This window comes from Marinovum sp. (genome assembly GCF_048263515.1).
GTDB lineage: Bacteria > Pseudomonadota > Alphaproteobacteria > Rhodobacterales > Rhodobacteraceae > Marinovum.
The window spans coordinates 1-54455 of the sequence record NZ_JBLXEC010000012.1 but is presented as its reverse complement, the minus strand read 5'-3'; the positions used below and the strand labels follow the sequence as shown (position 1 = coordinate 54455).

Sequence of the window (54455 nt, the reverse complement as noted above, 5' to 3'; positions counted from 1 at the left end):
ACTGAGCGGCCTGGCACTCGACCTCGAACACCAGGCCCAGAGCCCCTACTTCGCCTCCGACGAATTCTCGGGCTCTATCAGGAACCCGCTTGCCTTGACCGGTCAGGTGGGCTTTGCGCGGGGCCGTCTGAAACCCTATATCGAGGCCGGTGTCGCAACCGCCTCGGTCGGCATCAAGCACGACGACAATTTCTTTCTCGAGGAATTCGAAAAAGAGGAGAAGCGCACCGGCTATGTCGCCGGCGTTGGCGTGGGCTACAAGGTGTCCGATCGCGTGTCGGTGGGCATGAGCTATCGCCACTTCGACTTCGGCACCATGGAGCATGACGGCACCTCCTCGCCCTCGAACTTCAACGAATCCTTCGACGTCGATGCCAAGCTGGGCGTCGCCTCGATCTACTGGAATTACCACTTCAATTGATCGCTGTCGCTGGTTGGGCCCAGGTCCTGCCAGCGTCGCTTTTCTGACCTTGGTCGGGCGCCATCCCTCTTGCAGAACCGCCGCCGCTGCGGTATTTCCAGCCCCCAGAGCGCGGGTATGGTGAAAAGGTATCACGCGAGCTTCCCAAGCTTAAGTTACGGGTTCAATTCCCGTTACCCGCTCCAATCCCACCGCTTTGCCAGTTCTCTCGCCGCGTCGGCCAAGGTGTCGATTTCGGCGCGCACCGGTCCCGGGCGCGGCACGTCCTGCAGCGTCTTGGTGAGATAGCCCGGCACCGCCCCGCGCTGTCGCACCCAGGTCAGCGCCTCGAGGATTTCGCGCGGCTCGCCCTCCAGCTGCTCCGGCAGGTCCTGCCTGCTCAGCACGCCCCAGACCCCGGTCCAGAGCCGCCCGACGCTCCAGGGATTGTAACCGCCACCGCCCAGCACCAGGAGCCGCGGGGCCGCGTGTTTCAGACGCGCCACGAGATCGAAATGCGCTTGGTTCGACAGGCTCAACCGCGCCAGAGGGTCCTCCTCGACCGCATCGGCACCGCATTGCAGCACGATCACCTGCGGATCCAGCCGGTCGATCGCCGGCAGGATCACCCGGTCGCGCAGAAGCGCGAATTCGCTGTCGTTGAAACCCCGCGGCACCGGCAGGTTGAGCGCCGCGCCATCGGCGCGGTCGGTAAAGTCGCCGGTGAAGGGCCAGCGCTTTGCCTCGTGGACCGAGATCATCCGGATGTCCGGCGCGCCGGCCAGCGCCGCCTCGACCCCGTCGCAATGGTGCGCGTCGATGTCGAGATAGAGGATCCGCTTGAGCCCCTGCGCCCGAAAGGCCAGCAGCGCCAGCACCGGATCGTTGAGGTAGCAGAAGCCGGCCGCCCGGTCGGCCATGCCGTGATGGGTGCCGCCGCCGGGGTTGAAGACGATGCCGCCGTCCCGCAGCAGCGCCGCGCCCAGCAGAGAGCCGCCGGCGGCGGTGGCCGGACGGCGAAACATCTCGCCGTAGATCGGGTTCGACAGGGTGCCCAGCCCGTGGCGGTCGCGGATGTCGTCGCTCACCGCCTGCGCGGCCTCGGCGGCCTGAAGCGCGGTGATGTACCGGGGTGTGTGGAAGGTCTGCAACGCCACCGGCTTGGCCCGCGGCGAGACGCGGTAGCGCCCCTCCGGCAGCCAGCCCAGCGACCGCGACAGGTCGATCACCGTCGGCACCCGGGGAATGCTCAGCGGATGCTGCGCGCCGTAGGTAGAGCCGCGGTAGATGCCGGACCCGATGAAAACCGCCTCTGTCATGTCAGCCAATCTGACCGATTTGCGCGGCGGGCGCGAGGCCTGGACGGTGTCGACCGGCCCGGTTGCCGCTGCATCGCCTAGCTGGCCTTTTCCTCGAGCATCAGCCATTCCTCCTCGGCGGCGGCCAGCTTTTCCTGCCGCTCTACAAGGGCTTCCGTGGCTTTCTTGAACTTCATCGGCTCGCGGGTGAAGAGCTGCGGGTCCGCCAGCAGCTCCTCGAGCTTGCGGATCTCGGCCTCGAGCCGCTCGATCAGCGCCGGCAACGCCTCGAGCCGGTGTTTCTCGGTAAAGCTCAGGCCATTCGCCGCGCTCTTCACCTGTTGCTTCGCTTTCGGCTTCGAAGCTTTTGGCTTTTCGCCCTTCTCCGGGTTATCCTCAGGCTGCTTCTGCGCCTGATAATCGCTCCATCCACCGGCATAGGCGGTGACCTTGCCGTCGCCCTCCATGGCGATCGTCGTCGCCGCCACCCGGTCAAGGAAATCCCGGTCGTGGCTGACCAGCAGCACTGTGCCGTCGTAGTCGCCCAGCAAATCCTGCAACAGGTCCAGTGTCTCGACATCGAGATCGTTGGTCGGTTCGTCGAGCACCAGCAGATTGCTTTCCCGCGCCATGATCTTGGCCAGCAAGAGCCGCGCCCGTTCACCGCCAGACAGCGAAGAAATCGGCGCCCGGGCCTGCCGTTCGTCGAACAGGAACTCCTTGAGATAGCCCACGACGTGCTTGGGCTGACCGCGCACCATGATCTGGTCGGCCTTGCCGGACACCCGCATTTCCGGATCGCCGGTCAGGTTGTCCCAAAGCGTGGCGCCAAGGTCGAGCCGCGCCCGCGCCTGGTCGAATACTGCCGGCACCAGATTGGTGCCGAGCGAGACGCTGCCGGCGTCAGGTTCGATCTCGCCCAGCAGGATTTTCAGCAGCGTGGTCTTGCCCACACCATTCGGCCCGACAAAGGCCACCCGGTCGCCGCGCTGGATCCGCAGAGAGAAGTCGCGGCAGATCAACTTGTCGCCGTAGGTCTTTGTAATTCCTGTAGCTTCCACCACCTTCTTGCCGCTCTTGGGTCCGGCTTCCAGTGCCATGGCGGCGGTGCCGGCGCGCTTGATCTGCGACGACCGTTCCGCCCGCAGCTCGCCAAGGGCGCGCACCCGGCCCATGTTGCGCTTGCGCCTTGCGCTGATGCCCTCGACGGCCCAGCGCGCCTCGCTCTTGATCTTGCGGTCGAGCTTGTGGCGCGCCTGGTCCTCTTCCTCCCAGGTCTTGTCGCGCCAGGCCTCGAAGTCGCGGAACCCCTTTTCCTGACGACGGGTCATGCCGCGGTCGATCCAGAGCGTCGCGCGGGTGAGCTCGTTCAGAAACGCCCGGTCGTGCGAGATCAGCACAAAGGCCGCCCGCGTCGCCTTGAGCTCGCGTTCGAGCCAGCCGATCGCCTCGATGTCCAGGTGGTTGGTCGGCTCGTCGAGCAGCATCAGGTCGGGCGCCTCGGCCATCAGCTTGGCCAGCGCCGCGCGCCGCCGTTCACCGCCGGATGCCGTCGCAATCGGCCGGGCCGGATCGAACTTCAGCCCCTCGCCGGCGCGCTCGACCTTGTAGAGCTCGCCCGGCTCCAGCCCGCTGGAGGCGAACTCGCCCAGGGTGGCGAACCCCGCCATGTCGGGCTCCTGCTCCATGTAGCCGACGCTGGTGCCGGGCGGCACGACGCGGGTGCCGCGATCTGGCTCGACCAGCCCGGCCATGACCTTCATCAGGGTCGATTTGCCGGAGCCGTTGCGCCCGACCAGCGCCACCCGGTCGCGCTCGTGCACCACCAGATCAAGGTTGTCGAAGACCGGATCGCCGCCGAAGGTCAGGGAGATGTCGGAGAGTTGCAAAAGGGGTATCTGTGCCATGGCTCGCAGCTAGAGCCGCCCCGGGAAATGGTCAAGCCCCGCCAGATCGCGGGGCTCTCCGGTCAGGTGAATTTCCCGTGGCCAAAGCCCGGTCGACGCCCTAACCCGCCACCGCCCGCAGCAGCTTCTTGCGCGCCGGCGGGATCAACCCGATCTCGACCCCGGTAAAGACATGCAGCGTGTTCATCTGTCGGTCGACCACCGCGTGGTCCGACACCCATCCGCCCATCATCAGATAGGTGCGCAGCAGTGGCGGCATCCGCCGCATGGCGAGCTTCATGTCGGGCTTGCGCCTGAGCCGCGCGGCAAAGCGGAAGACATTGGGCGCCTTGACCTTGGGCAGCCAGCGCTTGGGGCCGAGGTGACGCTCCTTAAGCATGGCGAAGGCGTCGTAATATTCCTTCGCCTCGGTGCCGCGGAAGGAGGCGCAGCCAAACAGCAGTTCGACCGCATTGTCGTCGACATAGGCTGTCATCGCGCCCCAGGCCACCCGCAGCACATCGGCGTCATTCACATCGGGATGCACGCAGAACCGGCCCATCTCGACCATCCGGCCCTCATAGGCCGACAGCGCCGAGAGCTCGTAATATTGCGCCGAATAGCTGCGCGCGATCTCGCAGCCGCCGGTCAGCGGCAGGATGCGAAAGCAGCAAACCAGCCGGTCCTCGCGCTGATCCTCGACAAGCATATGGGTGCAGGCGGCGTCGAAGCGGTCGGCGTCGATCCCGGGGGTTCCGTGAAAGGCCAGGTGGCGCAGCGCCTGGGCGGCGGCGACGTCTTCGGGGGTCTCGGCAAGCCGAGACCGGTACCGGCCCTTGATCAATGCTTTCATCGAAACCTTCCGCATACCAATGACCAACAGCTGGTCAGCCTTTTGCTGTCAGACAAGTATGAACGATTGATGACGAAGCGTCACTGGCGATGAGAGGCTTTGACGCTGTGGCGCGCAGGCTCAGCCGCCCTCGCCGATGCCGCCAAGGCTGATGCCGCCGATATTGCCGAAGAGCTGGCGGATAAAGCCGATGTTGCCGTCGCCGGTCACGGTGACGCGGCGGGTCAGCATGACCACGCGGCCATCCTCGAGCCCGTAGCGGGTGATGTTGCGCACCACGCCATCGGCGTCAAATTCCACCGCCACGATCTCGCGCTCGACGATTTCCGGCGGAAAGGCGCCGTAGTGGCGCACCCGGCTGCCGACATAATAATAGTTGCCCTGATCGAGCACGCCGCTGGTGCCGGGCACGCCGATGGTCTCGGCCACGGTGTCGCGGGTGTCGACGCCGACGATGACATCGGCCAGCTCGGTATCGCTGGGCAGGTAGCCGTGATTGCGGTATTGTGCGACGCAGGCCGACAGGACGGCAGCACAGGCCAGGGCGATGACCACCCGAATGGCTTTGGTTCTGCCTGTCATTTCTGCCCTCTTGCTTTGCACCGGCCGTACTTTATATCCCGCTTACAGAAGGTTGGCCGATGGTTCAAGAAAGGATGCGCGCGCGCTCATGTCACAAAAGATGGATTTCAGCCGACACGCACTGGCGGTTTCGGGACTGCCGCAGAACCGGCCGCATACGTTTTCCCTGACGCCGAACGAGCCCGAGCGCCGGGCGCTGGCCGGGGAACTGGACGTCACGGCCCTGCGCAAGCTGCGGTTCGAGGGTGAAATCCGCAGCCAGGGCAAGCGCGACTTCGTGCTGACGGGCCGGCTGGGGGCGACGGTGGTGCAGCCCTGCGTGCAGACGCTGGAACCGGTGACCACGCGGATCGATGCCGAGATCGTGCGGCGCTATCTGTCGGACTGGGATGAGGTGGCGCAGGAAGGCGCCGAGACCGAGATGCCCGAGGATGACACCAGCGAGCCGCTTGGCAGCCACATCGACCCGCATGCGGTGATGGTCGAGGCACTGGCGCTGCACATCCCGGACTATCCCCGCGCCGAGGATGCGCCGCCGCTTGGCGAAATGGTGGTGACCGAACCCGGCAAGGCCCCGCTGCGCGACGAGGACACCAAGCCCTTCGCGGCACTGGCGGCGCTCAAGGCCAAGACCGAGGGCGGGTCCCGGGAGAACTGAGGCTCGCGGGACGGTCGGGTTTAAGGCACAACGCCGCCCCGGACCTGATCCGGGGCCTCATGGCCAACGCCCCCGCGCCCGATCAGATGCCTGACGAGCACACGGAGCCGGGCTTCGCACACCGACGCCCCGGACCTGATCCGGGGCCTCATTCCCCAACGCCCCCCACACGCCAAAACCCCGAACCCGGAGGTCCCGGATCAGGTCCGGGACGCGGTGGCACGGGTCGTTTATGGGTGCGACAGGCTGCGTCAAAGGAATCGCTTGCAAGCGCGGCGGAAACTCGTATTTTCCCGGCCTCTGAGAGATTTGGGGTTGTATATACCGCTCATGTGCGCGTATCTGCCCGGAACCATCCGAAACCGTGGGCGCGCCTGACGTGCCCCCCGAGAAAGACTAGAGATTGAGCCATGGCTGTTCAGCAGAATAAAGTGTCCAAATCGCGCCGGAACAACCGCCGTGCGCATGATTCCCTGGTCGCTGCCAACCCCAATGAATGCGACAACTGCGGTGAGCTGAAGCGCCCGCACCATGTCTGCCCGTCCTGCGGCCATTACGCAGAGCGCGAAGTCGTTGCAGTGGCAGACGAAATCGAGCTGGACGAAGACGCAGCCTAAGGCTTCCTCTGGCAAGGCCTCTCCCGCATGACCGCACCCACGAGACAGACTGCGGCTGAGGCCGGGCCGGGTGACAGACGTGTCGTCTTGTCGATCGACGCAATGGGCGGGGACCGCGGTCCCGGCCCTGTCGTCGCTGGCATAGAGCGTTCGGCGCGCAAGAACCCCGAGCTGGCCTTCATCCTGCACGGTCCCGAGGAGGAGCTGCGGGCGCTTGTCGACAAGCGCAAGAGCCTGCGTGGCCGGTGCGAGATTCGCAACGCCGAGGGCGTGGTCTCGATGACCGACAAGCCCAGCCAGGTGATGCGCAACGGCAAGGGCACCTCGATGTGGTCGACGCTCGAGTCGGTCCGCGCCGGCGAGGCCGCCGTGGCGGTCTCCTGCGGCAACACCGGCGCGCTGATGGCGCTGTCGATGATCCGGCTGCGCAAGCTGCCGGGCGTTGCCCGCCCGGCGATCGGCGTGCTCTGGCCCTCGCGCAACACGCAGGGCTTTAACGTCATGCTCGACGTCGGCGCCGATGTGCGCGCCGATGCCCACGACCTGTTCCAATATGCGCTGATGGGCGCCTCTTATGCCCGCAACGGATTGCGTGTCGATCCGCCACGCGTCGGTCTGCTGAATGTCGGCACCGAAGAGCACAAGGGTCGGCAGGAGCTGCGCGAGGCGCATGACCTGATCCGCAACCACGCCCAGAAAGGCCGCTACGAATTCGTCGGCTTCGTCGAAGGCGGCGACATTCCCGGCAACCGCGCCGACGTGATCGTGACCGACGGCTTTACCGGCAATGTCGCGCTCAAGACCGGCGAAGGCACCGCCGGACTGATCGGCGACTTCCTCAAGGAAGCCTTCAAGTATTCCCCGCTGTCGCGGCTGGCGGCGCTTCTTGCCCTGCCCTCGCTGCGCCGCCTGCAGAAGAGGATCGATCCGCGCCGGGTCAATGGCGGGGTTTTTCTCGGATTGAACGGAACTGTGGTAAAGTCCCACGGATCGGCCGATGCCATGGCGGTGAGCGCCGCGGTCAAGCTGGCGTTTCAGCTGGCACGGGCCGGGTTCAACGAAAAGGTGGCAGCCCATATCGCGGCCGCCGCACAGGTTGCCGAGCAGGCCCGGGAGGATTCCTCCTCAGAGGGCGGTGCCGCAACCACAGGAGACAGTAAATGACGCGACGCGCGGTTGTGATCGGATCGGGCCACTACCTGCCGGAACGGGTGGTCGAGAACGCCGAGTTTGAAAAGACCCTCGAGACCTCGGACGAATGGATCCGCTCGCGCTCGGGTATCGAACGCCGCCATTTCGCCGCCGAAGACGAGACCACCTCCGACCTCGCCACCAAGGCGGCTCAAAACGCGCTGGCTCAGGCCGGGCTGCAGCCCGACGATATCGACGCCATCGTCGTCGCCACTTCGACCGCCGATCTGACCTTCCCCTCGTCCGCCAGCATGGTGCAGGCCAAGCTCGGCATGACCCGCGGCTTTGCCTTCGACATCCAGGCGGTCTGCGCCGGCTTTGCCTATGCGCTGACCAATGCCAATGCGCTGATCCTCTCGGGTCAGGCCGAACGGGTTCTGGTGATCGGCGCCGAGACCTTCAGCCGGATCATGGACTGGACCGACCGCTCGACCTGCGTGCTTTTCGGCGATGGTGCCGGCGCGCTGGTGCTCGAGGCCCAGGAAGGCGCCGGCGCGGCATCGGACCGCGGCATTCTCTCGACCGACCTGAATTCCGACGGCCGCCACAAGGACATCCTCTATGTCGATGGCGGCATCTCGACCCAGACCACCGGCTTCCTGCGGATGCAGGGCAAGGAGGTCTTCCGCCACGCCATCGAGAAGCTGGCCGCCACCGCCGAAAAGGCGATGGAACGCGCCGGCGTGACCTCTGACGATGTCGACTGGGTTGTGCCGCACCAGGCCAACATCCGCATCATTCAGGGCACCGCCCGCAAGATGGGCCTGTCGATGGACAAGGTGATCGTCACCGTTCAGGACCACGGCAATACCTCGGCGGCATCGATTCCCCTTGCCCTGTCGGTCGGCGTCGAGCGCGGGCAGATCAAACCCGGCGATCTGATCGTGACCGAGGCCATCGGCGGCGGCCTGGCCTGGGGCGCGGTGGTTCTGCGCTGGTAATTGCCGGTTTTTGCACGGGTTTTTCGCCTGTGCCCCGGTCGTTCATATTGACTCGGATTTGCTCCCCCGCCTAAGCTGTGGAAAATCTGGGGAGATTTCTGATGAGCGACAAGACACTGACCCGTATGGACCTCAGCGAAGCAGTGTTTCGCGAGGTCGGCCTGTCCCGCAACGAAAGCGCCGAACTGGTCGAGCGTGTGCTCAGCCTGATGTCGGATGCGCTGGTCGAGGGCGAACAGGTCAAGATCTCGTCCTTTGGCACCTTCTCGGTGCGTGACAAGGCCGCGCGCGTCGGCCGCAACCCCAAGACCGGCCAGGAAGTCCCGATCGAGCCGCGCCGCGTGCTGACCTTTCGCCCGTCGCACCTGATGAAAGACCGGGTCGCCGCGGGCAACCGGCGCTGAGGGGCGCAGGATGCCAAGCAAATCCCCCGACGCCTTTCGCACCATCTCGGAAGTTGCCGACTGGCTGAACACGCCAGCGCATGTGCTGCGCTTTTGGGAAAGCAAGTTCAGTCAGGTCAAGCCGGTCAAACGCGCCGGCGGACGGCGCTACTACCGCCCGGCCGACATGACGCTGCTGGGCGGCATCAAGAAGCTGCTGCATGACGATGGCATGACCATCAAGGGCGTGCAGAAGATCCTGCGCGAGCAGGGCATCAAGCATGTCTCGGCGATGTCGCCGCCGCTGGACGAAGACCTCGAGATGATGATCGAGCCGGCCCCCGCCGCGCCACCCTCGCCGGCGCCCGCCCCGGTGGAGACCGGCCAGGTGCTGGATTTCGCCGGCCGCAGCGCCGCGCAGCCCAGCGCGCCCACGCCCGTCGAAACGCCCAAGGAGACCGGCGATCTGTTTGGTGCCGAGGCCAAGCCTGCGCCCGCCGAGACGCCCCAGCCGACGCCCCTGCGGGCCGAGACACCGGAGCCCGCTGCCGAAACGCCTGAGGACAAGGCTGCGCCTTCCGAGGCCGCCGAGCCGACGCCTGTAAGCGCGGAGACCTCCGAGCCAGCGGCCGAAACGCCCGCAGCCGAGGTCCAGGCCGCGACCGCCGAGACCTCCGAACCCGCCACCGAAGAGACCGACGCCGAGGCGCTGCCGGATTTCGTTCAGAAGCCGCTGTCGGAACGGCTGGCCGAGGATGACCCGGCGGCCACGCCGACGCCGGTCCCGCCCAGCGACAACCTGCCGCCAAGCGAACAGACCGCCACGCCCGAGGCGCAGCCTGAGCCCGCCAAGCTGACCCAGGCCCTGCCCGATCCCGCGCCCGAAGCCTCCGAGCCCGCGCCGACGGCTGAAGATCAGCCCACGCCGGATGCCGCCGAAGACCGCCCGGCACCGTCAGAGGACCCCGAGCCCCTCGCCGTCACCGGCGCCGCGCCCGAGGACGAGCCCGAGGATGACCCGCAGCCCGAACCGGACCCCGCGATCCTGGCCGCCGTGCTGCGCGCCTCGGACCACCCCGAGGACGACGAGGAGGACGAGTCCCCCCGCGTTCAGGCGATCGAGACCCCGCCCGATCCGCAGGACCACGAGGTCAGCGCCGAACCCGGCCTGCTGACCCTTCTGACCGCGCCCAAAACCCGGCAAGCCAAGCTCTCTGCCCAGCAGATCGAGGCGCTGATCGCCCGTGTGCAGAGCCATGCGGCGGCGATGAATGCCGCCGCCAGAAATTGACTGGAAAATGTTTGGAATTACCCCTTGCCCCCGGTCAGAAAACAGGTATTTAGGCACTCCAGTCGGGCTATGGCGCAGCCTGGTAGCGCGTCCGTCTGGGGGACGGAAGGTCGCAGGTTCGAGTCCTGCTAGCCCGACCATTTACTCCTCCCCCAAAAGACACCGTCAGGTGTGACCGGTCCTTGTCGAAAAGGAAACCGCACATGACAGGTGTTCTCGCGAGCCAGCATATCAGCGACCTGATCGCTCAGGGCGCCCTCAGCGGCACCCCGCAGATTATCGACGCCCAGATCCAGCCCGCTTCTCTCGACCTGCGTCTCGGCCTCAAGGCCTATCGCGTGCGCGCCTCTTTCCTCGCCGGACAGAATCGCAAGGTCGCGGATCGGCTGGAAGAATTCGGCATGCACGAGATCGACCTCTCCTCCGGCGCGGTGCTGGAGAAAGGCGCGGTCTATGTCGTGCCGCTGATGGAATCGCTGGCCCTGCCCGATGGCATCCAGGCCGTGGCCAATGCCAAGAGCTCGACCGGGCGGCTCGACCTGCTGACCCGGCTGATCACCGACCAAGGCACCGAGTTCGACCGCATCCCCGATGGCTACACCGGCCCGCTCTATGCCGAGATCTGCCCGCGCTCCTTCTCGGTGCTGGTGCGGCCCGGCATGCGGCTCAACCAGATCCGTTTCCGCCGTGGTCAGGCGGTCCTTGATGACGCCACCCTGCGCGCCGTGCACGCCGAAACGCCGCTGGTCGACAGCGAGGCGGTGATCGACGGTGGCCTTGGCTTCTCGGTCGATCTGAAGCCCGCAGGGGGCACGCTGGTGGGCTATCGCGCCAAGCCGCATACCGGGGTGATCGACCTCGATCTGATCGGCCATTACGACCCTCTGGAGTTCTGGGAAGAGCTGCACAGCAACACGGGCCACCTGATCCTCGACCCCGGCGCATTCTATATCCTGGTCAGCCGCGAGGCGGTGCATATCCCGCCGGAATATGCCGCCGAGATGGCACCTTACATTGCCATGGTCGGCGAATTCCGGGTGCATTACGCCGGCTTCTTCGACCCCGGCTTCGGCCATGATGCCGCCGGTGGCAAGGGCGCGCGCGGCGTGCTCGAGGTGCGCTGCCACGAGGCACCCTTTGTGCTGGAACATGGCCAGATCGTCGGCCGGCTGGTCTATGAGCGGATGCAGGACCAGCCAGAGGTGCTTTATGGCGCCGGCTTGCAGTCGAACTACCAGGGCCAGGGGCTCAAGCTGTCAAAACACTTCCGCTAGGGGCTACATGCGCCCTGCCCGGCGCGCCATGCGGATCGCCCGCTTGGCCTGCTGCGCCTGGGCCTTGTCCTGCGGCGCGCTCTTGCCGCCGCCCTTGCCCTTGGCGAAATGGTCGATCCCGGCGTTGATGCCGCGGCTCATCGCCTTGCGGAGGAACATCCGCAGGACCATGTTGATCAGTTGATTGGCGTTCATCGGATGGCTCTCCTCGGGCGCTGTGCCGGCAGGTTAGCAGGCAAAGGTGCAAAAATCGCGGCGCCCTTGCGATCAATCCTCGAAAAGTTCGCTCTGGCCCGCTTCCGCCTCGGGTTCGTCCTCGCCCTCGCCGAACTGCGGTGTGCCGGGCAGCGGGCGGCTTTCCAGCAGGCCTGCCTGACGCAGTTCCTTGAGCCCCGGCAGATCGCGGGCGCTTTCGAGGCCGAAGTGATCGAGGAACTCTGGCGTGACCACGAAGGTCACCGGCCGGCCCGGCGTCATCTTGCGGCGGCCAAAGCGGATCCACTCCATTTCCAGCAGCTGATCCACCGTGCCGCGCGACACGCTGACACCGCGAATTTCCTCGATCTCGGCACGGGTGACCGGCTGGTGATAGGCGATGATCGCCAGGGTCTCGATGGCGGCGCGCGACAGCTTGCGGGTCTCGACGGTCTCCTTCTGCATCAGAAATGCCAGGTCGGCGGCGGTGCGCATGGCCCAGGCATCCCCCACCTTGACGACCTGCACGCCGCGGCCCTCGTAGCGCTTGCGCAGATGCACCAGCGCTTCGGCGGCATCACAACCATGCGGCATCCGCGCCTCGAGATCGCGCACCGTCACCGGCTCGGCGCTGGCAAAGAGCACCGCTTCCACCATCCGCTCCTGCTCCGCCATCGGCGGGGCGGAAAACAGGCTTTTTTCTTCTGTTTCTGCGGCTTGCGCGTCGTCGTTCATCTATTTGTCCGTGATCCGGCGAAGCTCGATCGCCTCGAAGTTGCCGTCCTGGCGCAGCTCTGCCTTGCCTTCCTTGACCAGTTGCAGCGAGGCCGCAAATGTGGCTGCAGTGGCCGAGCGGCGCCGTATCGGGTCTGTCGTCCAACCGTCTGGAAGATATAGGGAAATGTCGGTCCAAGTGCCAGCGAAACCGATCATGCCGCGCATCCGCTCCAGCGCCTGCTCCATGGTGAAGACCGAGTCGCGGTCCATCACGAAGGGGCGGAATTCGTCGCGGGTGCGGATGCGGGCGTAGCCCTGCATCAAGTCCAGCAATGTCGCCGTGTAAGTCACTGATTTCACGCGCTCAACCGTTTCCGGCAGTCCGCGCGCAAAGATATCCCGTCCCAGCCTGTTCCGCGCCATGAGCTGCGCCGCGGCGGTGCGCATTGCCTGCAGACGTTCAAGCTGGAACGCCAGGTGCGCGGCCAGGTCCTCGCCAGAGGGGCCTTCCTCGGTGGGATCGGGCGGCAGCAGCAAGCGGGACTTCAGGAACGCCAGCCAGGCCGCCATCACCAGATAATCTGCTGCAAGTTCGATCCGCAACTTCTTGGCCTGCTGGACAAATTCCAAATACTGCTTTGACAGCTCCAGCACCGAGATCTTGCGCAGATCGACCTTCTGCGTGCGCGACAGCATCAGCAAGAGGTCCAGCGGGCCTTCGAACCCGTCGACGTCGACGATCAGCGCCTCGGCCGCCAGACGGTCGGCAACGCTTTGCGGTTCCTGTGAGGGGTCGTCGAAATCGGTGTCGGCCATACCCTAGCGCCCTGCCAGAAGCGCCTCAAACTGCGCATCCAGGGCCTCGGTGTCAACCTCTGCGGAGGGCTGCCGCAACGCCAGCGCCGCCTCGGCGCGCAGCACGGCGCCGTCGTTCATCTCGCCAGCGTTCTCGGCCACGTCGCGCATTTCCTCGAGATAGCCGTTGCAATGCAGCACCAGATCACAGCCCGCCGCGATCGAGGCGCGGGCGCGATCGCCGGGAGTGCCGCTGAGCGCCTCCATCGAGATATCGTCGGTCATCAGCAGGCCGGAAAAGCCGATCTCCTCGCGGATCAGGTTGATCATCGCGCCGGATTGGGTGGCGGGGAAATAGGGGTCGACCGCCTCGAAGATCATATGCGCAGTCATGCCCAGCGGCACGTCGTTGAGCGCCGCGAAAGGCACCCAGTCGACCGAGCGCAGCTCGTGGACCGAAACCTGGGTGTGCGGCAGTTCGAGGTGGCTGTCGACGCGGCCGCGGCCGTGGCCGGGGATGTGCTTCATCACCGGCAGCACGCCGCCATCGAGCAGACCGCGCACCACCGCGCGGCCCACGTCTGTCACCTGGTCGGGCGTCTCGCCGTAACAGCGGTTGCGGAGGAAGTCGTGGGTTTCCTCGCCGGCCACATCCAGCGTCGGGATGCAGTTCACGTCGATGCCGAACCCGCGCAGTTCTTCGGCCATGATCCGGGCGCGCAGGTACATGCCCTCTGGCGCCTTGGGACCGAGCCGGGACACATCGTTCAGCGGCGGGCTCCAGCGGCGGGCCAGCGGCGGCAGGATGCGCTGCACCCGCCCGCCTTCCTGGTCGATCAGGATCGGGGCATTGCGCCCCACGGTCTCGCGCAGGTCGGCGCAAAGGCCCCGGATCTGGTCAGCCGAGCCGATGTTGCGGGCAAAGAGGATAAAGCCCCAAGGGTCCACGTCGTGGAAAAATTGCCGTTCCGCGCCGGTCAGCTTCTCCCCTCGCGGGGCGAATATCGCGGCAGTGGCGGTCATTTCACCACGACCGGGATGCAATCGGCGCGTTCAGCTACCAGCGCGGCGCAGAAGCGGCGGGCCTCGGCGAGATCACCGAAACCATGGGCGCGCAGGCGATAGAAGGTGCGGCCGCCGCTCTTGGCCTTCTGGATCACCCGGGCCTTGCCGTCGAAAAAGCTGTCGAAGCGGCCAGAAATTCGGCCCCATTCCTTTTCGGCGATCTCGGCGCTTTCGTAGGCGCCCAGTTGCACCAGGCGGGTGCCGGCGGGCAGTTCGGCGGCGGCGAGGGTCTTGATCTCGGGCGTGGTGGCCTGCGCGGCGACCGGCGTGACCGCCACCACCGGGGTGGCGCGGACCAGTTCCGCCGGGCGGTTGCGCGGACGCGGGCTGCGGCGGACGCCGGGGCCGGTGACCTTGGGTTGCGCGCTTTCCTCGACCACGGGGGCCAGAGCGGTGGTGACCGGCGGTGTCGCGGCGGGCGCAAGCTCACCCAGCGGCACGGCATCGGCCGAAACCTGGTCGACCAGTGCCTGGATGGTGGCATCGGCGGCGGGCCGTGCAGGCACGCTGCCGTCGACCCGGTTGGTCATGATTGCCATCGCGGCGGTTGCAGGCGCACCGGCCTCGGCCTCGGGCAAGGTGGCGAGGCCCGGTTTGCTGCCGACCACCGGCACCGCCGGGGTCTTGGTGCGGGCATTGGCGGTGGCGAGGCTCAGAACGTCGCTCGGAACATCCTCTTCATCGAGGCCCACCGGCGCCGGCGCCAGCGCCACGCGATCGACCGGGCCAGAGGCGGTGCCGCGCCCGGCCACTTCGTTTACCGCCAGACCTTGGTGATCGGCGGCCTCACCGCCGGGGTTCTCCGGCGCCACGCGCCAGGGCCCCGAGGTCGCCTTGACCACCGGCACGCCGGAAACGTCGCGCACCAGAAGCTGATAGCCCCAGATCCCGACGCCCAGCAAAAGCGCCAGCGACACCGCGGCGCCCGCCACATTGGCGTAGGTGCCCATGCGAACACCCTGGCTGCCGCCCTGCGGCTCTGTCGGTTGGAATGCGGGTTGCCCACCGTATCCCACAGGGGACCCGGACATCTGAAAATCTGCCATTATCGCCTCTCCGCTCCCCGCGATGCGTGCCACGGGGTTATGCACTGCTCGTTCTGCCGGCGACCGGATGTCTTAGCGCATCTCCTCGACCGGCGTCACACCCAAGATACCAAGGCCGGCGGAAATGACAACCGAGACAGCCCGCGCCAGGGCGATTTTCGCCAGCGATGTGTCCTGGTCGCCCTCCTGCAGGAAGCGCAGCTCGGGAACTTCGTTGCCGCGGTTCCACAGGGTGTGGAATTCGCCTGCAAGTTCATAGAGATAGAAGGCAACGCGGTGCGGCTCATGGGTGCGCGCCGCGATCTCGACGAGGCGCGGCCATTCGGCCAGTTTCTTCGCTACCGCCAGCTCGGTCTCGTGCGTCAGCTTGCCCAGATCGGCTGCGGCCAGGGTGGTATCGGCGGGGTCCATCCCGGCTTCGCGCGCCTTGCGCAGGACCGAATGCACCCGGGCATGGGCGTATTGCACGTAGAACACCGGGTTCTCGCGGCTCTGTTCCAGCACCTTGTCGAAGTCGAAATCCAGCGGCGCATCGTTTTTGCGCGTCAGCATGACAAAGCGGGTCACATCGGGGCCGACCTGATCGACCACGTCGCGCAGGGTGACGAAGGTGCCAGCGCGTTTCGACATCTTGAAGGGCTCGCCGTTCTTGAACAGCTTGACCAGCTGGGTCAGCTTGATGTCGAGCGGTGTCTTGCCGTCGGACAGCGCCGAGACGGCCGCCTTCATGCGTTTGACATAGCCGCCGTGGTCTGCACCGAACACATCAATAAGACCGTCGAAGCCCCGGGAAACCTTGTCATAATGATAGGCGATGTCCGGGGCGAAATAGGTCCAGCTGCCGTCGGATTTCTTGACCGGGCGGTCGACGTCATCACCATGCTCGGTGGATTTGAACAGCGTCTGCTCGCGCGGTTCCCAATCCTCGGGTTTCTTGCCCTTGGGCGGCTCGAGCACGCCTTCGTAGATCAGCCCCTTGCTGTCCAGCGTCTCGATCGCGGCCTCGATCCGACCGGTGCCGTAGAGCGACTTCTCGGAGAAGAAGTGATCCATCTTGACGCCGAGCTGGGCCAGATCCTGACGGATCAGCTCCATCATCTTTTCGGTGGCGAACTCGCGCACCTCGGCCAGCCAGACCTCTTCGCCCTCGCCCACATAGGCATCGCCGACCTTGGTCTTGAGGTCTTCGCCCACCGGAATCAGGTAGTCGCCGGGATAGGTGCCATCTTCGAAGGCGACCTCCTGCCCGTGCGCCTCGAGATAGCGCAGATAGACCGAGCGGGCGAGCACATCGACCTGCGCGCCACCGTCGTTAATGTAATATTCGCGGGTCACGTCATGGCCGGAATAGGCCAGCAGGCTGGCCAGCGCGTCGCCGAAGACGGCGCCGCGGGTGTGGCCGACGTGCAGCGGGCCGGTCGGGTTGGCCGAGACATACTCGACGTTGATCCGCTGGCCCTGCCCCATGGTCGAGCGGCCGAACGCGGTGCCCTGTGCCAGCACCGCGCCGACCACGCCCTGCCAGACGTCGGGCGCAAGACGCATGTTGAGAAAGCCGGGGCCGGCCACGTCGGCCTCGGTGATCCGGTCGTCGGCGCGCAGCTTCTCGGCCAGCGCCTCGGCGATGTCGCGCGGCTTCTGTTTCGCCGGTTTCGCCAGCACCATGGCGGCATTGGTCGCCATGTCGCCATGCAGCGGATCGCGCGGCGGTTCCACCGCGACATTGGCATAATCGAGGCCCTCGGGCAGCTTGCCCTCGGCGGTCATCTGGTCGAGCGCGGCAATCACCGTCCCGCGCAGGTCGGAAAAGAGGTTCATCGTCTGGTCCTTCAAGCTTGCCCGGGGTTTATCACGCCGCGCGCGGGCGTCAATCGAAGCCTCGGCTGCCGGGCCTGCCAACCGGCATCACCGCCCCGCTGACCGCCTGCGCCAGCGGCAGCGCCATCATCAGCGCCAGTTGGCAGACCCGGGCTTCGCCGCCCGGGGTCAGCACCGCCGGGTGCAACGCCAGAGCGTTGATCTGCGCCCCGCCCTCTGCCAGCGCCTCGGTCAGCGCCGCAAGCGCCTGGGCTGTGGCGCGTTTCTCGGGCGACGCGCCGGGCTCGGCCGCCGGATAGATCAGCACCGCCGCGCCCTCGGCCCGTGCCAGCACCGGGGCGAGACGCCGCACCAGCAGGCTGACCGAGGCCAGAAGATCGTCAAGCAGCAGGCCGGCATGCAGCGGATGGGCTAGCACCACAAGGTGCAGGGGATCGTTCTGCCAATCCTCGGCCAGGCGTTTCAGGCTGGCGGTGTCACCAAGGTCCAGAGCCAGCGGCGCGATGCGGCTCGGGTGCTGGCTGGCCAGCGTCTGCAGCACGTCCTCGGCGGTATCCAGCGCCACGACAAAGCCGCCCTGCGCCGCCAGCCGCAGGCACAGCGCCTGTCCCACCGGATGGGCCGCGCCCAGCACCAGACAGTTCCTTGCCGCAAAGAGCGCCGGTTTCGCCATGCCAACCCAGAATTAACTTTCTGTTAACCTTTACGCCGCGCGGGCCCGGCAAGACAACAGATTGCTCAGGGTATAGGCGGAGAAAGGTTAATCCTTTGCCTCAGGCCCACCGCAGAGATCGCGGTTGGCTTGCAAGGCAAAGCGATCGGTCATCCCGGCGATGTAGTCGGACACGCTGCGGGCGCGGCGCACGCTGTCCTCTGGCGCCTGTCCCAATTCGGCGCGCCAGGCCTCGGGCAGCAGATCGGGGCTCTTCATGTAGATGGCAAAGAGGTTCTCGACCGCCTGCCCGACCTCGCGCCGCACCTCCATCACGCCGGGGGCGCGGTACATCCGCTGAAACAGGAAGGCGCGGATGTCCTGGATGTCCTGCCAGAGCGGCGTCGAGAAGCGCACCACCGGCGCCGAAAGCTCGCGGATCTCCTGCGCCGAGGTGGCGCCGGCGTCCTTCAGAAGCGCCGCCGAGGTGTCGATCACATCTGCAACCATTACACCAAAGACGCGGCGCAACCCCTCGTGACGCCTTCGTTTTTCCTCGAGCCCCGGGTACTTGGCGTCGACCTCGGCGAAACAGGCGCCGATGATCGGCAGGTCGCAGATATCATCCTCGGAAAACAGCCCGGCGCGCAGCCCGTCGTGCAGATCGTGGTTGTTGTAGGCCACATCATCGGCAATCGCCGCCACCTGCGCCTCGGCGCTGGCGTGGGTGTGCAGTTCGAGATCGTGACGGGCGTCGTACTGGGCCAGCGCCCAAGGCAGATCACCCACCACCGGGCCATTGTGTTTGGCAATGCCTTCAAGGGTTTCCCAGGTGAGGTTCAAGCCATCGAACTCGGCATAATGCTGCTCGAGCGCGGTGACGATCCGCACCGCCTGGGCGTTGTGGTCAAAACCGCCGTAGGGCTGCATCAGCGCGTCGAGCACATCCTCGCCGGTATGGCCAAAGGGCGTGTGACCAAGGTCATGCGCCAGCGCCACCGCCTCGGTCAGCTCGGGGTTCAGCCCCAGCGCGCCGGAAATCGTCCGCGCCACCTGGGCCACCTCGATCGAATGGGTCAGCCGGGTGCGGTAATAATCGCCCTCGTGTTCGACAAAGACCTGGGTCTTGTGTTTCAGCCTGCGAAAGGCGCTGGAATGGATGATCCGATCCCGGTCGCGCTGGAAACACGAGCGGAAATGGCTCTCTTCTTCCGGTTTGAGCCGCCCGCGCGAGAGCTGGGGACGGGACGCATAAGGCGCGATCATCGCAGCCTCCTTGTTGACGGCCTGCGCCGCTTCTATATTGCACAGTGAAAGACGATAAAACCGCCCGGCAGGGCGTTTGTGCAGGAAAACCGGAGATTTGTCATGCAGTTGCCGCCGAAAGTGACCGAGCGCGCCTTTGAACGGCTGGCCGAGATCGGGGCCGGTGCCGAGGGCAAGGCCCTTCGCGTGGCCGTCGAGGGCGGCGGATGCTCGGGGTTTCAGTACGATATCCGGCTCGACAGCCCGTCTGATGACGACTTAGTGCTGGAAGGCAAAGGCGAGAAAGTCGTGGTCGACGCGGTGTCGCTGCCGTTTCTGACCGAGGCAGTGATCGACTTCAGCGAAGAGCTGATCGGCGCCCGCTTCGTGATCGAGAACCCCAATGCCACAAGCGCCTGTGGCTGCGGCACCTCGTTCTCGATCTAGAAGACCCTAGCTGCGCGCCAGGACGAGCTTGCGAAAGCCGTCCGGTGCGGGGCGCTGCGGCGTGCTCTGGGCCTGCACCTGGTCGAACACCAGGTAAGCGCCTGAAATCATGACGATAAGCGCGCCGATCAGGGTCGACATTGCCGGCACCTCGTTGAACACAACGAGCCCGATCAGCACCATCCAGACGAACTGCAGGTTCATCAGCGGCGTCACCGCATAGGCGGTGAGATGGCGCAACGCGATCACCAGCAGCAGCCGCGCGGTAAAGAGGACAACCGCGCAAAGCACTGCCATCATCAGATCGAACAACGGCATCGGTTGCCACCCCAGCGGCGCGGCCAGCAGCATCGACAGAAAGACTGCGAGCTGTGGATAGAAGACCTGAGCCAGGGGCGCATCCTCGCGCCGGCCGATGTAGCGCGCCAGAACGATCGAGGCAGTGCCAGAGACCGAGCCGATCAGCGCGCAGACATGGCCCAAAGTAATCGCGTCGAGGCGGATTTCCACCATGCAGAGCACGCCGACAAAGCCGCAGCCCAGCGCAACCCAGGCCGCGAGCCGCACCCGTTCGCCGAGAATCGGCCCCGACATCAACGCCGAGAGCAGCGGCACCAGCGCCACGAAGAGAAAGACCTCGGCCAACGCCAGGCTGGCCAGGGCATGGAAGAACATCAGCGTCGCCACCACCGTCAGCGCGGCCCGCAGCGCCATGACGCCGGGAAAACCGGTGCGCAGGCTGACCTTTTCGCCGCGCACCCGGCTGCTGCCCAGCGACATCAGCGCGATCAGCAGCGCCACGATGCTCAGAAGCTGCGGCGCGCCGTAGCTCTGCGCCAGGTACTTGGTGATGGCGTCGGAAAAGGTGATCAGCAACGTGTAGATCAGCACCAGACCGGTGCCGAGCGTGGTGATCGAAAGACCCGCCTGCCCCGTCCGCATCAAGCGCTCACTTTCCGGGCGCGGGCAAAATCTTCGAAGAATGCGTCGAAATGGCCGGTCGAGGCTTCGGCCAGTTCCAGCCGCGCGCGGGCGGCTTCGGTCAACTGGGCGTCGATCTGGCTGCGCATCGCGGTCCAGGCGTCGGACCGGTCCTGCATGCGGAAGAGCTGCAGAGAGATTTCGCGCAGCGCCGCGGTGCCGGCGCGCGGCCGGTGAAAGGCCAGCGCCCCGCTCTCGCCCCTGTGGCGCAGCGGCACCTGATCGAACAGGCTCTGCCCCTTGACGCCGGCCAGCCAGGACGACGTCAGGTATTCATGATAGACGTCAGCCACCGGCCGTTGGCCGGCCTGGCCTGTGTCGATCTCGGAGACTGTGAAGTCTTTCATCCGCAAATTGATCCATTCCTCCCAGATCTCCGAAGGGTTGAATCCTGCATAGCGCATCGCCACGCAGATCTCAGCAAGAAGATCCAGGTTTCCGTCGAGAAAAGCCAAAAGGCCTGCATTTTCGAGGGACCGCAGTTCTTTCGGCCCCAGCTCCGGATTTTTCCGGCCGTATTCCGAAAGATAGAATACGATATGGGTCAATTCGAAGGCAGCCTTTTTGTTGGGCAATGCAAAGCGTTCCGGACGCGCAATGAAGTCACGTAGACGCGCTTCGGCGGCACCCTGGTCGCCCAATGGATCCATTCCGCGCCGTTGCAGCAGGCGAAAGGCCTCGACACGCTGGATATCCGAGGTTTCGCCGCCGGTCAGATCCTGGCGCAGGGCCCAGGCGCACATCGATTCGGCATGGCTGCCGGGCAGGCCCAGGGCCTCGAGATCGAGGGTCAGCGACAGGATGAAGCGGTAATACTGCGGAAAGAAGGCCAGTTTTTCCGGCGCATTTTCGTAGAAGGCGGCGTAAGGCTCCAACAAGCTGGTCGGAACCTCCTGCCCCGTGCATTCGAGGATGTTCAGCAGCTCGGCGTTTTCCTTGAGCCAGAACACATCCTCGGGGCCGCGACGATGCGCGGCAAAGGATCGAATGAGTGCGCCGGATCGCGCAGCCCGCCGCTCCTTGGGGCCGGGCACATTCAAATAGACAACGTTCGACATGGGTTCAGTCCTCCGATGCGTATCAAATGCGCCCGGCCCGGGCGTTTTCAGTCCTGCGGACTGCTCAGGACACGCACATCATCGCCTGAACCTGGTCACCGTCGAACATGTCGGTGCCGGCATCGATCGAGACGCACATCATCGTGTCGACGTGGTCGCCGGTCGAGATCTCGGTGGTCTCGGTGATCAGCTCTTCGGTTTGGGTTTCGTTAAGGGTTTCTTGAACAAGTGCCAGCATGGTGGTCTCCGGTGTTGAATGTTTCTACACCGCCAGATTTCTCTGCCTTACCGAGCATTTCAAAACAAATTTCAACTATACCTTGTGGATAACTCACTTATCCACACAAGATATGGTATATATATACCTGCGCAAATTACATAAAACCAGCGCTGCACAAATTTATAGCACAGGTCCGCCGTACCCCGAAATTGCGGGTTGAAACCATGAAAACCTTCGAATCGTGGTTAGCCTATGCCAATTTCGCCGATCTCCCCGGGCCAATTTTCCGCTTGTCCCCCCGGCTTATCGAAACGATATTGCCACCGATCAGGGAGGCCGCCATGAAGATCGCCACGTTCAACATTAATGGCATCAAGGCGCGGATCACCGCGCTGAGCGATTGGCTCAAACAGGCCGAGCCTGATGTCGCGGTGCTCCAGGAAATCAAGTCGGTCGACGAAGGCTTTCCCCGAGAACATTTCGAGGACATGGGCTATAATGTTGAAACCCATGGGCAAAAGGGCTTCAACGGGGTGGCGTTGCTTTCCCGCCTGCCGCTCGAGGATGTGACCCGCGGCTTGCCCGGCGATGACAGTGACGAACAGGCCCGCTGGATCGAAGCGACGGTAATGGGCGAGACCCAGGCAATCCGGATCTGCGGGCTTTATCTGCCCAACGGCAATCCTGTCCCCGGCCCCAAGTATGACTATAAACTCGCCTGGATGGAACGGCTGAAAACCCGCGCCGAGGCCTTAATGGCGGAGGAGTCTCCTGCACTTATAACGGGAGACTTCAATATAATTCCTCAATCAGAAGATGCAGCGCACCCCGAGCAATGGAAAGAGGACGCGCTATTTCTTCCTGCCAGCCGCGCGGCATTCCGGCGGATCGAAAATCTGGGGTTTACCGAGGCGTTTCGCGCCCGCACCCAGGGCCCCGGTCATTACAGTTTCTGGGACTACCAGGCCGGCGCCTGGCAGCGCAACAACGGCATCCGGATCGACCATTTCCTGCTGACACCGGAATGCGCCGACCTGATGCGCGACTGCCAGATCGACGCCGCGGTGCGCGGTGGCGAGAAGCCGTCGGACCACGTGCCGGTGTGGGTGGATTTGGCGGCGTAAGTTCGGGCGCGGTGGGTTGTAAACCCACCCTACGGATGCGTCGTGTTCGGGTGTGGTGGGTTGTAAACCCACCCTACGGCGCGCGTGATTGGGCACGGTCAAACCCACCCGACCGCGTAGGGTGGGTTTGCAACCCACCGCACCCAGAACCCCTCTCAGATCACCCGCTCGACAAACCAATAGGCCCCGACCAGCGCGATCACCGCCGAGGCCGGCACGGCGATATAAGCCCGGTACCAGGATTTGCGGCCAAACCACAGCCCCACCAGCAGAAACGCCAGCGCGATCACCGTCAGCTGCCCCAGCTCGACGCCGACGTTGAAGCCCAGAAGCGCCGGGATGAACTGACCCGCCGGCAGGCCGAACTCGCCCAGCACGCTGGCAAAGCCAAGCCCGTGCAGCAGCCCGAAACCGAAGACCACCAGCGGCCGCCAGGCGTGCATCCTGGGGGACAGGATGTTCTCGACCGCGACATAGACGATCGAGGCGGCAATGATCGGCTCGACGATCGAGCCCGGGATCGTCACGATCCCCAAAGCGCCAAGCGCCAGTGTCACCGTATGCGCGGCGGTAAAGGCGGTGACCTGCCAGAGCAGCGGGCCGAGCTTTGTGCTCAGGAAGAACAGCCCCAGCACAAACAGGATATGGTCGAGCCCTTTGGGCAGGATGTGATCAAAGCCCACCGGGATGTAATCGGCAAAGACCGCAAGCCCCGAGGTCGGGCCGCTGCCGGTGGCGCTGATCGCGTCGCTGCTGCCGCCGCCTTCGATGATGCCGGTATAGCCCTCTTCGATGCCCATCTGCCGCAGCACCAGCGTGCCGTAGCCGTCGGGCCAATGCAGCACCAGCGGCGCGGCGGAATTGCCCAGCGTGGCGCGCAGCGACAGCTGGCTCTCGCGGGCAAAGGTGGTGTTGCCGATCTCGCCGATCTCGATGCCCGTGACCTCGAGCGGCAGCGGGGTGCCTGCGGCCTCGAGCCGGATGGTCCGGGCCATGTCGCTGGCGACCGGCTCCATGCGCTCGGCCAGCTCTTCCGGCGGCAGCGCACGCAGGGCGTCATAGGCGTCGGAGCGGTCGGTTGTGTTGGTATCCTCGAGACCGTCAAGGTCGATCCCGGCGATGAAAGCCTCGGCGTTCAGCCGCAGTTCGATCTGCACCGCGTCGTCGCCAAGGGTGATATCGCCGATCGTCGGCATCACCTCATGCGCCTGCGCCACACCGGCCCAAAGGACCATCACCGCGAAAAATAGTCGTACCATCGTCACCCTGCCCTTGTACATTGACGGCAGAATGCCGCGAAATCCGGGGTCTGCAACCGAAAGCTACGGCTTGCGGTGAAAAAAGTTTCGCGCCAGAAGGGGTTCGATGGGGAATGTACTTTGCATAGGTTCGGTGCTCTGGGACGTGATCGGCCGCTCGGCCTCGGTCATGCGCCAGGGCTCTGACGTGCCCGGCCGGATCACCCAGATCCCTGGCGGCGTGGCTCTGAATATCGCGATGACGCTGGTGCGCTTCGGCATGCAGCCGGCCCTGCTGAGCGCGGTGGGCCGCGATGTGCTGGGTGACGTGCTGATTGCCGAATGCGAGGCGATGGGGCTGGATTGCACCTGGCTCTACCGCTCCGAGGACCTGCCGACCGACCGCTACATGGCAGTCGAGGGCGCCAACGGGCTCATCGCGGCAATTGCCGATGCGCATTCGCTGGAGGCGGCAGACGACAAGATCCTCCGCCCGCTCAAGGACGGCCGGCTGGGCAGCGCCGAGGCGCCCTACTCCGGGCTCATCGCGCTTGATGGCAATCTGACCGAGGCGCTGCTGTCGAAGATCTCGCGCGATCCGGCCTTTGCCAGCGCCGATCTGCGCGTGGCCCCCGCCTCTCCCGGCAAGGCCGAGCGGCTTCAACCCTTTGTCACCCGCCCTGGCGCGGTGCTTTACGTCAACCGCGAAGAGGCCGGCATCCTGTGCCAATCCGACTTTGCCGATGCGCCAAGCGCCGCCCAGGCGCTGGTTGACCGGGGCGCGAAACGCGCGGTGGTCACCGATGGCGGCGGCGCCTGTGCCGATGCCGATGCCACGGGCCTCGTGTCCGAACGCCCGCCAGAGGTGCTGGTGACCCGGGTCACCGGTGCGGGCGATACCTTCATGGCGGCCCATATGGCCGCCGAAGCCGCGGGACAGGCGCGCGATGCCGCCCTGCACCGCGCCCTGACTGCCGCCGCCAGATATGTCTCCGGAGAAACACCCCATGATTGAGATCCGCTATTCCGCCGAAGTGAACAAGGCCCGCGCCGAGAACATCCCGCTGGTGGCGCTGGAAAGCACGATCATCACCCATGGCATGCCCTGGCCCAAGAACCTGGAAATGGCGCGCGGCGTCGAAGCGGTGATCCGCGAAAACGGCGCGGTGCCGGCGACCATCGCGGTGATCGAGGGCCAGCTCTGCATCGGGCTCGACGATGCGCAGCTCGAAGGGCTGGCGCAGACGAAAGGCGCGGCCAAGCTGTCGCGCGCCGACATGGCGGCCTGCATGGCCACCGGCGGTACCGGCGCCACCACGGTGGCTGCAACGATGATCGGCGCGGCCCAGGCCGGCATCGGCGTCTTTGCCACCGGCGGCATCGGCGGCGTGCATCGCGGCGCCGAGCAGAGCTTTGACATCTCCGCCGACCTGCAGGAGCTGAGCCGCACCGCCGTCACCGTGGTAGCCGCCGGCGCCAAGGCGATCCTCGACCTGTCGAAGACGCTGGAGGTGCTGGAAACCTTGGGCGTGCCGGTGATTGCTTATGGCCAGCAGGCCTTCCCTGCTTTCTGGTCTGCGACCTCGGCCTATCGTGCGCCACTGCGCATGGACGACCCCGAGACCATTGCCCGCGCCCACCTGGCGCGCGGCGCTTTGGGGCTGTCGGGTGGCCAACTGGTGGCCAACCCGATCCCCGCCGAGGCCGAGATCCCGCGCGCCGAGATCGACCCGGTGATCGCCCGCGCCCTGGCGGATGCCCAGACCCACAAGATCGGCGGCAAGGACGTCACCCCCTATCTGCTGCAGCGAATTTACGAATTGACCGAAGGCCGCTCGCTGACCGCCAATATCGCCCTGGTCCGCAACAACGCCCGCCTCGGGGCCGAGATCGCCTGTGCATTGGGCAAAATCGGCGATTGAGCCAGTTATTAACACCTGCGGCCATTGAGGTTGCCGGGCAACGTGCATAGTTTGCCCAACGGGGATGACCACGGGACCACTGGACTGAATGACGACGCCATTTGATGAAGATCCACCGGCGAGGCCGGGTTGGGTGACAAGCCGGATGGCCAGTCTACGTGCCTCGTTCCTGACCGGGATCGTGGTGATTGCGCCCGTGGGTCTGACCGTCTGGTTGATCTGGACGGTGATCGGCTGGGTCGACGGCTTCGTCTGGCCCTTCGTGCCCGATGCCTATCAGCCCGAGGCCCTGCTCAACCGCTTTCTCGGCACCCGCGATCCCAGCGATCCCGACTGGATCAACGTCAACGTGCGCGGCGTCGGAGTCATCGTCTTTCTGCTCTTCACCCTGCTGGTCGGCTGGATCGCCAAGGGGCTGATCGGCCGTTCGCTGGTGCGCTATGCCGAGAGCCTGGTGGAACGGGTGCCGGTGGTGCGCTCGATCTATTCCGGTGTGAAGCAGATCGCCGAGACGGTGTTCAACCAGGAGGACCGGTCCTTCGAGAAGGCCTGCCTGGTGCAATATCCGCGCAAGGGGATCTGGGCCGTGGGCTTTGTCTCGACCACGGCCAAGGGCGAGATTTCGCGCCGCGCCGAGACCGGCGGGCGGCTGATGTCGGTGTTCGTACCGACCACGCCGAACCCGACCTCGGGCTTTCTGCTGTTCTTCCCCGAGGAAGACGTGATCGAGCTCGACATGACAGTGGAACAGGCGGCGAAACTGGTGATCTCGGCCGGGCTGGTCTATCCCAACGGCGAAGATCCGACGAAACCTCCGAAGAAGTAGGGGTCGGCGGCTCGAGGTGAGCCGCGCCATTGTCGGGCCACGGTCCGGCGATCCGACTTCAGGTCTGCGCGATTTATCCCCGCCACTGGCGCGCTTTGAATGAGCGACGCGCAAACGTCACCCAATCGCCGGGCCAGGGGGGTGGCCCGGCGATGGCGCGGCGGCCTGCGGCCTTGTTCCGCGCCTGCCACGCCAGACCGAAGGCGCGCCATTGGCGGGCCACGGTCCGGCGATCCGACCTCAGGTCTGTGCGCTTTATCCTCGCAACTGGCGCGCTTTGAATGATTGGCGCGCTCACGTCACCCAATCGCCGGGCCATAGGGGTGGGTCATTCCAGAGGCATGCTTCCAGCATGGCGATGGCGCGGCGGCCTGCGGCCTTGTTCCGCGCCTTCACCATCAGACCGAGGGCGCGCCGTCGACGGGCCACGGTCCGGCGATCCGACCTCGGGTCTGGGCGCTTTATCCCCGCCACTGGCGCGCTTTGAGTGATTGACGCGCTCACGTCACCTAATCGCCGGGCCAGGGGGGTGGGTCATGCCAGAGGCATGCTTCCAGCATGGCGATGGCGCGGCGGCCTGCGGCCTTGTTCCGCGCCTGCACCGTCAGACAATCCTGCGCACCAGCTTCAGCACCCAAAGCAACGCCGTCCCGGACCTGATCCGGGACCTCCCCGCCAACCCGCTTAGGCCTTGGCCTTCTTCCGCTTCTTCTCGGCCACCACCTTCTCCGCCAGGTCACGCGCAATCGCAAAGGCGCCCTTGATCTTGTCGGCATCGGTCGACCAGTCGCGGCGGATGACGATCTTGTTGTCCTTGACCTTGGCCATCCCGCGCTGGTCCTTGATGAACTCTACCAACCCCTGCGGCGAGGCGAACTTGTCGTTGTGGAACTGGATCGTCGCCCCCTTGGGCCCGCCGTCAAGCTTGGCGATGCCGGCGCGTTTGCACATCGCCTTGATCCGCACCACCAGAAGCAAGGTGTTGACCTCCTTCGGCAATTTGCCGAAGCGGTCGATCAGCTCGGCGGCAAAGCCTTCAAGCTCCACCTTGGTGGTCAGCGCCGAGAGCCGGCGATAGAGCCCGAGCCGCACGTCGAGATCGGGCACGTACTCCTCGGGGATCAGCACCGGCACACCGAGGTTGATCTGCGGCGCCCATTGGTCGTCGGCTTCGGAAAGCCCTTCCATCTCGCCAGAGCGGATCTTGGCAATCGCCTCCTCCAGCATCGACTGATAGAGCTCATAGCCCACGTCGCGCATCTGGCCGGACTGCTCTTCGCCCAAGAGGTTGCCAGCACCGCGAATGTCGAGATCCTGGCTGGCCAGCGTGAACCCGGCCCCCAGCGTGTCGAGCGAGCCCAGCACCCGCAGGCGTTTCTCGGCGGTGGCGGTCAACTTGGCGCGCGGCTTGGTGGTCAGATAGGCATAAGCCCGGGTCTTCGACCGGCCAACGCGGCCGCGAATCTGGTAAAGTTGCGACAGGCCGAACATGTCGGCGCGGTGCACCACCATGGTGTTGGCGGTGGGAATATCGAGGCCGCTTTCGACAATCGTCGTCGCCAGCAGCACGTCATACTTGCCGTCGTAGAAGGCATTCATCTTGTCGTCGAGCTCGCCCGCCGCCATCTGGCCATGCGCCACCACGTAGGACACTTCCGGCACCTGGGTCTTGAGGAAATCCTCGATCTCCGGCAGGTCGCTGACCCGCGGCACCACGTAGAAGCTCTGGCCGCCGCGATAATGTTCGCGCAGCAGCGCCTCGCGGATCGTCACCGCGTCGAACTCGCTGACATAGGTGCGGATCGCCAGACGGTCGACCGGCGGCGTGCCGATGATCGACAGGTCGCGCACGCCAGACAGTGACAGCTGCAGCGTCCGCGGAATCGGCGTGGCGGTCAGTGTCAGCACGTGAATGTCGGTGCGCATCTGCTTGAGGCGCTCCTTGTGGCTGACGCCGAAATGCTGCTCTTCGTCGATGATCAGCAGGCCGAGGTTCTTGAACCTGACGCTTTTCGCCAAGAGAGCATGGGTCCCGATGACGATATCGGCGGTGCCCTTGGAAATCCCCTCGCGGGTCAGCGTCGCATCACGGGCCGAGACAAAGCGTGACAAGGGCCGCACGTTGACCGGAAAGCCGCGGAAGCGCTCGGCAAAGCTCTTGTAGTGCTGCCGCGCCAGCAGCGTGGTCGGCGCGATCACCGCCACCTGCATGCCGGACATGGCGGCAACAAAGGCGGCGCGCATCGCCACCTCGGTCTTGCCGAAACCGACGTCGCCGCAGATCAGCCGGTCCATCGGCTGGCCGGAGTGCATGTCGTCCATCACGTCGGAGATTGCGCGCAGTTGGTCGTCGGTTTCCTCGTAGGGGAAGCGGGCCGAGAAATCCTCGTAGGCACCATGCGGCGGGTCCATCACCGGGGCCTTGCGCAAAGCGCGCTCCGCCGCGACGCGGATCAGCCGGTCGGCCATCTCCCGGATGCGTTCCTTGAGCTTGGCCTTCTTGGCCTGCCAGGCGCCGCCGCCGAGCTTGTCGAGCAAGCCGGCCTCGTGGCCGTATTTCGACAGCAGTTCGATGTTCTCGACCGGCAGATAGAGCTTGGACGCCTCGGCATATTCCAGCGCCAGACATTCATGTGCGGCGCCGGCGGCGGTGATCACCTCGAGCCCGAGATAGCGCCCGATGCCGTGGTCGACGTGCACCACCAGATCGCCGGGGCTGAGGCTCTGGGTCTCGGTCAGGAAGTTCTCGGCTCGGCGTTTCTTCTTGGGGGAACGGATCAGCCGGTCGCCAAGAACGTCCTGTTCGGACACGACGGTGATCCGGGCTTCGCCCGACTTCGCCCCGGACCAAGGCCCCTCGAACCCGTGCTCCAGCGGCCAGACGGCCAGGAACAGCCCCTGCCGGCCGATATCCCGCGCATCCCTGACGTGGATGGTCTCGGCCAGACCCTCATCCTCGATCAGCCCAGACAGCCGCTCGCGCGCGCCCTCGGAATAAGACGCAATGACCACAGGTCCATCTTGCATCTTTGCCTTAACATGCTGCGCCAGAGCGCCGAAAAGGCTGATTTTTTCCTGCTGACGCTCTGGCGCGAAATTGCGTCCGATGCGGCCGCCGGCGTCGCTGACACCGGGGCCCGAGGCCTGGGCCAGCGGATGGAACTGCAACAGGCGATGCCCGGCGGTAGCATTCTGCCAGGCGGCATCGTCGAGGTAGAGCGTCTCTGGCGGCGCGGGTTTGTAGACCGTGTCCATCCGCGCCTTGCTGGCCATGGCGATCTTGCGGGTCTCGTATTGATCCTCGATCATGTCCCAGCGGGCCAGCCGCGAGGGCGTGACCTGATCGTCCTGGGTGATCGTCGCCTTGGGCAGATAGTCGAAGAGCGTCTCGAGCCGGTCGTGGAAGAAGCCCAGCCAGTGCTCGGCGCCCTGGTGCTTGCGCCCGGCGCTGATCGCCTCGTAGAGCGGATCGTCGCTGCCGGCGGCGCCGAACTCGATGCGGTAGTTCTGGCGGAACCGAGTGATCGCAGCCTCGTCGAGGATTACCTCGGAGACCGGCGCCAGCTCGACCAGGTCGAGCTTTTCGGTGGTGCGCTGGCTGACCGGATCAAACCGTCGCGCGCCGTCGAGCGTATCGCCGAAAAGGTCGAGCCTGACCGGCCCGCCTTCGCCCGGCGGGAAGATGTCGATGATGCCGCCGCGCACCGCGTAATCGCCGGGCTCCATCACCGTGGGCGCCTGCACGAACCCCATGCGCACCAGGAAGTTGCGCAGCGCCTTTTCGTCGATCCGGTGACCGACGCGGGCGGTAAAGGCCGCCTCTTTCAGCACCTCGCGGGCGGGGATTTTCTGCGTCGCCGCCGCCAGGGTCGTCAGCAGGACAAAGCGGCTCGGCATGCCATGCACCAGCCCCGCCAGCGTCGCCATGCGGGCGGCGGAGATGTCGGCATGGGGCGAGACCCGATCGTAAGGCAGGCAATCCCAGGCCGGGAAGGTCAGCACAGCCATGTCGGGCGCAAAGAAGCCGATCGCCGCCTGCATTGCCGCGAGACGCTTGTCATCGCGGGCGATGTGAAGAACGGGGCCGTCGCTTCTGGCGATCTCGTCGAGGATCAGGCGGGCGTCAAAGCCTTCCGGCGCGCCGCCGATGATACGGGTCTGGGGATCGGACATGGCGTCTCACATGGGGCAGCGACCGGGTCAGGTCAATGGTCAGATCAATGTCCCAGCACCTGCACCGAGAAATTCTGGTACATGCCCCACATGGCGGTGACGAAGATCGACAGCACGCCGATCACCTGCACGTAAAAGCGATGCCGGATCAGCCGGCGCTGCAGCGCCTCGCCCTGCAGGCCCATGTCGGTGATGCGATGCGAGGTGGAGAGGCTGAGAAAGCCCACCAGGCTCATGGGAAAGAGCAGCAGGAAGACCGCCTGGGCAAACTCGACCCAATAGAAGAAGCCGAGCACCGCAAGCCCGCTGAGCAGGAAACAGACCAGCCCCAGAAGCCAGATGCCGGCCACCGATCCGATATAAAGCAGGCGGTTGCAGTTGATGCGCACCATCTCCTCGAGATCGCTTTGCGCCTGGCCGCCATGCTTGCGGGCATGGGTGACCATGTCGAAGGGCACGCCGATCACCCAGTGACTGGCGGTCGACCACATCACCGCAAGCGCGATCCAGAACCAGAGGTTCGAAAAGGACCGCATGTCGATATGTTCCAGAATGGTGAGTTGCAGATCGTTCACCACGTGCTCCCCTGAGGTCTTCCGAGCCTCCTTAGCGCAAGCTCTCGGGCTTGCCCAGAGGCGGCCTCTTCGGTCCCTTGCGGGCCCTCTTCGGGCTGGACTTGGCGCAACAGGCTTGGCAGGTACGGGAGAGAATTGCCGGAGACCGCCATGACCCTCGCCCCCTTCCCCGCCGCCCGCTTCCGCCGCACCCGCAAGAGCGCCGCGCTGCGCGACCTGGTGCGCGAAAACACCCTGACGCCGGGGGATTTCATCTGGCCGATCTTTGTCCGCGATGGCGAGGGGATCGAAGAGCCGGTGCCCTCGATGCCCGGGGTGATGCGGCGCTCGGTCGACCTTGTGGGCCAGGCGGCGCGCGAGGCGCATGCCCTGGGGATCCCGGCGATCTGCCTGTTTCCCTATACCGATCCGAGCCTGAAGACCGAGGATTGCGCCGAGGCCTGGAACCCGGAGAACCTGTCGAACCGGGCCACCCGCGCGATCAAGGCGGCGGTGCCCGAGATGGCGGTGATGACCGACGTGGCGCTCGACCCCTACAACATCACCGGGCATGACGGCTTTGTGGTGGATGGCGAGGTTGTGAACGATGCCACCGTCGAGGCGTTGGTCAAACAGGCGCTGAGCCAGGCCGAGGCCGGAGCCGACATCATCGGCCCGTCGGACATGATGGACGGACGGATCGGTGCTTTGCGCACGGCGCTCGAGGCACATGGCCACCACAACGTGGCGCTGCTGAGCTATTCGGCGAAATACGCCAGCGCCTTCTACGGGCCGTTCCGCGATGCTGTCGGCGCCTCCGGCGCGCTCAAGGGCGACAAGAAGACCTACCAGATGGACCCGGCCAATTCCGACGAGGCGCTGCGGCTGGTCGAGCGTGACCTGGCAGAAGGCGCCGACATAGTGATGATCAAGCCCGGCATGCCCTATCTCGACATCTGCCGCCGGGTGAAGGACCGCTTCGGCGCGCCGACCTATGCCTACCAGGTCTCTGGCGAATACGCGATGATCCAGGGCGCGGCGCGCAATGGCTGGATCAATGGCGAACAGGCGATGCTGGAGAGCCTGATGGGCTTCAAGCGCGCCGGCTGCGACGGGGTGCTGACCTATTTCGCGTCGGAAGCCGCCCGCCTGCTGAACGGCTGATCCCGCGCGGACCGGCGCCGCTCCGCCACCGGGGCGGCACCGGGGTTTCGCGGCGTGACAGTTTCGCGCCTTGCGCCTATACTGCGCGCGACCGGCGACAAGACCGGCACCCCCGAGGCAATGCGAGCAGAGACCCAAGATGACCCAGCTTCTCCGACGTAACTTCCTTCTGTCCGGCCTGGCCGCCGGCACCCTGGCCGCCTGCGGCAATGGCGTGGGCTCGCGCGGGCCCGCCACCATCGACGCCCGCGTCGACAGCACCCTGGCGCAGCTTTATGCCGATTTCCCCGGCACCCGCACCGTGGCAGAGAAATCCGTCGGCATGCTGATCATGCCGCTGGTCACCGAGGCGGGTCTGGGACTTGGCGGCGGCTATGGCCGCGGCGCCATGCGGATCAATGGCGCAACGGTGGATTACTACGCCATGACCAAGGTTTCTGGCGGGCTGCAGATCGGCGCGCAGCAATATGCCCATGTGCTGTTCTTCATGACCGACGAGGCGCTGCAGAACTTCCGCCGGTCGCCGGGCTTTGCCGCCGGTGCCGGGGTGACCTATGCCATTCCCGACAGTGGCGGCAATCTGAGCGCCGAGACCACGACCTCGCTGGCGCCGGTGATTGCGGTGGTCTTTGGCCAGGCGGGGCTGCGGATGGGCGCGACTTTGGAAGGCGTGAAGTATACGCGGATCATTCCCTGAACCGCGTTTGATCCTGGCGGGGGTTTTGGGGGCTCTGCCCCCGTCGCCATGGGCGACTCCCCCGAGGGTATTTTCGGCAAGAGGAAGTTTGGGGGGGTAGGCGCTTTTCCAGCGCCCTTTGGAGCTTTGGGGTCAGTGGTAGGTGAATTCGCCGACCACGTTCTGCCATTCGCCTGACGCCAGCATCTTGCGGTGGGAAAACCGCACCGAATGCAGCGGGCCCTCGATCTCGTCCTGCCAGAACTCGATGAAGCGGAACAGCCGGGGATGGTCCGGCGCGGTGTCATAGTCCTGCCAGATATAGCTGTTGAGCACATGCGTGTAATCCGGCATGCGATAGAAGAACTCCGCGGTGGTCAGCCCGTAGCCGCGCAGCATCATTTCGGTCTCCGACATCTGCATCTTGCACCTCGTCTTTTTTTGCTGTCCGGGAATCGTGCCAGAAATTTATTGTAAATCAATGAAAACAATGTGTTGGCAGATTGACCCGACGGCTGCCAAAAGCCGGGAAACCAAGGATTGCACCCCATATCCTGTCTCTGATATAGTTCCCCTCAACAATATATAGAAACCGACAAAAAGCGGTGAAGACGACGTGAGTGACACGCCCCAACCTCCTGAGAACGAAGAACAAAAGCCTGATCGGGTCGAGTATCACGGCCCCACGGTCTCGATCACCGACGAGATGCAGTCGGCCTATCTCGACTATGCGATGTCGGTCATCGTCAGCCGCGCGATCCCGGATCTGCGCGACGGGCTGAAACCTGTGCATCGGCGTATTCTTTACGCAATGCATGAAACCAGCAACAGTCACGACAAGCCCTATCGCAAGTCGGCCCGGCCGGTGGGCGACGTCATGGGTAAGTACCACCCGCATGGCGACAGCGCGATCTATGACGCGCTGGTGCGGATGGCGCAGGATTTCTCGATGTCGTTGCCGCTTCTGGACGGGCAAGGCAACTTCGGCTCGATGGACGGCGATAACGCCGCCGCCATGCGCTATACCGAGGTGCGGATGGACAAGCCGGCGGCCTTTCTGCTGGCGGATATCGACAAGGAAACCGTCGATTTCCAGGACAACTACGACGGCAAGGACCGCGAGCCGACGGTGCTGCCTGCGCGCTTCCCCAACATGCTGGTCAACGGCGCCGGCGGTATTGCCGTCGGCATGGCGACCAACATCCCGCCGCACAACCTGGGCGAGGTGATCGATGCCTGCCTGGCGCTGATCGAAGACCCGGACCTGACCTCGGAGCAGCTGATCCAGTATATCCCTGCCCCGGATTTCCCCACCGGCGGTCTGATCCTTGGCCGTTCTGGCGCGCGCAAGGCGTACCTTGAAGGCCGTGGCAGCGTGATCGTGCGGGCCAAGACCCGGGTCGAGGAGCTGCGCAAGGACCGTTACGCGATTGTCGTCGACGAGATCCCCTACCAGGTGAACAAGGCCGCGATGATCGAGAAGATCGCCGAGGCCGCGCGCGAGAAGCGGATCGAGGGCATTGCCCATGTGCAGGACGAGTCTGACCGCAACGGTGTGCGCGTGGTTGTAGAGCTCAAGCGCGATGCCACGGCGGAAGTGGTGCTGAACCAGCTGTTCCGCTTTACCCCGATGCAGACCTATTTCGGCTGCAACATGCTGGCGCTGAACGGCGGCCGGCCCGAGCAGCTGACCCTGCGTGCCTTCCTCACCTCCTTCCTCGACTTCCGCGAGGACGTGGTGGCGCGGCGCACCGCCTATTTGTTGCGCAAGGCACGCGAGCGCAGTCACATCCTCTGTGGTCTGGCCGTGGCCGTGACCAATGTCGACGAGGTGGTGGCGACGATCCGTGCCTCGGCCGATGCCGCTGAGGCGCGCGAAAAGCTGATGACCCGGCGCTGGCCGGCGCAGGACATTGCCGCCTACATCAAGCTGATCGACGATCCGACCCATACGATCAACGAAGACGGCAGCTACAACCTGTCGGAGGCGCAGGCCCGCGCCATCCTCGAGTTGCGGCTGCAACGCCTGACCCAGCTGGGGGTCAAGGAGATCACTGACGAGCTGGAAGAGCTGGCGGCCAAGATCAAGGATTACCTCGACATCCTGTCCTCGCGCGAGCGGATCATGACGATCATCTCTGACGAGCTGACCGAGGTGAAAGACCAGTTCGCCGTGCCGCGCCGCACCGAGATCACCGACTGGGCCGGTGACATGGACGACGAGGACCTGATCGAACGCGAAGACATGGTCGTGACGGTCACCCAGGGCGGCTATATCAAGCGCACGCCGCTGGCCGACTTCCGCTCGCAGAAGCGCGGCGGCAAGGGGCTGTCGGGTGGCGCGCTCAAGGACGACGACGTGGTGACCACGCTGTTTGTCGCTAATACCCATACGCAGCTGTTGTTCTTTACCACCGACGGCATGGCCTACAAGCTCAAGACCTGGCGCCTGCCGCTGGGCGGGCGCACGTCAAAGGGCAAGGCCATCGTCAACATCCTGCCGATTCCGACCGGCGTGTCCATCGCGGCGATCATGCCGGTGGATCGGGACGAGGAAGACTGGGACGATCTGCAGATCGTCTTTGCCACCGACAAGGGCACCGTGCGGCGCAACCGGCTGTCGGATTTCACCAACGTCAAGGCCAACGGCAAGATCGCGATGAAGTTCGAGGACGAGAACGAAGGCATGTCGCTGATCAACGCGCGGATCTGCTCCGAGGATGACGATGTCATGCTGGTGACCAACTCGGGCCGTGCGATCCGTTTCCCGACCACCGATGTGCGGGTGTTCAACTCGCGCAATTCCGTGGGCGTGCGGGGCATCCGTCTGAACAACGGTGACAAGGTCGTGTCGATGTCCGTGATCCGCCACTTCGAGGCCGATGCCGAAGAGCGCGCCGCCTATCTCAAGATGCGTCGTGCTGTCGCCGGTCTGACCGACGAGGCAGAGAACGAGGATGAAGAGGCGGTGACCCCGGGCGCGCTGTCGCCGGAGCGCTATGCCGAAATGTCGGCGGCCGAAAACCTGATCCTGACGATCACCGCCAAGGGCATGGGCAAGCTGTCGTCCTCGCATGACTACCCGGTGCGTGGCCGGGGCGGCCAGGGCGTGGCGGCGATGGACAAGGCAATGCGGGGCGGCCCGCTGGTGGCTTCTTTCCCGGTCGAGCTCGACAACCAGATCATGCTGGCCACCTCGCGCGGGCAGTCGATCCGGGTGCCGGTCGACGGCATCTCCTTCCGGTCGCGCAGCGCCGGCGGTGTGCGGGTGTTCAACACCGGCAAGGGTGAGGAAGTTGTCAGCGTAGCCTGGATCGCCGAACAGGCCGAGGATGAGGGCGAAGCGGAGGTCTGACCTCTGCAGGATTGCACAAGACTTGTGTAGTTTACCCTAATTGCCTGAATGGGCGCACAGAGAGTAGTCCTTCCGCAGAAACCTTGGAAGGACTACTCAGATGACTTCGACTGTACAAAACACCGGCCTGCTGGTGGCCCGCATCCTGCTTTCGGTGATGTTCATCGGTGCCGGCATCGGCAAGCTTGGCGATGTGCAGGGCTTTGCCGGCTACATTGCGTCCGGCGGCGTGCCGGGCCTCCTGGCCTGGCCGGTGATCCTGCTGGAAATCCTGGGCGGTATTGCGCTGCTGGTGGGCATTCAGACCCGCCTCGCCGCTTTGGGCTTAGGTCTCTTCTCGGTCGCGGCCGGCGTGCTTTATCACTACGTGCCGGCGGACCAGATGCAGATGACCATGTTCATGAAGAATATCGCGCTTGGCGGCGGTTACCTGGCGCTGGCGCTGATCGGGGCCGGCCAATGGTCGGTCGATGCGCTGCTGGGCCGGAATACGTCCCGGGCCATCGCCTGAGCCTGTTTGCATCGCCCGGCGGATGGCCGGGCGATGCGATGATCATGTTCTTTCGGCTGTCTTAATCGGTGCCGGTTCCTCCGGAGCTCCCGCCGCCGTCGCCGCCCAGCACGGCCAGCAGAAGCGCAACGCCGCCCACTGCCGCAGCGCCGCCCGCGCCGGCGCCTGCGCCGCCAGCCAGCAGATCGGTCAGCCTGCGGCAAAGCCGCGCTGGCCGGCCGTCAGGCAGCGTCGTGAGGCCGGGACGGCAGAAATATTCAATGCCGTTCTGCTGCACGTAAACAGGATAATCCGGGTTTGGACTGACGGGTGTCCCCTGCGCGGCAGCTGAACTCGTCAGACCGATAATAAATCCGGCTGAAATTAGAAACATCTTCATAGGACGGTCTTCCTCCTCTATTTTGTGATGCCTGCCGAACAACCCTACATGTTTTCTGCGGGTTGCGCCATAAATCCGACGTCGGGAACCATGCAAATGCAAAAAGGCTGGAATTGCCCGCCTGCGACGGCTGGGCGCCACTGGGCGCCGGACCTGAAATCCCGCTCAGAGCGGTGTTTGCAGGGCTCTGCGCGGCCACAAGGCCGCCAAGCGACCTCCAGCCCCCTGATATCCCACGGTTCTAGAGGTCGTAGAGATCGGCGAACTTCTGCTCAAGGTAGGCCAGAAGCGGCGCCTCGGATGGGGTAAATCCGCAGGCTTGCTCGATCACGGCCCGCGGCTCGTGCAGACCGCCATGACGTTGCACGTATTTGTGCAACCAGCCGGTCGCAGCCGAGAGATCGCCACGCGACAGCTGATCGTCGAGCCCCGGCACATCGTCTTGCAGGGCCAGGTAGAGACAGCCGGCGTAGACGTTGCCAAGCGCATAGGTCGGGAAATAGCCCAGCAGCCCGGCCGCCCAATGCACATCCTGCAACACGCCGTTCGAAGGCTTGTCGACCGCATAGCCGAAATCCTCGGCAAAGCGGGCATTCCAGGCCTCTTCGAGATCTTCCACCTCGAGCGTGCCACGCGCCATGTCGCGTTCGAGATCGAAGCGCAGCATGATGTGGAGGTTGTATTGCACCTCGTCCGCCTCGGTGCGGATGAAGCCGCGCTGGACACGGTTGACGGCCTTGTAGAACGCCTCTTCATCCGCGACGCCCATATCGCCGAAGCTGTCCGTCATCTGACCGTAGAGCCAGTGACAGAAGGCGCGGCTGCGGCCGAGCTGGTTTTCGTAAATCCGGCTCTGGCTTTCGTGCACCCCCAGTGACACGCCCTGCCCCAGCGGGCTCAGCGCATAGGCGGGGTCGATACCCTGCTCATAGCAGGCATGGCCGACCTCGTGGATGGTGGAATAGAGGCAGTTGAAGGGATCAGCTTCGGCGGTGCGGGTGGTAATCCGCACGTCGCTGCCGCTGCCGGAACTGAAGGGATGCACCGCGGTGTCGATGCGGCCGCGGGTGAAGTCATAGCCGAAGGTCTCGGCCAGCTTGCGCGACAGCGCCAGTTGCAGGGCCAGGTCATAGCTGCCGCTGACCGGCTGCGGCGCGGGTTGCTCCAGCACCGCCGCCCGAAGCGCCACCAGCCCCGGGCGCAGATCGTCGAAGAGTGCGGCCAGTTCCTCGCCGGTCGCCCCCGGCTCGTAGCCTTGCAACAGCGCGTCATAGGCATCGCCGCCCTCGGCGATATGACCAGCCTCCTCGCGGCGCAGGGCGACGATTTCGGAGAGCACCGGCGCGAAGGCGGCGAAATCCTCGTCGGCACGCGCCCGCGCCCAGGTGCCATAGGCCACCGAGGTGGTCCTGGCGATCCGCGCCGCCAGCTGCGCCGGCACGCGGACGGCCCGGGCATAGTTGCGGCGGATGTGGCGCATCTGCGCCTGACCCACCGCATCCAGCGAGGCATCGTCGATCGCCGCCAGCCATTGGCCGACCTCGGGCGCAGTGCGACGGGAATGCAGCACCTCTTCCATCGCACCCAGCTCTTCTCCGCGCTGCTCGGCGGCGCCGGCTGGCATCATCGTTTCCTGATCCCAGCCCAGTCGCCCGGCGACCTGCGCCAGCGCCTCGGTCTGGCGCTGAAACGCCATCAGCTCGTCATAAGCACTCATCTCACCGACCCCCGAATGCTGTCGGCCGTGGGATAGCCGGCAATGAAGCGCGCCCGCAGGATCAGCACCCAGAGCGCCACGGCGCCCAGCTGGTGCGTGATCGCGATATGCAGCTGCGCGGAATAAAGCACCGTCACCACGCCCAGAACCACCTGCAGCGCCATCATCGCCAGCACGGCGTTGAAGGCAAAGCGGGTCTTGCCATTGGGCGACTTGCGCGCCCGCAGCCAGACCACCACGCCGAAGATCGCCAGCAGATAGCCCGCCATCCGGTGCATGAACTGCACCAGCCCGTCGTTTTCAAAGAAGTTGCGCCAGAGCGGCTCGATCTCGAAGGGGAACGGCGGAAAGAACCCACCGGCCATCAGCGGCCAATCGGTGTAATTCCGCCCGGCGTCGATGCCGGCCACCAGCGCCCCGATCAGGATCTGCAGCAGCGCGAAATGCATCAGCCCGGTCGACATGCGAAACAGCTTGGCCTCGCGATTGCGCCGGCACTGCATCAGCTCGCGTTCCTCGCAGCCCAGCAGGAAGATGAACCAGCTCAGCACGCCCAGAATGACAAAGGCCAGCCCCAGGTGCGTCGCCAGCCGATAGCTCGCCACGTCGAGCATGGTGCCGGTCAGCCCCGAAGACACCATCCACCAGCCGACAGCCCCCTGAATGCCGCCCAGCCCGCCGGGGATCAGCAACCGCCCGGTCCAGCCCGGCGGGATCTTTCCAAGCGCCAGGAAGCCCAGGAAGCCGAAGCCCCAGACCAGCCCGACAAAGCGACCCAGCTGGCGGTGACCCCATTCCCACCAGTAGATGACCTTGAATTCCGAAAGGGTCATCCCCTTGTTCTGCAACTGGTATTCAGGGATCGCCTTGTACTTGTCGAACTCTTCCGTCCAGGCGGCCTCTGACATCGGCGGCAGCGCGCCGGTCACCGGCTTCCACTCGGTGATCGACAGGCCTGAATCGGTCAACCGGGTCAGACCGCCCACCAGGATCATCGCCACCACCAGCGCGAACAGCACCATCAGCCAGGCCCGGATCGCGCCGCGCGCGCCGCGGCGGCCGCTGTCGATCATGCCGGTGCGGGCCGGGGTGTCCGGGCGCTTGCTCTCGCCCACCTCTTCGAACAATTTGCGTTTCTCTGCCATGGGCCTCTCCGTTTGGGCGGACAGTAGTCAAGCCCTCCGGGGGCTTCAAGCGCCGCCGAATGCCGCAGGGATCACTCGGGCTTCGAGCGCTCGGCGGTCTCTTTCCAGCGCACCATCTGGCGCATGATGCCATGCAGCATCTGAACATCCGCCCGAGTCAGCCGCATCCGCGACCAGAGGTTGCGCAGGTTGATCTTCATGCCCTCGGCCTTGGTCTCGGGAAAGAAGAAGCCGGCCTCCTGCAGCCGGTCCTCGTAATGCTCGGCCAGCTTGTCCATCTCGATCGCCGAGGCCCAGTCGGTCTTGGCCATCTCGACGGTCTCATGGGTGATCTCTTCGCTGGCGCGGCGCCATTCATAGGCGGTCAGCAGCACGCATTGCGCGAGGTTGAGCGAGGCGAACTCGGGGTTCACCGGCACCGAAATGATGGCATTGGCGAGCGCAATGTCGTCGTTCTCGAGCCCGGCCCGTTCCGGCCCGAAAAGCACCGCAACCCGCTCGCCGGCGGCGATCTTCTCGGCAGCCATCTGCATGGCGCGTTCCGGGCTCACCACCGGCTTGGTCAGCCCGCGCTGCCGCGCCGTGGTGGCAAAGACAAAGGAACAATCGCCCACCGCCTCGGCGGTGCTGGCGAAATGCCCGGCCTCGTCCAGGAGCCGCCCGGCACCCGATGCCATGGCAACCGCCTTCTGGTTGGGCCAGCCGTCGCGGGGGGCCACGACGCGCATGCGGTCGAGGCCGAAATTCCACATCGCGCGCGCGGCGCCACCGATGTTTTCACCCATCTGCGGGCGGACAAGCACCATGGCGGGCTGCGGGCGGTATCTGTTGGTCTCACTCATGGCCGCCCTGTTACGGTCCCGGCGGCAAAAGCGCAATTCCCCTGCTGCATCCTGGCCGATAAACTGCCCCGCGACGGCACCTCTGCCGCCGGCCCGCGAGGAGCGCTGACAATGGCCTATGATCCCGGACACGAGACCCTGCTGCGCGAGGACATGGGCGAGGCGCTCGGCCCTCGCGTGGCGGAACTGTCGGAGCGCAGGATGTTCGGCGGGCTCTGCTTCATGCTCAACGGCAACATGCTCTGCGGCGTGCACAAGCGCGGGCTGATGTACCGGGTGGGCAAGGACAATGCCGACCGGGCTCTCGCGCTTGAAGGCGCGCAACCCATGGCCTTTACCGGCCGGCCGATGGGCGGAATGATCGAGCTCTACGAAGACGACCTCGACCGCGATGCCACCAGACAGGGTCTGATGGCGCTGGCGCTCGACTTCGTCGACGCGCTGCCGCCGAAATAGGCGCGGGCGCCGCCAGAGATAGCCATTCCCGAAATTTGTCGCTATAGGAGGCGCAGCCACCTGAATGGAGCCCGAAATGGCCGAGATCGAGCACCCGCAAATCTACCTGATCACGCCAGCCAGCTTTGAATTGTCAAGCTTTGGCAAGGAGTTGGAGACGGTTCTTGATGCCGTGCCCGTGGCCTGCCTGCGTCTGGCCATGGCCAGCCACGACGAAGACCGCATTGCCCGCGCCGCCGACCTCTTGCGCGAGATCACCCACCGCCGCGACATCGCGCTGGTGATCGAATCCCACGTGCTGCTGTCGGAACGGCTGGGCCTCGACGGCGTCCACCTCAAGGAGGCCCACAGCGTCCGCGCCGCCCGCAAGACCCTGGGCGAGGATGCCATCGTCGGCCTGCACGCCGCCACCTCGCGTCACGACGGCATGTCGGGCGGCGAGGCCGGCGCCGATTACGTCTGCTTCGGCCCGGTGGGTGCCAGCAGCCTCGGCGACGGCGCCCTGGCCGAACGCGAGCTTTTCGACTGGTGGTCGCAGATGATCGAACTGCCGGTGGTGGCCGAAGGCGCCCTCGACGAGGCGCTGATCCGCGACCTCTCCCCCGTCACCGATTTCTTCGGTCTCGGCGAAGAGATCTGGAGCGCCGAAGACCCCGCCGCCCAGGCCCGCACCTTCCTGAACGCCATGCAGGCCTGACCCCCAAGGCAGGCCCCCCCCAACTTCCTCTTGCCGAAAATACCCTCGGGGGAGTCCTCGCCTGCGAGGACGGGGGCAGAGCCCCCCACATCAAACAAACCTGCGGGCGCAGCCCTCATTTTTGCAGCGGCGGGGCACATCCCCCCTAGCGCGCCAACCCCGCCGCATGCGCCCCGCGCACCGTCTCTTCCAGCCTGCGCGCCAGGGTCTTGCGGTCCTCGAAGTCCGCAACCTTCAGGGCCGGATGAAAGATCACCTCTGCCGCCCCGTGCCGCCGCGCCACCAGCATCGCCAGCATGTGCTCGCCAAAGGACATTTCGCCCCACCAGCCGTAGAACCGCGGATCGGCGCCCTCTGGCGCGCGATAGATCACCGTCACCGGCTGGATGAACAGCGCCTCGCGCAGCGCCGGGTCGAAACAGGCGGCAAAGAGCGTGGGCTTGAAGGCCAGCACCCGCCGCCCGTCGGTCGAGGTGCCCTCGGGAAAGAACAAGAGGTGATGCCGCCCCCTCAGCCGGCTGCGGAACAGCTCGGTCTGGGCCCGCGCCTCGCGCCGGTCGCGCGAGATGAAGACCGTGCCGGTGGCCCGCGCCAGAAGGCCGATGCCCGGCCAGCGCGCCACTTCCGCCTTGGAGACGAAATAGACATCCCGCGCCGCATTCAGCACGAAGATATCAAGCCAGGAGGCATGGTTGGCGACAAAGGCGCCATGGTCGCGCATCGGCGTGCCGTGCAACTGGTGGCGCAGTCCCAGCAGCCGCAGCACCCCGCGGCAGACCACCACGGTGATATAGGGCGTGACCGGCCGCCGCTTGCCGAAAAGCGGCCATTCCACCAGCCGCACCAGCATCAGCAGCGCCAGCCCGAAGCCAAGCAGCAGCAGGATCGGCACGCCGCGGCGCGCCACCCGCAGCCAGTCGCGCAGGCCCGTGGGCCGGGCGAGCTCGGGCGGCGGGCCGTCGCCGCTCCAGGTCGGGGTCATCGCCGCGCCCCGGTGCTGGCGTAGATCTGGCGCTGCTTGGCGTTCATCCTGGCGGTGTCCATCACCAGGCAGACATCGGTGGTGTTGAAGGCATGGTCGATCCAGGCCCCCTCGCCCACCATGCCACCGAGCCGCAGGTAGGCCTTGATCAGCGCCGGGGTCTGCAGCATCGCCTGTTTGCGGTCGATTTGATCCGGCGGCAGCAGGTCCATGTGCTGGTACTGCGCAGGCCGCGCCCTGACCCGCAGCTCTTCCGGCGCCAGATGGTTGTGGTAGAGCGAGGACAGCGGCTGCGCCAGCGCCTTGGCGTCGGTGCCGTGGAAGCTGGCCACGCCGAACAGCACCTCGATGGCATGCTCCTCGACGTATTCCGCCAGCGCCTGCCAGAGGTGGAACATTGCCGCCCCGCCGCGATAGTCGGGGTGCAGGCAGGACCGCCCCAGCTCCATCAGCCGCCGGCCAGAGGCGCGCAGCGGGCCGAGGTCGTATTCCTCGTCGGAATAGAACTGCCCCATCGCCGCCGCCTGATCATCGCGCAGCACCCGGTAGACGCCCACCACCGGCGCAGCTTCGCGGGCGGTGTCATACAGCAGCAGGTGGTCGAAATAGGGGTCGAACCTGTCCCTTTCGAGCCGCGCGCCATGGTCGACCATGGCGCCGCCGCCGCCCAGCTCTTCGACAAAGACCTGGTAGCGCAGGGCCTGGGCCGCGCGGATTTCGTCCTCGCTTCGGGCAAGCCTGACGGAAAACTCCGGTGTGCTCATGATCGTCCCGCTTTGCCTTGGCTCTTGCGCGGTTGATACTGCGGCCCGGGCGCAATGACAACGTACTGCCGGGCCTTGCCGCGCCGCGCTTAAGAGGCTGTTAACCAAAGCGCGCTTAGCCTAGCCTTCGAAGACGGGGTCAAGCGCGATCCTGTTGCCATCGATTACAACCTTGCCCGCTTCACGGAAATTCACTGTTATCTTGCCTGCGATATTCGATTGGACCTGCCCGACCCCCCAATCCGGCCGATCCGGGTGCCGCACCAGGTTTCCCGGTTCCAGCAAGGCATTCATGTCGGTCATCCGTCGCACCTCCGGAGGATAAAGATGATCCCCTATACGGCAAAGCTTGCCTCACTGATAGCCTCGCGCATCTGTCACGATCTGATCTCGCCGGTGGGCGCGATTGCCAACGGGCTCGAGCTCATGTCGCTGGGCGGCGCCAAGAGCGGCGGGCCGGAACTGGCGCTGGTGACCGACAGCTGCGAATATGCCAGCGCGCGCATCCGGTTCTTTCGCATCGCCTTCGGCGCGGCCTCGGACAATGCGCTGGTCTCGCGCAACGAGATCCTGATGGTGCTGCAGGCGCTGAGCGATGCCGGCCGGGTGTCTTATGACTGGAGCCCCGGCGGCGACCTGCCCCGGCGCGAGGTGCAACTGGCGCTTCTGGCCATGCAATGTGTCGAGGCGGCGCTGCCGCGCGGCGGCGAGATCTGCATCGAATACCAGCCCGGTCATTGGTCGGTCACCGGCCTGGCCGAACGCGTGGTGCCCGACCCGGCACATTGGCAGCAGATGGAGCGGATCGCACGCTCGCCGGCGCCAGAGAGCGAAGAGCCGGTCGTTGCGCCCAATCACGTGCAATTCGTGCTGCTGCCGCTGCTCGCACGCGACATCGGCCGGAAGCCGCAGGTCGAAGAGGCCGCGGGGCGGTTGACCCTCACGGTCTGACGCCCTGCGATGATTTTGTTCCGGGCGCCCGAACCGGGTCAGGGCCGCGTGGTGCCCTCGCCCTCGACCAAATACTTGAAGCTGGTCAGCTGCGCCGCGCCCACCGGGCCGCGGGCATGCATCTTGCCGGTGGCAATGCCGATCTCGCCGCCCATGCCGAATTCGCCACCATCGGCGAACTGGGTCGAGGCATTGCGCATCAGGATGGCACTGTCGACCCGCTGGAAGAAGCGCTCGGCGGCGACGTCATCCTCGGTGATGATGCATTCAGTATGGCTCGAGCTGTACTGCCGGATATGGGCAATCGCCGCGTCGAGATCTTCGACCACCCGCGCCGCGAGGATCGAATCGAGGTATTCCTTGCCCCAGTCGGCCTCGCCTGCCGGCACGGTGCCGGGGATCTTCTGCAGCCGTTCGTCGGCGCGCACCTCGACACCGGCGTCGATCAGCGCGCGGATCACCCCCTGTCCGATGGTGTCGACGATGTCGCGGTGCACCAGCAGGCATTCGGCGGCGCCGCAGATGCCGGTGCGCCGGGTCTTGGCATTGAGCACCACGTCGAGCGCCTTGACCGGATCGGCGTCCTTGTCGAGGTAAACGTGCACGATGCCCTCGAGATGGGCAAAGACCGGCACCCGCGCCTCGCGCTGCACCAGACCCACCAGCCCCTTGCCGCCGCGCGGCACGATGACGTCGATGAAATCGGTCATGGTCAGCATTTCGCTGACCGCCGCGCGGTCGCGCGTCGGCACCAGCTGGATCGCATCTGCCGGCAGCCCGGCCGAGGTGACACCCTCGACCATCGCCGCATGGATGGCGCCCGAAGAATGAAAGCTCTCTGAGCCGCCGCGCAGGATCACTGCATTGCCCGCCTTGAGGCAGAGCGCGCCGGCATCCGCCGTCACGTTGGGGCGGCTCTCGTAGATCACCCCGACCACGCCCAGAGGCGTGCGCACCCGGCGGATGTGCAGCCCCGAGGGCCGGTCCCATTCCTCGAGCACCGCGCCCACCGGATCGTCCTGCTCGGCCACGGCGCGCAGCCCGTCGACCATCCCCTTGATCCGGGTCTCGTCGAGCATCAGCCGGTCAAGCATCGCCGGGCTCAGGCCCTTGTCGCGGCCGAACTCCATGTCCTTGGCATTGGCGGCGATGATCGCGTCGCGCGCGGCCCAGACCGCGTCGGCGGCGGCGGTCAGCGCGGCCTGCTTGGCCTCGGCCGGGGCATAGGCCAGCTCGGCGCTGGCGGCTTTTGCGCGGGCGCCGATGTCGGCCATCAGGGCGGGGATGTCTGCGAGGTCTTTCATGTCGGGTGCCTTTGCTGGGCCGGGGTCCAGAGACTTTATGCCTCCGGCGGAGGTATTTTCAAACAGAAGAAGCGCGGATCACAGCGCCATGTCATCACGGTGGATCAGCACCGCCCGGCCTGGGTAGCCCAGCAGCGCCTCGATCTCGTCGGAGCGGTGGCCCTTGATGGTGCGGGTCTCGGCGGCGGTATAACGCGTCAGCCCCTGACCCAGCACGTGGCCGGCGCCATCGGTGATCGCCACCGGATCGCCGCGCCCGAAGGTGCCGCTGACGCCGCTGACGCCCGCCGGCAAGAGGCTGCGCCCGGCCTGCAGCGCCTCGACCGCGCCGGCATCGAGCGCCACCTCGCCGCGCGGTTTCATCGCCGCGATCCAGCGTTTGCGCGCCGCCTGCGGATCGATATGGGCGGTGAACCAAGTGGCATTGGCGCCGTTCTTCAACGCCTGCAGAGGCCGCAGCGTCTCGCCATGGGTGATCGCCATGGCGCAGCCCGCGGCGGTGGCGGTCTTGGCGGCCATCAGCTTGGTCTTCATGCCGCCCTTGGACAGGCCCGAGCCGGCGTCACCGGCCATCGCCTCGATTTCGGGGGTGATCAGGTCGATCACGTCATAGCGCCGCGCCTCGGGGTCGGTGGCGGGGTTAGCGGTGTAAAAGCCGTCGACATCGGACAGCAGCACCAGCACATCGGCCCCGACGGTGGCGGCGATCTGCGCGGCCATGCGGTCATTGTCGCCATAGCGGATCTCGTCGGTGGCGACGGTGTCGTTCTCGTTGACAATCGGCACCGCACCGAGCGAGATCAGCGTTTCCAGCGTGGCGCGCGAGTTGAGGTAGCGCCGCCGGTCGGTCGAATCCTCCAGCGTCACCAGCACCTGCGCGGTGGTCAGCCCATGTGGCGCCAGCGCCTCTTCATAGGCCCGCGCCAGGCGGATCTGGCCCACAGCGGCGGCGGCCTGCGACTGCTCCAGCGGCAGTTCGGAGAGCCCCAGCCCAAGCGCACCACGGCCCAGAGCAATCGAACCCGAGGACACCAGGATCACGTCGGCCTTGCTCTTCAGCCAGGCCACATCCTCGGCCAGGGCACGCAGCCAGTCGTCCTTGAGCGCGCCGGTGGTGCGGTCCACCAGCAGCGCCGAGCCGATCTTGATGACGATGCGGCGGGCGTCGGTCAGGGTTGCCACGTCTCGGGCTCCTCGTCCTGCGCCTGCTGCCGCAGCTTGTCCTCCGAGATCTCGGCGCGCAGCGCGCGCAGCACCTCGGTCACCCCGTCGCGTGCCACACCGGACATCATCATCACCGGCCCGCCGACCTCGGCCTCGAGCGCGGCCTTGGCCTCCGCCCGTTCCTCGTCATCGAGCGCGTCGATCTTGTTGAGCACGGTCACCCGCGGCTTGTCGGCCAGGTGACCGCCATAGGCCTCGAGCTCGTTGATGATGGTGCGGTAATCCTCGGCCACGGCCTCGGAGGTGCCGTCGACCAGGTGCAACAGCACCGAGCAGCGCTCGACATGGCCCAGGAACCGGTCACCGATGCCGCGCCCCTCATGCGCGCCCTCGATCAGCCCGGGAATGTCCGCCACGACAAACTCCGCGCCGTCGACGCCCACCACCCCGAGGTTCGGGTGCAGCGTGGTAAACGGATAATCGGCGATCTTCGGCCGCGCGTTCGAAGTTGCCGCGAGAAAGGTCGACTTGCCGGCATTGGGCAGGCCCAGAAGCCCCGCATCGGCGATCAGCTTGAGCCGCAGCCAGATCGTCCGCTCCACCCCGGGCTGGCCAGGATTGGCACGGCGCGGCGCCTGGTTGGTGGCGCTCTTGAAATGCAGGTTGCCGAAGCCGCCATTGCCGCCCTTGGCCAGGACGATGCGCTCGCCCACCTCCATCAGCTCGGCAATCACCGTCTCCTCGTCCTCGTCCAGCACCTCGGTGCCCACCGGCACCCGCAGAATGATGTCGTCACCATCCTTGCCGGTGCGCTGCTTGCCCATGCCGGGCTGGCCGTTCCTGGCAAAGAAGTGCTGCTGATAGCGAAAGTCGATCAGCGTGTTCAGACCGTCGACCGCCTCGATGATCACCGAGCCGCCATTGCCGCCGTCGCCGCCATCCGGGCCGCCGTATTCGATGTACTTCTCGCGCCGGAACGAGACCGCCCCGCCGCCACCGGCGCCGGAACGGATATAGACCTTGGCGAGATCGAGAAATTTCATGGCATGCGCCTCATTGATTGCTGCACCGGCGATAAAGAAAATGCGCCCCGGCCTCAAGCCTTGGCGCATCCCCTGCTTCTTCTGTTTTCAAATACCCTCGGGGGAGTCCTCGCTTGCGAGGACGGGGGCAGCGCCCCCAAACCTCACCGCAGCTTGCGCAGATAGGTCCATGTGGGCACCTGGGCGCCGCGGGCCAGCGAATAGCTCTCGGCGTCGCCGATGTAGTTGAAGCCGCAGTTCGTCAGCACCCGCGCCGAGGCCGGGTTGTCCTGAAAGACCGATGCAAACATCGTGTCATTGTCCATCGGGTTGGCCTCGACAAGCGCCCGCACCGCGTCAGACGCAAGCCCGGTGTTCCAGAAGGCCGGCGCCACCCAGTAGCCGACCTCGGACTGGTTGCGGTCCATCCGTTCGAGCGAGATCAGACCCATCAGTTCCGGCCCGTCCAGCCGCGTGCCGTCCATCGCCCAGACATCCTCGAGCCGGTCGGCTGCCATGGCGCGGGTGACGAAGGCTTCGGTCACCCCGGGCGGCAGCGGATGCGGAATCGAAGTGGTCATGCGGGCCACGCGCTCGTCGGAGGCATGCATCTCGATCAGCCCCATGTCGGACCGGCGCAGCGGACGCAGGTCCACGCGTTCGGTTTCGATCAGGGGTTGAACAACCAGGTGTTGCTGGGCGGTCATGCAGTTCCTCCTCAAAAACGGCAGTCTCGGGGGGCGGACCGGAAACCGCGCCGTCAAGGCGAGGTCCCGCGCCCCCTGTCACGGGGTACTTTCAGTGGTGTCCGGTCGGGGCCAGACCCGGAAGCGTGTCACCGAACCTGTTCAGATTACTCCGAAAACATGGCATAGAGATGGCAACGCGCCCGGGCTGATGCAAGAGGTCGCTCGCAGGATCCCGCCTCCTCCGGGGTGCGGCTGGCGCCGCCTGGATCCTTGATTGACTGTCCTGGCTCATCCCGCATTTCTACCAGAAAATGACAAATTACGGAAAGACCAAATCGCCGCAGGCGCTTTGACGCTTCTGTCACGAAAAATCAGGCCCGCACGACAAAGCGGGGACCGGCGTCTGCCGATCCCCGCTGTTTGTCATGCAAACCTTAAGGTCGGCTTACTCGGCGGCCTCTGCGGCGGGCAGGACGGAAATGAAGGTCCGACCCTTGAAGCCCTTGCGGAAGGTCACATTGCCTTCGACAGTGGCAAAGATGGTGTGATCCTTGCCTTGGCCCACGCCTTCACCCGGCCACCACTTGTTGCCGCGCTGACGCACGATGATGTTGCCGGGGATCGCGCTCTGACCACCGTAAAGCTTGACGCCAAGACGGCGTCCGGCAGAGTCGCGACCGTTGCGGGAGGAGCCGCCTGCTTTTTTATGTGCCATGGGGTACTCTCCTTATTTCCCGGCCAGTTCTTTGGCCTGTTGGGTCCATTCCGGCTTGACCTTGACGGCATCGAAGCTGTCGACGTCAACCTCTGCAAGCTGGGCGAAGCTGGTGATCCCGGCATCGTTCAGCTTTTTCGCGGCCGCGGGGCCCACACCGGTGATCTTGGTCAGATCGTCGCCGGCGGCGGCTTCGGCTTTCGGAGCCTCTGCCTTGGCAGCGGCTTTCTCGGCTTTCGGTGCGGCGGCAGCGGATGCGCCCGCCACGGAGCCTGCGCCGATCGCGGCCTTGACGCCCGACTTGTCGGCGCCTTCGGCCAGGATGTCGGTCACGCGGATCAGCGTCAGCTGTTGACGGTGGCCCTTGGTGCGCTTGGAGCTGTGCTTCCGGCGGCGCTTGACGAAGTGGATGACCTTGTCACCCTTGATCTGGTCGATCACTTCGGCCTGAACCGCGGCCCCGCTGACGAGCGGGCTGCCCAGAACGGTATTGTCACCGCCCAGCATCAGCACGTCGTTGAATTGAACCTTTTCGCCGGCATCAGCAGCCAGTTTCTCGACGCGAAGCATATCGCCCGAGGAAACCTTGTATTGCTTGCCGCCCGTTTTGAGGACTGCGAACATCCGTCTCTTCCTTTGTTTCCGCGTTCTGTGGCCCCGGTGTCCCGTGTTGATGATCAGGGCTCTGGCCCGGATCGCCGCGAACAGCGCGCCCCATGTCGGAGCGTCATGAATATCAAACCCCGCGAGGCATGGCCCGGCGGGGTCTGCGCCTTATTCAGAGGTTGGCCCCCGCTGTCAAGTGATTTTCCGGCGCTTTGGCGCCCCGATGCCGGTCTGGCGGTGTCTACAGCTCCTGGGCAGTCATCTGCCGCGCCAGCGCCAGGCCCAGCGCATAGGAAATCTCGCCATACATCCGGTCGAAGCCGGCAAAAAGCGCCCGGTTCAGCGCCCTGCCCTGATCGCTCGAGGCCATTTCGACATAATCGCGCAGCGCCGCCTCTTCCAGCGGGCGGTAGGCCAGCATCATGTAGGCAAAAAGCCATTCACGGGTGTCGCTGCGATTGTCGGCCTCGCTGTCCCAGACCACTTCGAGGATCTCCTCCTCGCTCATCTCGAAGGCGCCGCCATCGACCAGCCCGGCGTAGAATTCGTAGCTCGAGTTCATCGCGCCCACCACATTGGCGTCGATCAGGTCGTTGGCTTCGATGAAATCGGAGATCAGCTGCAGGCGGCTGTCGGTCCCGGTCTCGTCGGCGCTGTCGCGATAGGCCTCGCGCGCGGCCTCCTCGACGCTGTCGTCGATCATCGCCTCGCGGGCCGAGATCTCCAGCCGGATCACCTCGCGCCCGGCCTCGGTGGCAAAGAACGCGGCCAGCTCCTCGAGCGAGAGGTTCTCGTCGGCCCAGGCGCTGGCAAAGCCGTTGCGCACCGTGGCTTCCATCCGCTCGGTGTCATAGATCCGCTGCACCACCTCGGTCCAGCTGCGACCGCCGCCGCCGGGCAGCATGTCGGCCGCCAGTTCCGCGCCATAGTCGAGCCCCTCCTGGCGCATCACCGCCACCGTCTCGGGCAGGCCGAGCTGGTCGAGCAGCGCATCGGTGGCCCGGGTCGCCTGAGCCCAGACCGGCGAGGTCAGGGTAAGCGCGGCGGCCGTGGCGAGAGGAAGAATGCGGTGCAGCATGCAGGGGCTCCGATCGGTGTGTTTCCATGAATCTAACCTCTGCCCGCCCGGTTTCCAAGCCGGCCCGCCCGGCAATCTGCGCAGGTCCCGGTTAACAGCATCAAAACCGGCCCGGAAAAATGCAGAGAAAAGTTCGGATTGCCGCTTGCGCCCCGCGAAAAGACGGATTAAACGCAGCCCCCAGACCCCCGCGGAGAGGTGCCGGAGTGGTCGAACGGGGCGGTCTCGAAAACCGTTGAGCCTTCACGGGTTCCCAGGGTTCGAATCCCTGTCTCTCCGCCACTTTTGGCTCGGCGCAATGCGAATACGCCCATAGAAACAAGGCATTTCAGCGCAATGCGCCTGCAAATGCCTGTTAATTTACTCCACATTTTGCTCCACTTTTTTTGCGCCCGCGAAGTTATATGGTCAGCGGTTAGATCTTCGCGCCCATCTCGGTGGGCTAGGAAGCGCGCACCCTGCCCAATCTACTGGCCCGGCCAGATCAGCAGAGCACCGTGGACGATCAGCAGAACTGAAATCGATATTCGGATAGAGTTTCTGCGCAGCCAGACATGAGCGCGGGTGCAGTATTTCATCGCTTTCTCCTATGAGGGTGATGGCGCGCCGGCAGCTTCGTAGCAGCGAAGGAGTGGTGATCATCGCCGGCGCGCCGAACGCCGGGAGATCCGATCCCGGCGCCGGGGCCTCTCGGCCCCTCAAGGGACGGCGCCCGGGAGGGCGCCGTCCCATCATTTCGAGTCGATCATGCGGATACTCATCTTGATCGCTTCGGCGAAGTCGATCGCCCTCCGGACAGCTTGATACAGCTCCACGAGCGGCGGCAGGGCTTCCTGGAGCGCCTCCGCAGCGGGCGAAAGCTGCCTGTGCCGGTCGAAGGCCAAGGAGCCGCCGATCAGCTCCTCGGGCGGAATCTGGATCTTCTCCTCGGTCGTCCCGGCGGCGATCTCGCCACGGATCTCGACGATGGCGATATCGAGGTAGTCGGCGAGGCCCTCGTCGATGTCGGTCTCGTCGTCGAGGTGCTCAATGGTCTCGCGGACCATTCCCCGCGCGCCGGCGCCGAGATGCGGCATCACCCATTGGGCGAGGTGCCGGGGCATGCTTGCACGCCGTTCGATGACCGCGCGAACAAGATCGACCTGGTGCTCGACGAGGGTTTTCGGCGGAAGCGCAGTCATTGCTGCACCGCCTTTCCCGCGACGACGCGACGCGGTGCACGCCTTTCGACTGTAAAGCCGTGCCCCCGGCCCGCACCTGCCCGGGAACGGCGCTCGGCCCGGCGGTCGGTCGCGATGTCGCGCTCAGCGTGGATGCGTCCGCGCACGGCGTTCATCGCTGCGAGGGCTGACCCAGCGAGGCGCCCGAGCACCGCCGAACCGGTGGCCCGGCACACGGCGAAGCCGCTGTGGTTCAGCGGCACGAGCAACCTGCGCGCGCCGACGAAGCGGGTCGGCTCATTCAGCCCCACCGAGAGGTAGTCCGCCCGGCGACGGACATGCACCTCATAGCCGATGTTGGACCGGCGACGGGAGGTGGTGCCGTAGGCGAGCAGCGCATAGCGCTTGCCGCCATGCTCCTCGAGATCGAGGATCAGGCAGGGGCGCGCCTTGGGGCGCCCGGTATGGCCCTCCTCGGCGAGCGGAAAGCGGAACGAGACGATGTCGCCCGGCGAGATGTGGTCCTGCCACGCCGGGGCCATCGCGAAGGTGGTCTGGGTGCTGTCGAGCATTGTCGGTGTCCTTGAATTGTGGATGTCCGACGCGCCCGATCTTCCCTCTATCCTATCGGCCGGGACCTTCCGTCGTGCGCGTCACAAGGCGCGCGCACGACGGAAGGGGCAGGCCCTGCTCCCCGGTCTGGCCCTTCTTGCTGGAGTGATGGGGAGAGCGTCGAGAGGGGTGTCCCCTCTCGACGTTGGAGGGGCACGGCGGCAAGGCCGGCCGTTCACTCCACAACGCATGAAGCTCAAAACCGGAAAGGAACCGGGTCATGCACCGTGGCGGAAATCCCGCATTCCAGAGGGGTCCGAACGACCTCTTGCTGACCTTCACACCAAATGCGGCGAAGGTCTGGAGCCCAGCCCATGCGCGACATTCGCGCAAGACGCAGCCTGACGTCAGGCACCGACGCGAGGGGCGGAAACGGGTCATCCTCTGCGCTTGCAAAATTGTTCCTTTGAACCTCGAAGAGCTGCCGTGGATTTGGGCTCCAAAAACTTTAACCCTCAATGCTAGTATACGCCAACAGCAGGCGCTATATGATGTAGAAAGCGGCGGGGCGACGACAAGGTGTAGACGATGAGTGATGAAGACACCGGCAATGAGAAACCCAAAAGTTTCGACATTTCCAAGTTAAACATGGAAATGAGCGATGAAGACCGGGCGGCTGCGGATGAACGCCTGAGGGAACAGTTCAAGGAAATGACAGAAGGAAGCGCTGTTATGAAAGACGCGTTGCGCGGCATCGGCGGCTTCAGCGCTTTGCAGGACGCCGTGGGTTCCGTGAACAGTCTGCAAGATGCGATCAAAGCCAGCGGAATTGGCAGCATACAAGATGCGATCAAGGCCAGCGGTATCGGTAGCGTGCAGGAACAAGTGCGCGACGCTATGAGCGGCTTGGCGACAAGCGGTATCCAAGATCACCTGTCCGCCGTGACAGGCGCGGGCGTCTTGGACCAACTCAACGCCGAACATGCGGAAATGGAAGAAGTGTGAACAGGCGTGCAATTTTGACCCCGTAACGGGGTGATCGGCGTCCAAAAATGACCCCCTTACACTGATGTGGA

56 protein-coding genes and 3 tRNA genes (1 of these 59 running past the window's edge) are annotated in these 54455 nt (G+C 65.3%); 24 read left to right on the top strand and 35 right to left on the bottom strand.

Annotation, left to right across the window (positions count from 1 at the left end):
* Nucleotides 1-421: the 3' portion of an outer membrane protein gene (locus ACN0SE_RS12515; protein WP_417524858.1), read on the top strand. The gene continues 221 nt to the left of window position 1, outside the view; only the last 421 of its 642 coding nucleotides appear in the window; the start codon falls outside the window, past its left edge; its stop codon occupies nt 419-421.
* A gap of 111 nt (nt 422-532) precedes the next feature.
* A tRNA-Gly gene (locus ACN0SE_RS12510) sits at nt 533-606 on the top strand.
* Here the strand turns inward: ACN0SE_RS12510 and ACN0SE_RS12505 are convergent.
* The 4 genes from ACN0SE_RS12505 to ACN0SE_RS12490 form a co-directional block, all read right to left on the bottom strand.
* Entirely contained in the window at nt 595-1719 is a 1125-nt protein-coding gene (locus ACN0SE_RS12505) for an acetoin utilization protein AcuC (protein WP_417524857.1), read from the bottom strand. The two genes, ACN0SE_RS12510 and ACN0SE_RS12505, sit on opposite strands and share 12 nt — an antisense overlap.
* Nucleotides 1720-1796: 77 nt before the next feature.
* Nucleotides 1797-3605, bottom strand: coding sequence for an ABC-F family ATP-binding cassette domain-containing protein (locus tag ACN0SE_RS12500; protein ID WP_417524856.1), 1809 nt, complete (start codon nt 3603-3605; stop codon nt 1797-1799).
* 100 nt (nt 3606-3705) lie between these two features.
* Entirely contained in the window at nt 3706-4437 is a 732-nt protein-coding gene (locus ACN0SE_RS12495; protein WP_417524855.1) for a GNAT family N-acetyltransferase, read from the bottom strand.
* 120 nt (nt 4438-4557) lie between these two features.
* Nucleotides 4558-5019, bottom strand: a complete 462-nt coding sequence (locus tag ACN0SE_RS12490) for an outer membrane protein assembly factor BamE (RefSeq protein WP_417524854.1) — start codon at nt 5017-5019, stop codon at nt 4558-4560.
* A gap of 88 nt (nt 5020-5107) precedes the next feature.
* Between ACN0SE_RS12490 and ACN0SE_RS12485 the strand changes: the two genes are divergently transcribed.
* The 8 genes from ACN0SE_RS12485 (at nt 5108) to ACN0SE_RS12450 (ending at nt 11374) form a co-directional block, all read left to right on the top strand.
* The gene (locus ACN0SE_RS12485) at nt 5108-5677 is read left to right on the top strand and encodes a YceD family protein (protein ID WP_417524853.1); all 570 of its coding nucleotides are present in this window, start codon (nt 5108-5110) and stop codon (nt 5675-5677) included.
* Between the two features lie 410 nt (nt 5678-6087).
* Nucleotides 6088-6294, top strand: coding sequence for a 50S ribosomal protein L32 (gene rpmF / locus ACN0SE_RS12480; RefSeq protein ID WP_048531890.1), 207 nt, complete (start codon nt 6088-6090; stop codon nt 6292-6294).
* A gap of 27 nt (nt 6295-6321) precedes the next feature.
* Complete coding sequence (gene plsX, locus ACN0SE_RS12475) at nt 6322-7458, top strand: phosphate acyltransferase PlsX (protein WP_417524852.1); 1137 nt, start codon at nt 6322-6324, stop codon at nt 7456-7458.
* Nucleotides 7455-8426 (top strand): beta-ketoacyl-ACP synthase III, encoded by a 972-nt coding sequence (locus tag ACN0SE_RS12470; protein ID WP_417524851.1) that lies wholly within the window; start codon nt 7455-7457, stop codon nt 8424-8426. Before plsX ends, ACN0SE_RS12470 begins: the two co-directional genes overlap by 4 nt.
* Before the next feature lie 101 nt (nt 8427-8527).
* Nucleotides 8528-8830, top strand: coding sequence for an integration host factor subunit alpha (gene ihfA, locus ACN0SE_RS12465; RefSeq protein WP_417524850.1), 303 nt, complete (start codon nt 8528-8530; stop codon nt 8828-8830).
* A 10-nt stretch (nt 8831-8840) separates the two neighbouring features.
* Nucleotides 8841-10100: a MerR family transcriptional regulator gene (locus ACN0SE_RS12460; RefSeq protein ID WP_417524849.1), complete on the top strand. Its 1260-nt coding sequence runs from the start codon at nt 8841-8843 to the stop codon at nt 10098-10100.
* Nucleotides 10101-10163: 63 nt separating this feature from the next.
* Nucleotides 10164-10240: transfer RNA gene (locus tag ACN0SE_RS12455), tRNA-Pro, on the top strand.
* Nucleotides 10241-10303: 63 nt separating this feature from the next.
* Complete coding sequence (locus tag ACN0SE_RS12450) at nt 10304-11374, top strand: 2'-deoxycytidine 5'-triphosphate deaminase (RefSeq protein ID WP_417524848.1); 1071 nt, start codon at nt 10304-10306, stop codon at nt 11372-11374.
* Between the two features lie 3 nt (nt 11375-11377).
* Here the strand turns inward: ACN0SE_RS12450 and ACN0SE_RS12445 are convergent, their stop codons facing one another.
* From ACN0SE_RS12445 to ACN0SE_RS12410, 8 genes are all read right to left on the bottom strand, one after another.
* Nucleotides 11378-11569: a hypothetical protein gene (locus ACN0SE_RS12445; RefSeq protein ID WP_417524847.1), complete on the bottom strand. Its 192-nt coding sequence runs from the start codon at nt 11567-11569 to the stop codon at nt 11378-11380.
* A 72-nt stretch (nt 11570-11641) separates the two neighbouring features.
* Nucleotides 11642-12304, bottom strand: a complete 663-nt coding sequence (gene scpB, locus ACN0SE_RS12440) for an SMC-Scp complex subunit ScpB (RefSeq protein ID WP_417524846.1) — start codon at nt 12302-12304, stop codon at nt 11642-11644.
* On the bottom strand, nt 12305-13102 hold the full coding sequence (locus ACN0SE_RS12435; RefSeq protein ID WP_417524845.1) for a segregation and condensation protein A: 798 nt from the start codon (nt 13100-13102) through the stop codon (nt 12305-12307).
* 3 nt (nt 13103-13105) lie between these two features.
* Nucleotides 13106-14104, bottom strand: coding sequence for a glycoside hydrolase family 3 N-terminal domain-containing protein (locus ACN0SE_RS12430; protein WP_417524844.1), 999 nt, complete (start codon nt 14102-14104; stop codon nt 13106-13108).
* Nucleotides 14101-15096, bottom strand: coding sequence for an SPOR domain-containing protein (locus tag ACN0SE_RS12425; protein WP_417524843.1), 996 nt, complete (start codon nt 15094-15096; stop codon nt 14101-14103). The genes ACN0SE_RS12430 and ACN0SE_RS12425 overlap by 4 nt, the downstream gene beginning before the upstream one ends.
* A 168-nt stretch (nt 15097-15264) precedes the next feature.
* Nucleotides 15265-17010, bottom strand: coding sequence for an arginine--tRNA ligase (gene argS, locus ACN0SE_RS12420; RefSeq protein WP_417524842.1), 1746 nt, complete (start codon nt 17008-17010; stop codon nt 15265-15267).
* Nucleotides 17011-17059: 49 nt separating this feature from the next.
* Complete coding sequence (locus ACN0SE_RS12415; protein WP_417524841.1) at nt 17060-17683, bottom strand: SDR family NAD(P)-dependent oxidoreductase; 624 nt, start codon at nt 17681-17683, stop codon at nt 17060-17062.
* A gap of 87 nt (nt 17684-17770) precedes the next feature.
* A complete protein-coding gene (locus ACN0SE_RS12410; RefSeq protein ID WP_417524840.1) occupies nt 17771-18928 on the bottom strand; it encodes a deoxyguanosinetriphosphate triphosphohydrolase in 1158 nt (385 codons plus the stop codon).
* Nucleotides 18929-19030: 102 nt separating this feature from the next.
* Here ACN0SE_RS12410 and ACN0SE_RS12405 point away from each other — a divergent pair, with 102 nt between their 5' ends.
* A complete protein-coding gene (locus ACN0SE_RS12405; RefSeq protein WP_417524839.1) occupies nt 19031-19354 on the top strand; it encodes a HesB/IscA family protein in 324 nt (107 codons plus the stop codon).
* 6 nt (nt 19355-19360) lie between these two features.
* Here the strand turns inward: ACN0SE_RS12405 and ACN0SE_RS12400 are convergent, their stop codons facing one another.
* The 3 genes from ACN0SE_RS12400 to ACN0SE_RS12390 form a co-directional block, all read right to left on the bottom strand.
* Entirely contained in the window at nt 19361-20296 is a 936-nt protein-coding gene (locus ACN0SE_RS12400; protein WP_417524838.1) for a DMT family transporter, read from the bottom strand.
* The gene (locus ACN0SE_RS12395; protein ID WP_417524837.1) at nt 20296-21393 is read right to left on the bottom strand and encodes a DUF6902 family protein; all 1098 of its coding nucleotides are present in this window, start codon (nt 21391-21393) and stop codon (nt 20296-20298) included. The genes ACN0SE_RS12400 and ACN0SE_RS12395 overlap by 1 nt, the downstream gene beginning before the upstream one ends.
* Before the next feature lie 64 nt (nt 21394-21457).
* Nucleotides 21458-21631: a hypothetical protein gene (locus ACN0SE_RS12390; protein ID WP_417524836.1), complete on the bottom strand. Its 174-nt coding sequence runs from the start codon at nt 21629-21631 to the stop codon at nt 21458-21460.
* A gap of 323 nt (nt 21632-21954) precedes the next feature.
* Between ACN0SE_RS12390 and xth the strand changes: the two genes are divergently transcribed.
* Nucleotides 21955-22737 carry an exodeoxyribonuclease III gene (gene xth, locus ACN0SE_RS12385; protein ID WP_417524916.1) on the top strand — a complete coding sequence of 261 codons (783 nt, stop codon included), beginning with the start codon at nt 21955-21957 and terminating at the stop codon, nt 22735-22737.
* Nucleotides 22738-22892: 155 nt separating this feature from the next.
* Here xth and ACN0SE_RS12380 read toward each other — a convergent pair whose 3' ends face one another.
* Nucleotides 22893-23996 carry a HupE/UreJ family protein gene (locus tag ACN0SE_RS12380; protein ID WP_417524835.1) on the bottom strand — a complete coding sequence of 368 codons (1104 nt, stop codon included), beginning with the start codon at nt 23994-23996 and terminating at the stop codon, nt 22893-22895.
* A gap of 106 nt (nt 23997-24102) precedes the next feature.
* Here ACN0SE_RS12380 and ACN0SE_RS12375 point away from each other — a divergent pair, with 106 nt between their 5' ends.
* From ACN0SE_RS12375 to ACN0SE_RS12365, 3 genes are all read left to right on the top strand, one after another.
* On the top strand, nt 24103-24990 hold the full coding sequence (locus ACN0SE_RS12375) for a PfkB family carbohydrate kinase (protein WP_417524834.1): 888 nt from the start codon (nt 24103-24105) through the stop codon (nt 24988-24990).
* Nucleotides 24983-25897, top strand: coding sequence for a pseudouridine-5'-phosphate glycosidase (locus ACN0SE_RS12370; RefSeq protein ID WP_417524833.1), 915 nt, complete (start codon nt 24983-24985; stop codon nt 25895-25897). The genes ACN0SE_RS12375 and ACN0SE_RS12370 overlap by 8 nt, the downstream gene beginning before the upstream one ends.
* An 88-nt stretch (nt 25898-25985) precedes the next feature.
* Nucleotides 25986-26723 (top strand): DUF502 domain-containing protein, encoded by a 738-nt coding sequence (locus ACN0SE_RS12365; RefSeq protein ID WP_417524832.1) that lies wholly within the window; start codon nt 25986-25988, stop codon nt 26721-26723.
* A 684-nt stretch (nt 26724-27407) separates the two neighbouring features.
* Here the strand turns inward: ACN0SE_RS12365 and mfd are convergent.
* Together mfd and ACN0SE_RS12355 are read right to left on the bottom strand one after the other, a co-directional pair.
* Nucleotides 27408-30896, bottom strand: a complete 3489-nt coding sequence (gene mfd / locus ACN0SE_RS12360; protein WP_417524831.1) for a transcription-repair coupling factor — start codon at nt 30894-30896, stop codon at nt 27408-27410.
* Nucleotides 30897-30940: 44 nt separating this feature from the next.
* Nucleotides 30941-31432 carry a component of SufBCD complex gene (locus tag ACN0SE_RS12355; protein ID WP_417524915.1) on the bottom strand — a complete coding sequence of 164 codons (492 nt, stop codon included), beginning with the start codon at nt 31430-31432 and terminating at the stop codon, nt 30941-30943.
* Nucleotides 31433-31621: 189 nt separating this feature from the next.
* On the opposite strand from ACN0SE_RS12355, the gene hemB reads away from it, so the two are divergent.
* A complete protein-coding gene (gene hemB / locus ACN0SE_RS12350) occupies nt 31622-32614 on the top strand; it encodes a porphobilinogen synthase (protein ID WP_417524830.1) in 993 nt (330 codons plus the stop codon).
* 139 nt (nt 32615-32753) lie between these two features.
* On the top strand, nt 32754-33311 hold the full coding sequence (locus tag ACN0SE_RS12345; protein WP_417524829.1) for a YSC84-related protein: 558 nt from the start codon (nt 32754-32756) through the stop codon (nt 33309-33311).
* A gap of 132 nt (nt 33312-33443) precedes the next feature.
* On the opposite strand, the gene ACN0SE_RS12340 is transcribed toward ACN0SE_RS12345, so the two are convergent.
* Nucleotides 33444-33713, bottom strand: a complete 270-nt coding sequence (locus ACN0SE_RS12340) for an usg protein (RefSeq protein WP_417524828.1) — start codon at nt 33711-33713, stop codon at nt 33444-33446.
* 193 nt (nt 33714-33906) lie between these two features.
* Between ACN0SE_RS12340 and gyrA the strand changes: the two genes are divergently transcribed.
* Together gyrA and ACN0SE_RS12330 are read left to right on the top strand one after the other, a co-directional pair.
* The gene (gyrA, locus tag ACN0SE_RS12335) at nt 33907-36645 is read left to right on the top strand and encodes a DNA gyrase subunit A (protein WP_417524827.1); all 2739 of its coding nucleotides are present in this window, start codon (nt 33907-33909) and stop codon (nt 36643-36645) included.
* Nucleotides 36646-36745: 100 nt separating this feature from the next.
* Nucleotides 36746-37156: a DoxX family protein gene (locus ACN0SE_RS12330; protein ID WP_417524826.1), complete on the top strand. Its 411-nt coding sequence runs from the start codon at nt 36746-36748 to the stop codon at nt 37154-37156.
* 61 nt (nt 37157-37217) lie between these two features.
* Here the strand turns inward: ACN0SE_RS12330 and ACN0SE_RS12325 are convergent, their stop codons facing one another.
* The 4 genes from ACN0SE_RS12325 to ACN0SE_RS12310 all read right to left on the bottom strand — a co-directional run bounded on the left by ACN0SE_RS12325 (nt 37218) and on the right by ACN0SE_RS12310 (nt 41239).
* Nucleotides 37218-37535: a hypothetical protein gene (locus tag ACN0SE_RS12325; protein WP_417524825.1), complete on the bottom strand. Its 318-nt coding sequence runs from the start codon at nt 37533-37535 to the stop codon at nt 37218-37220.
* Nucleotides 37536-37776: 241 nt separating this feature from the next.
* Nucleotides 37777-39252 (bottom strand): carboxypeptidase M32, encoded by a 1476-nt coding sequence (locus ACN0SE_RS12320; RefSeq protein ID WP_417524824.1) that lies wholly within the window; start codon nt 39250-39252, stop codon nt 37777-37779.
* Nucleotides 39249-40397: a heme A synthase gene (ctaA, locus tag ACN0SE_RS12315; protein ID WP_417524823.1), complete on the bottom strand. Its 1149-nt coding sequence runs from the start codon at nt 40395-40397 to the stop codon at nt 39249-39251. The genes ACN0SE_RS12320 and ctaA overlap by 4 nt, the downstream gene beginning before the upstream one ends.
* A 71-nt stretch (nt 40398-40468) precedes the next feature.
* Nucleotides 40469-41239 (bottom strand): RNA methyltransferase, encoded by a 771-nt coding sequence (locus ACN0SE_RS12310; protein WP_417524822.1) that lies wholly within the window; start codon nt 41237-41239, stop codon nt 40469-40471.
* Nucleotides 41240-41350: 111 nt separating this feature from the next.
* Between ACN0SE_RS12310 and ACN0SE_RS12305 the strand changes: the two genes are divergently transcribed.
* Nucleotides 41351-41695, top strand: a complete 345-nt coding sequence (locus tag ACN0SE_RS12305) for a TfoX/Sxy family protein (protein WP_417524821.1) — start codon at nt 41351-41353, stop codon at nt 41693-41695.
* Between the two features lie 76 nt (nt 41696-41771).
* Complete coding sequence (locus ACN0SE_RS12300; RefSeq protein ID WP_417524914.1) at nt 41772-42392, top strand: thiamine phosphate synthase; 621 nt, start codon at nt 41772-41774, stop codon at nt 42390-42392.
* Nucleotides 42393-42537: 145 nt separating this feature from the next.
* Here the strand turns inward: ACN0SE_RS12300 and ACN0SE_RS12295 are convergent, their stop codons facing one another.
* The 3 genes from ACN0SE_RS12295 to ACN0SE_RS12285 form a co-directional block, all read right to left on the bottom strand.
* Nucleotides 42538-43374, bottom strand: a complete 837-nt coding sequence (locus ACN0SE_RS12295; protein WP_417524820.1) for a lysophospholipid acyltransferase family protein — start codon at nt 43372-43374, stop codon at nt 42538-42540.
* Nucleotides 43371-44138, bottom strand: coding sequence for a GNAT family N-acetyltransferase (locus tag ACN0SE_RS12290; RefSeq protein ID WP_417524819.1), 768 nt, complete (start codon nt 44136-44138; stop codon nt 43371-43373). Before ACN0SE_RS12290 ends, ACN0SE_RS12295 begins: the two co-directional genes overlap by 4 nt.
* 120 nt (nt 44139-44258) lie before the next feature.
* Nucleotides 44259-44441, bottom strand: a complete 183-nt coding sequence (locus tag ACN0SE_RS12285) for a DUF3553 domain-containing protein (protein ID WP_323768429.1) — start codon at nt 44439-44441, stop codon at nt 44259-44261.
* A 24-nt stretch (nt 44442-44465) separates the two neighbouring features.
* On the opposite strand from ACN0SE_RS12285, the gene ACN0SE_RS12280 reads away from it, so the two are divergent.
* Nucleotides 44466-45089: a histidine phosphotransferase family protein gene (locus ACN0SE_RS12280; protein WP_417524818.1), complete on the top strand. Its 624-nt coding sequence runs from the start codon at nt 44466-44468 to the stop codon at nt 45087-45089.
* 38 nt (nt 45090-45127) lie between these two features.
* Here ACN0SE_RS12280 and ACN0SE_RS12275 read toward each other — a convergent pair whose 3' ends face one another.
* The 7 genes from ACN0SE_RS12275 to ACN0SE_RS12245 all read right to left on the bottom strand — a co-directional run bounded on the left by ACN0SE_RS12275 (nt 45128) and on the right by ACN0SE_RS12245 (nt 51667).
* Nucleotides 45128-46393, bottom strand: a complete 1266-nt coding sequence (locus ACN0SE_RS12275) for a glutamate-5-semialdehyde dehydrogenase (protein WP_417524817.1) — start codon at nt 46391-46393, stop codon at nt 45128-45130.
* 78 nt (nt 46394-46471) lie between these two features.
* Nucleotides 46472-47575 carry a glutamate 5-kinase gene (proB, locus tag ACN0SE_RS12270; protein ID WP_417524816.1) on the bottom strand — a complete coding sequence of 368 codons (1104 nt, stop codon included), beginning with the start codon at nt 47573-47575 and terminating at the stop codon, nt 46472-46474.
* Nucleotides 47563-48600, bottom strand: coding sequence for a GTPase ObgE (gene obgE / locus ACN0SE_RS12265; protein ID WP_417524815.1), 1038 nt, complete (start codon nt 48598-48600; stop codon nt 47563-47565). The genes proB and obgE overlap by 13 nt, the downstream gene beginning before the upstream one ends.
* A 143-nt stretch (nt 48601-48743) precedes the next feature.
* A complete protein-coding gene (locus ACN0SE_RS12260; protein ID WP_417524814.1) occupies nt 48744-49286 on the bottom strand; it encodes a GNAT family N-acetyltransferase in 543 nt (180 codons plus the stop codon).
* Between the two features lie 427 nt (nt 49287-49713).
* Nucleotides 49714-49983, bottom strand: a complete 270-nt coding sequence (gene rpmA / locus ACN0SE_RS12255; protein ID WP_417524813.1) for a 50S ribosomal protein L27 — start codon at nt 49981-49983, stop codon at nt 49714-49716.
* Nucleotides 49984-49995: 12 nt separating this feature from the next.
* Nucleotides 49996-50607 carry a 50S ribosomal protein L21 gene (locus tag ACN0SE_RS12250; RefSeq protein ID WP_417524812.1) on the bottom strand — a complete coding sequence of 204 codons (612 nt, stop codon included), beginning with the start codon at nt 50605-50607 and terminating at the stop codon, nt 49996-49998.
* 223 nt (nt 50608-50830) lie between these two features.
* Complete coding sequence (locus ACN0SE_RS12245) at nt 50831-51667, bottom strand: hypothetical protein (RefSeq protein WP_417524811.1); 837 nt, start codon at nt 51665-51667, stop codon at nt 50831-50833.
* Nucleotides 51668-51859: 192 nt separating this feature from the next.
* Between ACN0SE_RS12245 and ACN0SE_RS12240 the strand changes: the two genes are divergently transcribed.
* A tRNA-Ser gene (locus tag ACN0SE_RS12240) sits at nt 51860-51949 on the top strand.
* A 449-nt stretch (nt 51950-52398) separates the two neighbouring features.
* Here ACN0SE_RS12240 and ACN0SE_RS12235 read toward each other — a convergent pair.
* Nucleotides 52399-52848 (bottom strand): hypothetical protein, encoded by a 450-nt coding sequence (locus tag ACN0SE_RS12235; RefSeq protein WP_417524810.1) that lies wholly within the window; start codon nt 52846-52848, stop codon nt 52399-52401.
* Nucleotides 52845-53399, bottom strand: coding sequence for a hypothetical protein (locus ACN0SE_RS12230; RefSeq protein WP_417524809.1), 555 nt, complete (start codon nt 53397-53399; stop codon nt 52845-52847). The genes ACN0SE_RS12235 and ACN0SE_RS12230 overlap by 4 nt, the downstream gene beginning before the upstream one ends.
* A gap of 568 nt (nt 53400-53967) precedes the next feature.
* On the opposite strand from ACN0SE_RS12230, the gene ACN0SE_RS12225 reads away from it, so the two are divergent.
* Entirely contained in the window at nt 53968-54384 is a 417-nt protein-coding gene (locus tag ACN0SE_RS12225) for a hypothetical protein (RefSeq protein WP_417524808.1), read from the top strand.
* Nucleotides 54385-54455: the final 71 nt, after the last annotated feature.

Excerpts from the sequence above, each read along its gene's own strand:
- ACN0SE_RS12505 (WP_417524857.1), bottom strand. The coding sequence starts at position 1,719 with ATGACAGAGGCGGTTTTCATCGGGTCCGGCATCTACCGCGGCTCTACC.
- ACN0SE_RS12500 (WP_417524856.1), bottom strand. The coding sequence starts at position 3,605 with ATGGCACAGATACCCCTTTTGCAACTCTCCGACATCTCCCTGACCTTC.
- ACN0SE_RS12495 (WP_417524855.1), bottom strand. The coding sequence starts at position 4,437 with ATGAAAGCATTGATCAAGGGCCGGTACCGGTCTCGGCTTGCCGAGACC.
- ACN0SE_RS12490 (WP_417524854.1), bottom strand. The coding sequence starts at position 5,019 with ATGACAGGCAGAACCAAAGCCATTCGGGTGGTCATCGCCCTGGCCTGT.
- ACN0SE_RS12485 (WP_417524853.1), top strand. The coding sequence starts at position 5,108 with ATGTCACAAAAGATGGATTTCAGCCGACACGCACTGGCGGTTTCGGGA.
- rpmF (WP_048531890.1), top strand. The coding sequence starts at position 6,088 with ATGGCTGTTCAGCAGAATAAAGTGTCCAAATCGCGCCGGAACAACCGC.
- plsX (WP_417524852.1), top strand. The coding sequence starts at position 6,322 with ATGACCGCACCCACGAGACAGACTGCGGCTGAGGCCGGGCCGGGTGAC.
- ACN0SE_RS12470 (WP_417524851.1), top strand. The coding sequence starts at position 7,455 with ATGACGCGACGCGCGGTTGTGATCGGATCGGGCCACTACCTGCCGGAA.
- ihfA (WP_417524850.1), top strand. The coding sequence starts at position 8,528 with ATGAGCGACAAGACACTGACCCGTATGGACCTCAGCGAAGCAGTGTTT.
- ACN0SE_RS12460 (WP_417524849.1), top strand. The coding sequence starts at position 8,841 with ATGCCAAGCAAATCCCCCGACGCCTTTCGCACCATCTCGGAAGTTGCC.
- ACN0SE_RS12450 (WP_417524848.1), top strand. The coding sequence starts at position 10,304 with ATGACAGGTGTTCTCGCGAGCCAGCATATCAGCGACCTGATCGCTCAG.
- ACN0SE_RS12445 (WP_417524847.1), bottom strand. The coding sequence starts at position 11,569 with ATGAACGCCAATCAACTGATCAACATGGTCCTGCGGATGTTCCTCCGC.
- scpB (WP_417524846.1), bottom strand. The coding sequence starts at position 12,304 with ATGAACGACGACGCGCAAGCCGCAGAAACAGAAGAAAAAAGCCTGTTT.
- ACN0SE_RS12435 (WP_417524845.1), bottom strand. The coding sequence starts at position 13,102 with ATGGCCGACACCGATTTCGACGACCCCTCACAGGAACCGCAAAGCGTT.
- ACN0SE_RS12430 (WP_417524844.1), bottom strand. The coding sequence starts at position 14,104 with ATGACCGCCACTGCCGCGATATTCGCCCCGCGAGGGGAGAAGCTGACC.
- ACN0SE_RS12425 (WP_417524843.1), bottom strand. The coding sequence starts at position 15,096 with ATGGGCACCTACGCCAATGTGGCGGGCGCCGCGGTGTCGCTGGCGCTT.
- argS (WP_417524842.1), bottom strand. The coding sequence starts at position 17,010 with ATGAACCTCTTTTCCGACCTGCGCGGGACGGTGATTGCCGCGCTCGAC.
- ACN0SE_RS12415 (WP_417524841.1), bottom strand. The coding sequence starts at position 17,683 with ATGGCGAAACCGGCGCTCTTTGCGGCAAGGAACTGTCTGGTGCTGGGC.
- ACN0SE_RS12410 (WP_417524840.1), bottom strand. The coding sequence starts at position 18,928 with ATGATCGCGCCTTATGCGTCCCGTCCCCAGCTCTCGCGCGGGCGGCTC.
- ACN0SE_RS12405 (WP_417524839.1), top strand. The coding sequence starts at position 19,031 with ATGCAGTTGCCGCCGAAAGTGACCGAGCGCGCCTTTGAACGGCTGGCC.
- ACN0SE_RS12400 (WP_417524838.1), bottom strand. The coding sequence starts at position 20,296 with ATGCGGACGGGGCAGGCGGGTCTTTCGATCACCACGCTCGGCACCGGT.
- ACN0SE_RS12395 (WP_417524837.1), bottom strand. The coding sequence starts at position 21,393 with ATGTCGAACGTTGTCTATTTGAATGTGCCCGGCCCCAAGGAGCGGCGG.
- ACN0SE_RS12390 (WP_417524836.1), bottom strand. The coding sequence starts at position 21,631 with ATGCTGGCACTTGTTCAAGAAACCCTTAACGAAACCCAAACCGAAGAG.
- xth (WP_417524916.1), top strand. The coding sequence starts at position 21,955 with ATGAAGATCGCCACGTTCAACATTAATGGCATCAAGGCGCGGATCACC.
- ACN0SE_RS12380 (WP_417524835.1), bottom strand. The coding sequence starts at position 23,996 with ATGGTACGACTATTTTTCGCGGTGATGGTCCTTTGGGCCGGTGTGGCG.
- ACN0SE_RS12375 (WP_417524834.1), top strand. The coding sequence starts at position 24,103 with ATGGGGAATGTACTTTGCATAGGTTCGGTGCTCTGGGACGTGATCGGC.
- ACN0SE_RS12370 (WP_417524833.1), top strand. The coding sequence starts at position 24,983 with ATGATTGAGATCCGCTATTCCGCCGAAGTGAACAAGGCCCGCGCCGAG.
- ACN0SE_RS12365 (WP_417524832.1), top strand. The coding sequence starts at position 25,986 with ATGACGACGCCATTTGATGAAGATCCACCGGCGAGGCCGGGTTGGGTG.
- mfd (WP_417524831.1), bottom strand. The coding sequence starts at position 30,896 with ATGTCCGATCCCCAGACCCGTATCATCGGCGGCGCGCCGGAAGGCTTT.
- ACN0SE_RS12355 (WP_417524915.1), bottom strand. The coding sequence starts at position 31,432 with ATGCGGTCCTTTTCGAACCTCTGGTTCTGGATCGCGCTTGCGGTGATG.
- hemB (WP_417524830.1), top strand. The coding sequence starts at position 31,622 with ATGACCCTCGCCCCCTTCCCCGCCGCCCGCTTCCGCCGCACCCGCAAG.
- ACN0SE_RS12345 (WP_417524829.1), top strand. The coding sequence starts at position 32,754 with ATGACCCAGCTTCTCCGACGTAACTTCCTTCTGTCCGGCCTGGCCGCC.
- ACN0SE_RS12340 (WP_417524828.1), bottom strand. The coding sequence starts at position 33,713 with ATGCAGATGTCGGAGACCGAAATGATGCTGCGCGGCTACGGGCTGACC.
- ACN0SE_RS12330 (WP_417524826.1), top strand. The coding sequence starts at position 36,746 with ATGACTTCGACTGTACAAAACACCGGCCTGCTGGTGGCCCGCATCCTG.
- ACN0SE_RS12325 (WP_417524825.1), bottom strand. The coding sequence starts at position 37,535 with ATGAAGATGTTTCTAATTTCAGCCGGATTTATTATCGGTCTGACGAGT.
- ACN0SE_RS12320 (WP_417524824.1), bottom strand. The coding sequence starts at position 39,252 with ATGAGTGCTTATGACGAGCTGATGGCGTTTCAGCGCCAGACCGAGGCG.
- ctaA (WP_417524823.1), bottom strand. The coding sequence starts at position 40,397 with ATGGCAGAGAAACGCAAATTGTTCGAAGAGGTGGGCGAGAGCAAGCGC.
- ACN0SE_RS12310 (WP_417524822.1), bottom strand. The coding sequence starts at position 41,239 with ATGAGTGAGACCAACAGATACCGCCCGCAGCCCGCCATGGTGCTTGTC.
- ACN0SE_RS12305 (WP_417524821.1), top strand. The coding sequence starts at position 41,351 with ATGGCCTATGATCCCGGACACGAGACCCTGCTGCGCGAGGACATGGGC.
- ACN0SE_RS12300 (WP_417524914.1), top strand. The coding sequence starts at position 41,772 with ATGGCCGAGATCGAGCACCCGCAAATCTACCTGATCACGCCAGCCAGC.
- ACN0SE_RS12295 (WP_417524820.1), bottom strand. The coding sequence starts at position 43,374 with ATGACCCCGACCTGGAGCGGCGACGGCCCGCCGCCCGAGCTCGCCCGG.
- ACN0SE_RS12290 (WP_417524819.1), bottom strand. The coding sequence starts at position 44,138 with ATGAGCACACCGGAGTTTTCCGTCAGGCTTGCCCGAAGCGAGGACGAA.
- ACN0SE_RS12285 (WP_323768429.1), bottom strand. The coding sequence starts at position 44,441 with ATGACCGACATGAATGCCTTGCTGGAACCGGGAAACCTGGTGCGGCAC.
- ACN0SE_RS12280 (WP_417524818.1), top strand. The coding sequence starts at position 44,466 with ATGATCCCCTATACGGCAAAGCTTGCCTCACTGATAGCCTCGCGCATC.
- ACN0SE_RS12275 (WP_417524817.1), bottom strand. The coding sequence starts at position 46,393 with ATGAAAGACCTCGCAGACATCCCCGCCCTGATGGCCGACATCGGCGCC.
- obgE (WP_417524815.1), bottom strand. The coding sequence starts at position 48,600 with ATGAAATTTCTCGATCTCGCCAAGGTCTATATCCGTTCCGGCGCCGGT.
- ACN0SE_RS12260 (WP_417524814.1), bottom strand. The coding sequence starts at position 49,286 with ATGACCGCCCAGCAACACCTGGTTGTTCAACCCCTGATCGAAACCGAA.
- rpmA (WP_417524813.1), bottom strand. The coding sequence starts at position 49,983 with ATGGCACATAAAAAAGCAGGCGGCTCCTCCCGCAACGGTCGCGACTCT.
- ACN0SE_RS12250 (WP_417524812.1), bottom strand. The coding sequence starts at position 50,607 with ATGTTCGCAGTCCTCAAAACGGGCGGCAAGCAATACAAGGTTTCCTCG.
- ACN0SE_RS12245 (WP_417524811.1), bottom strand. The coding sequence starts at position 51,667 with ATGCTGCACCGCATTCTTCCTCTCGCCACGGCCGCCGCGCTTACCCTG.
- ACN0SE_RS12235 (WP_417524810.1), bottom strand. The coding sequence starts at position 52,848 with ATGACTGCGCTTCCGCCGAAAACCCTCGTCGAGCACCAGGTCGATCTT.
- ACN0SE_RS12230 (WP_417524809.1), bottom strand. The coding sequence starts at position 53,399 with ATGCTCGACAGCACCCAGACCACCTTCGCGATGGCCCCGGCGTGGCAG.
- ACN0SE_RS12225 (WP_417524808.1), top strand. The coding sequence starts at position 53,968 with ATGAGTGATGAAGACACCGGCAATGAGAAACCCAAAAGTTTCGACATT.